This window comes from Pseudomonas sp. QC2, from assembly GCF_002859085.1.
Classification (GTDB): Bacteria; Pseudomonadota; Gammaproteobacteria; order Pseudomonadales; family Pseudomonadaceae; genus Aquipseudomonas; species Aquipseudomonas petroselini.
This window is the reverse complement of the sequence record NZ_PKKS01000025.1, coordinates 1-57671: the sequence shown is the minus strand read 5'-3', so window position 1 is coordinate 57671 and position 57671 is coordinate 1. Positions and strand designations below refer to the sequence as shown.

39 protein-coding genes, 1 tRNA gene and 6 pseudogenes (1 of these 46 running past the window's edge) are annotated in these 57671 nt (G+C 58.5%); 31 read left to right on the top strand and 15 right to left on the bottom strand.

Annotation, left to right across the window (positions count from 1 at the left end; translation table 11 throughout):
- On the top strand, positions 1-1165 hold the 3' end of the coding sequence (locus tag QCBJ_RS26855) for an EAL domain-containing protein (RefSeq protein WP_015885078.1). The gene continues 1298 nt to the left of window position 1, outside the view; 1165 of the gene's 2463 nt are visible here — the last part of the coding sequence; its start codon lies beyond the left edge, outside the window; the stop codon is at positions 1163-1165.
- A gap of 79 nt (positions 1166-1244) precedes the next feature.
- Complete coding sequence (locus QCBJ_RS26850) at positions 1245-2012, top strand: TenA family transcriptional regulator (protein WP_371916690.1); 768 nt, start codon at positions 1245-1247, stop codon at positions 2010-2012.
- Positions 2013-2069: 57 nt separating this feature from the next.
- Here QCBJ_RS26850 and QCBJ_RS26845 read toward each other — a convergent pair whose 3' ends face one another.
- Both QCBJ_RS26845 and lldD read right to left on the bottom strand, forming a co-directional pair.
- A complete protein-coding gene (locus tag QCBJ_RS26845) occupies positions 2070-2996 on the bottom strand; it encodes a GGDEF domain-containing protein (protein ID WP_043205693.1) in 927 nt (308 codons plus the stop codon).
- A gap of 302 nt (positions 2997-3298) precedes the next feature.
- Positions 3299-4441: an FMN-dependent L-lactate dehydrogenase LldD gene (gene lldD / locus QCBJ_RS26840; RefSeq protein ID WP_102061942.1), complete on the bottom strand. Its 1143-nt coding sequence runs from the start codon at positions 4439-4441 to the stop codon at positions 3299-3301.
- Positions 4442-4541: 100 nt separating this feature from the next.
- On the opposite strand from lldD, the gene QCBJ_RS26835 reads away from it, so the two are divergent.
- The 4 genes from QCBJ_RS26835 (at position 4542) to QCBJ_RS26820 (ending at position 7522) form a co-directional block, all read left to right on the top strand.
- Positions 4542-5438, top strand: a complete 897-nt coding sequence (locus QCBJ_RS26835) for a LysR family transcriptional regulator (protein WP_102061941.1) — start codon at positions 4542-4544, stop codon at positions 5436-5438.
- Positions 5439-5498: 60 nt separating this feature from the next.
- Positions 5499-5574: transfer RNA gene (locus QCBJ_RS26830), tRNA-Asn, on the top strand.
- A gap of 331 nt (positions 5575-5905) precedes the next feature.
- The gene (locus QCBJ_RS26825; protein WP_082893892.1) at positions 5906-6526 is read left to right on the top strand and encodes a LysE family translocator; all 621 of its coding nucleotides are present in this window, start codon (positions 5906-5908) and stop codon (positions 6524-6526) included.
- A gap of 9 nt (positions 6527-6535) precedes the next feature.
- Positions 6536-7522, top strand: a complete 987-nt coding sequence (locus QCBJ_RS26820; protein ID WP_224795906.1) for a quinone oxidoreductase — start codon at positions 6536-6538, stop codon at positions 7520-7522.
- 21 nt (positions 7523-7543) lie between these two features.
- Here QCBJ_RS26820 and QCBJ_RS26815 read toward each other — a convergent pair whose 3' ends face one another.
- The gene (locus tag QCBJ_RS26815) at positions 7544-8422 is read right to left on the bottom strand and encodes a LysR family transcriptional regulator (RefSeq protein WP_102062039.1); all 879 of its coding nucleotides are present in this window, start codon (positions 8420-8422) and stop codon (positions 7544-7546) included.
- A 160-nt stretch (positions 8423-8582) separates the two neighbouring features.
- Between QCBJ_RS26815 and QCBJ_RS26810 the strand changes: the two genes are divergently transcribed.
- From QCBJ_RS26810 to QCBJ_RS26760, 11 genes and pseudogenes are all read left to right on the top strand, one after another.
- Entirely contained in the window at positions 8583-9659 is a 1077-nt protein-coding gene (locus QCBJ_RS26810) for a fatty acid desaturase (RefSeq protein ID WP_177410688.1), read from the top strand.
- A 14-nt stretch (positions 9660-9673) separates the two neighbouring features.
- Positions 9674-10129, top strand: coding sequence for a cobalamin B12-binding domain-containing protein (locus tag QCBJ_RS26805; protein WP_102061940.1), 456 nt, complete (start codon positions 9674-9676; stop codon positions 10127-10129).
- Between the two features lie 49 nt (positions 10130-10178).
- Complete coding sequence (locus tag QCBJ_RS26800) at positions 10179-11384, top strand: methylaspartate mutase (protein ID WP_102061939.1); 1206 nt, start codon at positions 10179-10181, stop codon at positions 11382-11384.
- A 473-nt stretch (positions 11385-11857) separates the two neighbouring features.
- Positions 11858-13579: a ShlB/FhaC/HecB family hemolysin secretion/activation protein gene (locus tag QCBJ_RS26795; protein WP_102061938.1), complete on the top strand. Its 1722-nt coding sequence runs from the start codon at positions 11858-11860 to the stop codon at positions 13577-13579.
- 33 nt (positions 13580-13612) lie between these two features.
- Positions 13613-28411 carry a hemagglutinin repeat-containing protein gene (locus tag QCBJ_RS26790; RefSeq protein WP_102061937.1) on the top strand — a complete coding sequence of 4933 codons (14799 nt, stop codon included), beginning with the start codon at positions 13613-13615 and terminating at the stop codon, positions 28409-28411.
- On the top strand, positions 28411-28896 hold the full coding sequence (locus tag QCBJ_RS26785; RefSeq protein ID WP_092243291.1) for a hypothetical protein: 486 nt from the start codon (positions 28411-28413) through the stop codon (positions 28894-28896). The genes QCBJ_RS26790 and QCBJ_RS26785 overlap by 1 nt, the downstream gene beginning before the upstream one ends.
- A gap of 495 nt (positions 28897-29391) precedes the next feature.
- Positions 29392-29847: a ParA family protein gene (locus QCBJ_RS30510; protein WP_145994251.1), complete on the top strand. Its 456-nt coding sequence runs from the start codon at positions 29392-29394 to the stop codon at positions 29845-29847.
- Between the two features lie 239 nt (positions 29848-30086).
- A pseudogene (locus tag QCBJ_RS30880) lies at positions 30087-31247 on the top strand (HAMP domain-containing protein); the annotation flags it as partial.
- A gap of 327 nt (positions 31248-31574) precedes the next feature.
- A pseudogene (locus QCBJ_RS30875) lies at positions 31575-32111 on the top strand (methyl-accepting chemotaxis protein); the annotation flags it as partial.
- Between the two features lie 273 nt (positions 32112-32384).
- Positions 32385-32687 carry a hypothetical protein gene (locus tag QCBJ_RS26765; protein WP_092243295.1) on the top strand — a complete coding sequence of 101 codons (303 nt, stop codon included), beginning with the start codon at positions 32385-32387 and terminating at the stop codon, positions 32685-32687.
- A gap of 601 nt (positions 32688-33288) precedes the next feature.
- Positions 33289-33831, top strand: a complete 543-nt coding sequence (locus tag QCBJ_RS26760) for a hypothetical protein (protein ID WP_145994250.1) — start codon at positions 33289-33291, stop codon at positions 33829-33831.
- Positions 33832-33863: 32 nt separating this feature from the next.
- Here the strand turns inward: QCBJ_RS26760 and QCBJ_RS26755 are convergent.
- Positions 33864-33962, bottom strand: a pseudogene (locus tag QCBJ_RS26755) (LysR family transcriptional regulator); the annotation flags it as partial.
- A 222-nt stretch (positions 33963-34184) separates the two neighbouring features.
- Here QCBJ_RS26755 and QCBJ_RS26750 point away from each other — a divergent pair.
- Positions 34185-34643: an Hsp20 family protein gene (locus QCBJ_RS26750; RefSeq protein ID WP_015885070.1), complete on the top strand. Its 459-nt coding sequence runs from the start codon at positions 34185-34187 to the stop codon at positions 34641-34643.
- Positions 34644-34865: 222 nt separating this feature from the next.
- On the opposite strand, the gene QCBJ_RS26745 is transcribed toward QCBJ_RS26750, so the two are convergent.
- The 3 genes and pseudogenes from QCBJ_RS26745 to QCBJ_RS26735 form a co-directional block, all read right to left on the bottom strand.
- Positions 34866-36161, bottom strand: a complete 1296-nt coding sequence (locus tag QCBJ_RS26745; RefSeq protein ID WP_102061934.1) for a cation:dicarboxylate symporter family transporter — start codon at positions 36159-36161, stop codon at positions 34866-34868.
- Positions 36162-36256: 95 nt separating this feature from the next.
- Positions 36257-37461: pseudogene (locus QCBJ_RS26740) on the bottom strand (pyridoxal phosphate-dependent aminotransferase).
- A complete protein-coding gene (locus QCBJ_RS26735; RefSeq protein ID WP_046036702.1) occupies positions 37458-38123 on the bottom strand; it encodes an RraA family protein in 666 nt (221 codons plus the stop codon). The pseudogene QCBJ_RS26740 and the gene QCBJ_RS26735 overlap by 4 nt, the downstream one beginning before the upstream one ends.
- A gap of 122 nt (positions 38124-38245) precedes the next feature.
- On the opposite strand from QCBJ_RS26735, the gene QCBJ_RS26730 reads away from it, so the two are divergent.
- Positions 38246-39142: a LysR family transcriptional regulator gene (locus QCBJ_RS26730; RefSeq protein ID WP_102061933.1), complete on the top strand. Its 897-nt coding sequence runs from the start codon at positions 38246-38248 to the stop codon at positions 39140-39142.
- Positions 39143-39262: 120 nt separating this feature from the next.
- Positions 39263-40306, top strand: a complete 1044-nt coding sequence (locus QCBJ_RS26725) for a D-isomer specific 2-hydroxyacid dehydrogenase family protein (RefSeq protein ID WP_102061932.1) — start codon at positions 39263-39265, stop codon at positions 40304-40306.
- Here QCBJ_RS26725 and QCBJ_RS26720 read toward each other — a convergent pair.
- Entirely contained in the window at positions 40262-40927 is a 666-nt protein-coding gene (locus tag QCBJ_RS26720; RefSeq protein WP_102061931.1) for a TetR/AcrR family transcriptional regulator, read from the bottom strand. The genes QCBJ_RS26725 and QCBJ_RS26720 overlap by 45 nt on opposite strands.
- 123 nt (positions 40928-41050) lie before the next feature.
- On the opposite strand from QCBJ_RS26720, the gene QCBJ_RS26715 reads away from it, so the two are divergent.
- The 4 genes from QCBJ_RS26715 to QCBJ_RS26700 all read left to right on the top strand — a co-directional run bounded on the left by QCBJ_RS26715 (position 41051) and on the right by QCBJ_RS26700 (position 45243).
- Positions 41051-42262, top strand: coding sequence for an MFS transporter (locus QCBJ_RS26715; RefSeq protein ID WP_102061930.1), 1212 nt, complete (start codon positions 41051-41053; stop codon positions 42260-42262).
- A gap of 61 nt (positions 42263-42323) precedes the next feature.
- Positions 42324-42758: a hypothetical protein gene (locus QCBJ_RS26710; protein ID WP_102061929.1), complete on the top strand. Its 435-nt coding sequence runs from the start codon at positions 42324-42326 to the stop codon at positions 42756-42758.
- The gene (locus QCBJ_RS26705) at positions 42755-44215 is read left to right on the top strand and encodes an ATPase domain-containing protein (protein WP_102061928.1); all 1461 of its coding nucleotides are present in this window, start codon (positions 42755-42757) and stop codon (positions 44213-44215) included. The genes QCBJ_RS26710 and QCBJ_RS26705 overlap by 4 nt, the downstream gene beginning before the upstream one ends.
- 8 nt (positions 44216-44223) lie before the next feature.
- Complete coding sequence (locus tag QCBJ_RS26700) at positions 44224-45243, top strand: HAMP domain-containing sensor histidine kinase (RefSeq protein WP_102061927.1); 1020 nt, start codon at positions 44224-44226, stop codon at positions 45241-45243.
- Here QCBJ_RS26700 and QCBJ_RS26695 read toward each other — a convergent pair.
- On the bottom strand, positions 45240-46301 hold the full coding sequence (locus QCBJ_RS26695; RefSeq protein ID WP_102061926.1) for an SDR family oxidoreductase: 1062 nt from the start codon (positions 46299-46301) through the stop codon (positions 45240-45242). The genes QCBJ_RS26700 and QCBJ_RS26695 overlap by 4 nt on opposite strands.
- A 157-nt stretch (positions 46302-46458) precedes the next feature.
- Between QCBJ_RS26695 and QCBJ_RS26690 the strand changes: the two genes are divergently transcribed.
- On the top strand, positions 46459-47256 hold the full coding sequence (locus tag QCBJ_RS26690; RefSeq protein WP_015885058.1) for a DNA/RNA non-specific endonuclease: 798 nt from the start codon (positions 46459-46461) through the stop codon (positions 47254-47256).
- On the opposite strand, the gene QCBJ_RS26685 is transcribed toward QCBJ_RS26690, so the two are convergent.
- The gene (locus tag QCBJ_RS26685; RefSeq protein WP_015885057.1) at positions 47207-48475 is read right to left on the bottom strand and encodes an MFS transporter; all 1269 of its coding nucleotides are present in this window, start codon (positions 48473-48475) and stop codon (positions 47207-47209) included. The two genes, QCBJ_RS26690 and QCBJ_RS26685, sit on opposite strands and share 50 nt — an antisense overlap.
- 273 nt (positions 48476-48748) lie before the next feature.
- On the opposite strand from QCBJ_RS26685, the gene QCBJ_RS26680 reads away from it, so the two are divergent.
- Positions 48749-49960: a YeeE/YedE family protein gene (locus tag QCBJ_RS26680; RefSeq protein WP_093541098.1), complete on the top strand. Its 1212-nt coding sequence runs from the start codon at positions 48749-48751 to the stop codon at positions 49958-49960.
- 1 nt (position 49961) lies between these two features.
- Here QCBJ_RS26680 and QCBJ_RS26675 read toward each other — a convergent pair whose 3' ends face one another.
- Positions 49962-50123 carry a DUF2986 domain-containing protein gene (locus tag QCBJ_RS26675; RefSeq protein ID WP_102061925.1) on the bottom strand — a complete coding sequence of 54 codons (162 nt, stop codon included), beginning with the start codon at positions 50121-50123 and terminating at the stop codon, positions 49962-49964.
- Between the two features lie 119 nt (positions 50124-50242).
- Positions 50243-51283, bottom strand: a complete 1041-nt coding sequence (locus QCBJ_RS26670; protein ID WP_093541100.1) for an alpha/beta fold hydrolase — start codon at positions 51281-51283, stop codon at positions 50243-50245.
- A gap of 135 nt (positions 51284-51418) precedes the next feature.
- Between QCBJ_RS26670 and msrA the strand changes: the two genes are divergently transcribed.
- The gene (gene msrA / locus QCBJ_RS26665) at positions 51419-51925 is read left to right on the top strand and encodes a peptide-methionine (S)-S-oxide reductase MsrA (RefSeq protein WP_102061924.1); all 507 of its coding nucleotides are present in this window, start codon (positions 51419-51421) and stop codon (positions 51923-51925) included.
- An 86-nt stretch (positions 51926-52011) separates the two neighbouring features.
- Here msrA and QCBJ_RS30870 read toward each other — a convergent pair.
- Together QCBJ_RS30870 and QCBJ_RS30865 are read right to left on the bottom strand one after the other, a co-directional pair.
- Positions 52012-52371 (bottom strand): annotated as a pseudogene (locus tag QCBJ_RS30870) (methyl-accepting chemotaxis protein); the annotation flags it as partial.
- Between the two features lie 507 nt (positions 52372-52878).
- A pseudogene (locus QCBJ_RS30865) lies at positions 52879-54033 on the bottom strand (FIST signal transduction protein); the annotation flags it as partial.
- Positions 54034-54367: 334 nt separating this feature from the next.
- Here QCBJ_RS30865 and QCBJ_RS26655 point away from each other — a divergent pair.
- The 3 genes from QCBJ_RS26655 (at position 54368) to QCBJ_RS30095 (ending at position 56451) form a co-directional block, all read left to right on the top strand.
- The gene (locus QCBJ_RS26655) at positions 54368-55129 is read left to right on the top strand and encodes an EcsC family protein (protein ID WP_256581569.1); all 762 of its coding nucleotides are present in this window, start codon (positions 54368-54370) and stop codon (positions 55127-55129) included.
- Positions 55130-55297: 168 nt separating this feature from the next.
- Entirely contained in the window at positions 55298-55792 is a 495-nt protein-coding gene (locus QCBJ_RS30100; protein ID WP_145994249.1) for a hypothetical protein, read from the top strand.
- A 251-nt stretch (positions 55793-56043) separates the two neighbouring features.
- Positions 56044-56451 (top strand): hypothetical protein, encoded by a 408-nt coding sequence (locus QCBJ_RS30095; RefSeq protein ID WP_145994248.1) that lies wholly within the window; start codon positions 56044-56046, stop codon positions 56449-56451.
- Positions 56452-56688: 237 nt separating this feature from the next.
- Here QCBJ_RS30095 and QCBJ_RS30245 read toward each other — a convergent pair whose 3' ends face one another.
- Positions 56689-56838 carry a hypothetical protein gene (locus tag QCBJ_RS30245; RefSeq protein ID WP_177410687.1) on the bottom strand — a complete coding sequence of 50 codons (150 nt, stop codon included), beginning with the start codon at positions 56836-56838 and terminating at the stop codon, positions 56689-56691.
- 78 nt (positions 56839-56916) lie between these two features.
- On the opposite strand from QCBJ_RS30245, the gene QCBJ_RS26645 reads away from it, so the two are divergent.
- Positions 56917-57294: a hypothetical protein gene (locus QCBJ_RS26645; RefSeq protein ID WP_102061921.1), complete on the top strand. Its 378-nt coding sequence runs from the start codon at positions 56917-56919 to the stop codon at positions 57292-57294.
- Positions 57295-57671 lie beyond the last annotated feature (377 nt).

Sequence of the window (57671 nt, the reverse complement as noted above, 5' to 3'; positions counted from 1 at the left end):
GCGGCATATCTGCGCGCTGCTGCAATCGGACCTGCGCGAAGGCGACACCCTGGCGCGCCTGGGCGGGGATGAATTCGGCATCCTGCTGGAGAATTGCCCGGCGGCGGTGGCGGAGAAAATCGCCGAGAGCCTGCGCCATACCGTGCAAAGCCTGCACTTTGTGTGGAAGGGCCGGCCGTTCATGACCACCGTCAGCATCGGCCTGGTGCACTTGGGGCACACCCCGACCACCCTGGAAACCTCACTGCGCGCCGCCGACATGGCGTGCTACATGGCCAAGGAAAAGGGCCGCAACCGTGTGCAGGTGTACCACGCCGACGACTCGGAACTGTCGCTGCGCTTTGGCGAAATGGCCTGGGTGCAGCGTCTGCACATGGCCCTGGAAGAGAACCGGTTCTGCCTGTATGCCCAGGAAATCTCACCCCTGGGGCAGACCGACGGTGGTGATGGGCATATCGAGATACTGCTGCGCCTGCACGACGAAGCCGGGCGCATCATCTTGCCCGACAGCTTTATCCCGGCCGCCGAGCGCTACGGTCTGATGACATCCCTTGACCGTTGGGTGGTGGAGAATGTGTTCAAGATCATCGCCCGTTGCCTGCACGAGCGTCCAGGTCGCCCTATGGCCATGTGTGCGATCAATCTGTCAGGCATAACTATTGGTGATGATGACTTTCTCGGATTTTTGCGTGAGAAATTTCATACTTACGCAATTCCGCCCGGCATGATCTGTTTTGAAATAACCGAAACCAGCGCTATTGCAAACTTGGGCAGTGCGATCCGCTTTATTAATGAACTCAAAGCCTTAGGCTGTCAGTTTTCGTTGGATGACTTTTGTGCCGGAATGTCCTCATTCGCCTATCTCAAACATTTACCTGTAGACTTCCTGAAGATCGATGGAAGTTTCGTAAAGGATATGCTGGACGACCCGATTAACCGCGCGATGGTCGAAGTGATCAACCACATCGGCCACGTCATGGGTAAGCGCACAATTGCAGAGTTTGTCGAGACACCGCAAATCGAACAGGCGTTACTCGAAATTGGTGTGGATTACGCTCAGGGCTACCTGATTGAACGACCGCAATTGTTTACCTTTGATAGCTTGCAGTGTCGACCTGTGCGGCCGCAGCCTCTGTTATTCAAGGCGCCCGGCACATTCCGCTGAAACATTTGCTGGTCTGTACAATCACACTTAAAAAGGAGCCTTAACAGTGATCGACACATTCAACAGAACCGGCCCGCTTATGGAAGCCTCGAGTTACCCCGCCTGGGCTCAGAAACTGATCCTGGACTGTAGCGAGAGCAAGCGTCGAGTTGTCGAACACGAACTGTACCAGCGCATGCGCGATAACACGCTCAGCGCCAAAACCATGCGCCATTACCTGATCGGTGGCTGGCCAGTGGTGGAACAGTTTGCCTTGTACATGGCACAGAACCTCACCAAGACCAAATTTGCCCGCCATCCTGGGGAAGACATGGCGCGCCGCTGGCTGATGCGCAATATTCGCGTGGAACTCAACCACGCCGACTATTGGGTGCACTGGGCCCGTGCCCATGGTGTGAGCCTGGAGGAGTTGCAGGCCCAGAACGTATCGCCGGAGTTGCATGCACTGAGCCATTGGTGCTGGCACACCAGCTCCGCCGATTCGCTGATCGTGGCCATCGCCGCGACCAACTACGCGATCGAAGGGGCGACCGGGGAATGGTCCGCCGTGGTGTGTTCCACCGGCGTCTATGCGGCGGCTTTTCCCGAGGAAGAGCGCAAACGTGCGATGAAGTGGCTGAAAATGCACGCCCAGTACGATGATGCCCACCCGTGGGAAGCGCTGGAAATCATCTGCACCCTGGCCGGCATGAACCCGACCAAGGAACTGCAGGCAGAACTGCGCCAAGCCGTGTGCAAGAGCTACGACTACATGTTCCTGTTCCTGGAAAGCTGCATGCGCCTGGAGAAAGAGAAAGCCCCCGCAGTGATGCGTGAGCGCCAGGCGCGGGTCGCCAGCGAAGCTTGACCTGTGGTGAGGGAGCTTGCTCCCTCGCCAGCATTGAAGTGTCGCGCGTTGGCGGGGTTACCCCGCCATCGCCAGGCGGTTACGGCCTTCGCGCTTGGCCACGTATAACGCGGTGTCGGCTCGGCGCAGCAGGCTTTCGGCAGACTCGGCGGCCAGCAAGGTCGAGCAACCGAGGCTTACCGTCAATTCGATCCGCGTGTCATCCGCCCAGTAGTCCTGGGCCTGTGCCGCTTGGCGCAGGCGCTCACCGACCATCGCCGCCGCGTCTCGGCCGGTGTTGGACAGCAGGATCAGAAACTCTTCCCCGCCAAACCGGAACACCATGTCCACGTTACGCAACTGGCCCTTGATCGCCGCGGCGACGGCGCGCAATACATTATCGCCCGCAGCGTGGCCATGGGTGTCGTTGATGCGCTTGAAGTGATCGATGTCGATCATCAACAAGGACAGCGGGTTCAGGTGCCGGCGCGCCATGTCGATTTCCCGTTGCAGGGTCTGGTCCATGGCGATGCGGTTGCCGGTCTCGGTTAACGGGTCGCGCAGGGCACTGCGGGTGGCGGCGCGATACAGCAGGGCGTTGCGCATCGGGTAGAGCAGGGGGGCCAGCAGCGATTCGAGCTGGCCGAGTTCCTCTTCCGACAACCGTTGGTTACGCCGAAAGATCAGCTCGCCCAGGTGTTCGCCTTCATGGCTCAGGCTGTAGCTCACCGAATGGTGGCCGCGATGGCCGAATTCCAGGCGCAGGTCGCTGGCTTGATGACGGTATTGCAGGGCGTCCAGGGGTACCAGGCGCTGGATCTCGCGGAAGAACACGCCGAGGATGCGCTCCGGCTCCAGGCTGGTTTGCAATTGCTGGCCGAGCTGTTGGCGAAGTTGAGCAAGGGTCGTGGGGCGGCGTGGAAGGAGGGATGGCTGACCAAACCCCAGGCGTTGCAATTTGGCACTGTCGAAGTCAATTGCGTTGGTCTGGGTAGGTGTTTTCATAAGCGATCGGCCTCTAAGCACTAAGCTGTCTTACAGGCTCGATGAGAGTGGCAAGTGCCAAGCGTCTTACTGTTCCTTCAGTTCCGTAAAACATTAGTAACAGTTTAGACCGCTTTGCAGTGGGTTATAACCCCTGGGCACCGCCGCACGTCTTGTCATCGCTTAACCTGCTTGGGATTGGTTAGAGCGATATTCATGCCAATTTGTTTAACATTATTAAATGTTCTTATAAAACAACGACTACTCCCTAATCAGAAAGCAGTCGTTGGATCAGCGCGCCGGTTATTTGGCTGATGTCAGTCTTACTGCCACTGGCCTACCAGGGTGGTGTGGTCAATCTGATCAATCGACGTTACGCCGGTCAAGGTCATCGCCACGCGCATTTCTTTGGCGAAAATGTCCAGCAGGTTTTCCACGCCGTTTTGGCCATCGGCAGCCAGGGCATAGGCGCTGGCGCGACCCAGCAGGCACGCCTTGGCCCCCAGGGCAAGCATGCGCACCACGTCCAGCCCGGAACGGATGCCGGAGTCCACCAGCACCGTGAGGTCGTCGCCCACCGCATCGGCAATCGGTGGCAGGGCCTTGGCGGTGGACAGCACGCCGTCCAATTGGCGGCCGCCATGGTTGGACACCACGATGCCATCGGCGCCGAAACTCACTGCGTCCTTGGCGTCCTGGGGGTCGAGGATGCCTTTGATGATCATCGGGCCTTTCCAGAATTCGCGGATCCACTCCAGGTCTTTCCAACTGATCGACGGGTCGAAGTTGTTGGCGAGCCAGCCGATGTAGTCTTCCAGATGCGTGGGTTTGCCCAGGTACTTGGAGATATTGCCCAGGTCGTGCGGGCGGCCCATCAAGCCGACGTCGAAAGCCCACTGCGGCTTGGTCATGGCCTGCAGCATACGTCGCTGCGCGGCGAACGGGCCGGACATGCCCGAGTGAGCATCGCGATAGCGCGCGCCGGGCGTGGGCATGTCCACGGTAAAGACCAGTGTGGTGACCCCCGCGGCTTGTGCGCGCTCCAGCGCGTTGCGCATAAAACCCCGGTCCTTGAGCACATAGAGTTGGAACCAGATCGCCCGCGCGCTTTGTGACGCGACTTCTTCAATCGGGCACACCGACACCGTCGACAGGCAGAACGGAACGCCTTTGTTCGCCGCCGCTTTAGCCGCCTGAACTTCACCACGCCGCGCATACATGCCGGTCAGGCCCACCGGGCTGAGGATCACCGGCATGTCCAGTTCCTGGCCGAACACTGTGGTTTTCAGGCTCAGGTTATCCACGTTGCGCAGGATGCGCTGGCGCAGGCTGATCTCGGCCAGGTCCGAACTGTTCGCACGCATCGTGTGTTCGGCGTAGGCGCCGCCGTCGATGTAGTCGAACAGGAAGCGCGGCAGCTTGCGCTGGGCGGCTGCGCGGTAGTCGGAGGCGGACGAGATGATCATGAACGGTGTCTCCACGAGGCAGGGCGGATCAGGATAGGTAAATTTATGTCATGATAAAAACAACTTTTATCACTGGTATCCAGTCGCCAAGGGAATACTGATGAACTTGAGAACATTGCGTGCCTTTGTCGAAGTGGTGCGCCAGGGTGGTTTCTCCCAGGCTGCCGAGGTGGTGTCCCTGACCCAATCCACCGTGAGTAAGGCGGTCAAGACCCTGGAAGAGGAATTGGGTACGCCACTGCTCAATCGTCTTGGCCACCGCAACGAACTCACCGCAGCCGGAGAAATTGCCTACCGCCGTGGCTTGGTGCTGCTCGCCGAGCACAACGACCTGGTGGCCGAGATCAACGACCTGCGTGGCCTCAAGCGTGGCGTGCTGCGTATCGGTTTGCCGCCGGTTGGCTGCGGTGTGCTGTTCGCGACGATGTTCGCCACCTACCGCAGCCGCTACCCGGACATCGACATCGAACTCACCGAATACGGCAGCAAAAAACTGCGCGAGTGCCTGGAAGCAGGAGAGGTCGACCTGGCGGCCCTGCTGCTGCCGGTCGACGAAGACTTTAACTACCAACCGGTGCGCAATGAACCGCTGATGGCCGTGCTGCCCATCAGCCATCCACTGGCTTCGCACACACGCATCGACTTCACCGACTTGGCGGACTCGCCGTTCATCTTGTTCGAAGCGGGCTTCGCCCTGAACGCCAAGATCCTCGCCGCCTGCGAGCACAAAGGCGTCACCCCCAAGGTGACCGCCCGCAGCGGGCAGATCGACTTTATCGTCGACCTGGTCGCCGCCGGCCTGGGCGTGGCCTTCCTGCCGCGGATGCTGGCGCACAAACATCAACACGCCGGCATCGCCCTGGTCCCCTTGGACGAACCCCACACCGACTGGCACATCGCCCTGGCCTGGCGCGCCAGCGCCCACCTGCCACCCGCCGCCTTGGCCTGGCTGGAGTTGGCCAAGGAACACGCCGATTCAACCGGCTATCCGGATTAATGCCACCGAATGCCAGGCAAGGCTTGACTTCTCCTTTTTAATCAGTAACATACGGCGCATTCCGCGATAGCTCAGTTGGTAGAGCAAATGACTGTTAATCATTGGGTCCCTGGTTCGAGTCCAGGTCGTGGAGCCAGATAGCAACATAAAGAGAAGCCTGCAGAGATGCAGGCTTTTTTTTGCCTTGGATTTCTCCCGGGTGATCAAAGCGCACAGCGTGACCAGCATGAAGCCGTCTCTAATCCTACGATTCAGAAGCAAGCCCCCTGAAAGTTGAATCCCCCCGGACTCTCCAGGCATCAAATAACCGGGAAGGGCGCGAGCCCCCTCCCTCCCGGCCACAAAACAAGCGCCGCCCCGTTTGCCCCATTTATGGGATATCACTTTGCGCTCTTCGCTATAACCTTATAAGCAACTGCCAATTAGACTTGAACCGTGCATTCCATGCTGTGATCGAGGATAACAACGTGCAAGAGATATTCAGCATCAACTGGCTGCTTTGGCTGTCAACCATGGCCCCGCTGACGCTTAGTGCAGGGCCCGGAAACTTGATGGTTGCGACATCGGGCGCACAAAGCGGTGTACGTCGTTCGGTGCAGTTCATCATCGGCCTGGACATCACCTATTTCCTGCTGGCGGTGCTGGTCGGGCTGGGGCTTTACCACACGCTGATGAACAGCCCGCGACTGGTGTGGGTCCTGCAAGTGCTCGGCAGTTTCTACATTCTGTGGCTGGGTGTACGCCTGCTGCGTCGTCCGCTGAAGGCGCCTGGCGACAAAGCCATACATCTGCAGTTTCGAGACGGCATCGTCGTGCAGTTGGGCAATGTGCAGGGCATCGTGATGCTGATGGTGATGTTTTCCACCTTCATGCCCTCCGGAGAGACCAGCAGCAGCACGGTCCTGATTTTGAGCGCTGCACTGATTTCGCTGAATTTCTTTTCCCATGTCGTCTGGGTATCGATGGGCTCGTCCGTGCAGAGACTGATCCATGCGCGGCCCAAGCTGCTGGTGTTACAGAACGCGGTGTTTGGGTTGATGTTGATCGCGGTAGCGGTTTGGATTTTCCTGCGTACCGGCCCACTGTAAGGAGGTCGCATGACCCATGCCTATGCTGTTGTCTTCGCCAAGCCTGGAGAGCCTCAGGTCCTCGAACTACGGGACTACCCATTGCGGGCAGCCGGCCCCGGGGAAATCACCATTGCCATTGAGGCGGCTGGCGTCAATTTCATCGATGTACATCGGCGCTCCGGGGCGCTTGAGGATGGATCTTCCTTTCCACGAACCCTGGGCGTGGAGGGTGCAGGAAGGGTGGTCGACTGTGGACCGCAGGTGCGAGGTTTGAGTCCCGGCGACCGGGTCGCATTCGTGGACAGCTCCACAGGCAGCTACGCCAGTCACGCTGTACTGCCAGCCACTCGCGCCATTCGACTGCCCGATGACGTATCGAGTGAAACCGCCGCTGCATTGATGTTCAAGGGGCTGACCGCCGAATACCTGACTCATCGCTGCGTACCGCTCGCGCCTGACGATTGGGTCGTGTGGCATGCGGCGGCTGGCGGTGTGGGGAGCATTGCCACAGGCTGGCTGGCGGCCAGGGGCATACGGGTGATTGGGCTTGCTTCCAGCGAAGCCAAGCGGCGCCAAGTGCTGGATGCCGGCTGCTACGCGGCCCTTGACTCCGATGCTCCCGGAGCCTTGTCGTTCATTCGTGAAGTGACCGACGGCAAGGGCGCTCACACCGTATTCGACTCTGTCGGACGCGCTACCTTTGAGCTGTCATTGGCCAGCTTGCGTCAGCGCGGTCATCTGGTGCTGTTTGGCAATGCATCGGGCGACGTGACGGGGTTCAATCTGTCTCGGCTTGGAAGCATGGGCTCGCTGCATGTAACGCGACCGTCCTTGAAGCACTACGTCGGTCAGGACGCCGAACTTGCCAGCAGTGCCGCACAGGTGCTCGCTTCGCTGTCCAAAGGTTTGATTGCTGTGCCCCTCATAACGCGCCTTCCGCTCGCCATGGCAGCCGAGGCTCATCGCATCATGCAGGACCGGCAAACCCAAGGCTCACTGATCCTGGTGCCATGACCCTTCATCCACCGCACGCTATTACATCTCTGCCGTTTTGCTGTGGAACAGCTCCGTCAGGTAGTCCACCACTTGATCGACGCGACCCACGCCCTGCGTCGCCTGATTGCGCAGCAGCCATATATCGGAACTGTGCAGCGGGCTGTCGGCCAGGACCTGACGCAAGCCCGACTTGTGTGCGACATAGGTCGGCAGCGCGGCGATCCCCAGATGAGCTTCCACCGCCTTGAGCTGGGCATTGAGATTGGATACGCGCATCCACGGTTTCTGCTCGCCGCTCACCTCATTGAGCCATTGCGCGAGCGGCATATAAGACATCTCCTCGGTCCAGCCAATCAGTTGGTGGTCCTTCAGGTCATCCGGCGTCGCGGGCAGTTTGTTAGCGGTCGCATACCCGTCCGAACAGAAAAGCCCCTGCATCAGCGTACCGACCCGGCGCATGGTGAAGTTACCGTTTTCCGGCCTGCGCAGGCGGATAATGATGTCGCTATGGCTTTGCGTGAGTTTTGACGACACCGCCGTATTGATGAAGTCGAAGCTGATCTCGGGGTATCGATCACGGAAGTCCGCCAGCCCGGGAATGATCAGGTGCGTGCCCATCAGCTCCGGGCAATCGATGCGCACCGGACCAGCCATCCGGTCGTTTGGCTGCGATATCTGACGCTCCATGAGCTTGAAGCGCTCCTGCGTCTCCAGTGCCAGCGGAAGCAACGCTCTGCCGGCTTCCGTCAGGAAATAGCCGTTGGTCTTTTTCAGGAACAGCACGGCACTCAGCGACTCCTCAAGTGCGGCGATCTTGCGCGACACCGTCGATGCCGAAATTTTCAGCGAGTTTCCCGCCTCGGTCACGTTATTGGACTTGGCCACGAAGATAAAAACTTTCAGATCATCCCAGTTCACGTTGATGCCGTACTCAAAAATGAAAAATCGATCCCCATCTATTTCTGTTCGAAATAACGAGAGGTCACGGTACAGTTTTTTTCGATGGAACGAACCCGCAGAGGAAACATGGATGATACGTAACTCGATGCGCACCCTTCCAGGGTTCATGCAGCCATTTTTGAGCTGGCTGACCGCCAAGCCTCTACCTGAGGATCTTAACCAGGTTCGTACGCTGAAACCCATTCACCATATTCTTGTATCAGCGGGATTAATTGCATCGGGCGTGGTGTTGGCCGGCGTCGGTTACTTGCACGGCAGCGTCATTTTGTGGGCGCTGGGTTTTGTGCTGGCCACCGGCGGTATCAAGCAGATGCAGGTGATGATTTGCCACAACTGCGCCCACGAGATGGTGTTTGAACAGCGCGAAACGAACGTGACCGTGGGCCGGATCATTTCCGGCGTATTGATGCTCAAACCCTTCGATACCTATAAGCGCGAGCACACGCTGCACCACAGTTCCAAAACGCTGCTGACAGACGATGACGACACTCTGTCGTACCTGCAAGGGGTGGTGGGATTAACACCTTCCGACAGCGTGACCACGATGTGGACCAAACTGGTCTGCACCGCGCTGTCACCGCTGGCTATCCTGCGCTCGTTCTGGAGCCGAGTGAAGGGCACCGCAACCGCGTCGAACCGCCGTGTCGCCGCCCTGACGCTGAGCTTCTGGGCCACGGTCAGTCTACTGGCGGCAGCCCTGGGCCATTTCGATCTTTTCATCATGGCGTGGGTGGTGCCGGTGTTTGCCGGCTATCACATAAGCACCACATTCCGCCTGGCTGCCGAGCACACCTGGCCCAGCGTGGAGGTCCTGGAACGGCGCGGTATCGACTTCATCTGCGAAAGCACGACCGGCGTATTCATTGGTGAAGAGTTGCGCATACCGCAGGCAGCGGGCGCTCTGCGCCGCAGCGTTTGCATCAGCGTCTGGATGATCAAAATGCTGGGCTTCCATTTGTTCATCCGTGTGTTCGTGATGGTCGGCGATACGCCGTGCCACGACTTTCACCACCGGCGCCCCCGATCCAAAGAGTGGCCCAATTACATTACCGCGCGCGAGCGCGACAGGATCGACGGCTCAAAACCGTTTCCGACCAACTACGCCGATTACTGGGGCTATATCAGCGCCGTCACGGTCAACTTTCGCAACTTCCAGAACGCACTTCCGTATTACGCAAGAAAAACAGAAACTTAAAAGGGATTTTAACGATGACGTTCAACAAAACCGCACTGCTCATCACCGTGCCATCAGACTCCCATAGCTGGAATCTGGTGTTCATGGAGTTTCTGCTCAACGACCTGGGCTACAAGGTAGAAAACCTGGGGCCCAACACACCGATGGACGACGTCATTGCGCGGCTTGAGCGCAATGGCTGCGCAATCGTTGTGATCAGCACGGTCAATGGTCACGGCTACCTTGAGGGCGCCGAACTCGCCCGGCGCATTCGCAGCGAGACCCATCACGTCGACGGGCTCTACATCGGCGGAAAAATCTGCACTGAAAACGACGCCCAGACCATCGCCCGGCACAGCGATACGCTTCGGGAGGCGGGGTGTGACGAGGTGTTCGACGACAGCGTGGCGAACAGTTTTGATGCCTTTCAGGCGCTCGTCAGCGCACAGTTGTTTCCCGCCCATTACCTGGAAAAGCGGGTAGCGCGATGAACGCGTACTCGGCGCCAGATAACACAAGGACCGGAAAAGGCCTGCCGACATGAACGACTTCAACACCCACGTGCTTGAACAGTTTGACCTGCACGGCCCAGTGCTCCAGCCGCGCATGGGCTTCAGTGACCCCGGCCTGATGCAGTCCGGGCTTGAGGCCACGGCGGCCAGTCGCGCGAACACCGTATGCACCATCACCCTCGATGCATTTACTCGAGTGAATAACCTTGAGGCGGCGCAACGGGCGATCGACAGCGCGTCCATGCTTAACGGCTACCCGATCGTGAATCACCCGGCGACGAAAACTCGCGCGATGCTCGACCAGATTCATGCGCGCTACCACCTGCCGGTGCAGATTCGCCATGGCTCGCCCGATCCGCTGCACATCTTCGAACGCATGGTCGAAATCGGCTCGGCCACCACCGAGGGCGGGCCCATTTCCTATTGCCTGCCGTACAGCCGTACGCCGCTGCGTGAGGCTTTCGGCCACTGGGCAAAAGCCTGTCGGGTGCTTTCCGCAGGATCGGAGCACAGCCACATCGAGAGCTTTGCCGGCTGTATGATGGGGCAGATGTGCGACCCGGTCATTTTAGTGGCGCTCAACATTCTGGAAGGTCTGTTTTTGCGCGCTCACGGCATCCAGACGTTGTCGTTCTCCTACGCCCAGGGCACCTCGCCCGTGCAGGACCGTGCCGCTGTGACCGCCTTGCAACAACTCGCCAGCGAATACTTCGCACCGGGCAGCTACCACTTCGTCGGCTACGTGTTCATGGGGTTTTTCCCACGAACCCTGGGCGGGTTTTGCCGGATCACCGGCGATGCACTCGGCATGATTCGATCCACCGGTGTACAGCGCGTGATCATAAAAACGCCGGTGGAGTCACGGCGTATTCCTCGGATCGAAGAAAACATCGCCGCCTTGGAATACGCCAGCTATTGCTTGCACACCAAGGGTGTGTTGCCGGATATCCCGTTCGACGCGCAAGAGCACGCCCGCATCCTGGACGCAGCAAGGCGACTGATTGAAGGCACGCTGGCGCGTGATGCCGACTTGTCCGAAGCGATACTCAGCGCATTCGACAGTGGGTTTTTATCGATTCCCTATTGTCTCCACCCGGATAACAAACGCGGTGCTGGTACGGTGTTGACGGCGAACAATTACTACCAGGGGTTTGAGGGGGAGCGGGTGGAGAATGCCTTTTCCTTTCTGGCGGCGTTGCGGCAGAACATTCGGACTTACGACGGGGTGGTGTGAGTGGTGGATCTGACGTTTGCTACGGTCACCGGTGATCGGCGTAGTGACCAATAGGCGCGTCGTCACAGGGTCATATCAAGTGATTTTCTCGGCTTTAGCCGCCGCCATATCGTCAAGGATCTGTGGGGGCATCGAAGCATCGCCACGACTCTGAAGTCTGTTCATGTGGATGTTGAGCAGGTGAGGCACGCACTGGAGGCGATGCGGTAGCGGCCTATCTAACGTCTTGGGTTGAGACACAGGTGAGCGAAAGCGTGAGAGACAAGCTAACCCTATATGGGCTTGGTCCATGACTAGAACGCTCGGCTCTTTAAAGGAGAGCGTCAGAGCGTTCTGTCTTCGCCCCGGGCGGTAATACCGATTCTCTTTATGTCGGCAGTGGAACAAAGTTGTACATTTAATTGACGCCACTATTTCGCCACTCTATGATCGCCGCCAATTGATGGCACTGTGCCATATAGAGGGATCTGTCAATGTGGCGTTCGGTACGTCGGACCAGGCTTTGCCTGCTGTTCGCATTTTTTTGCCTGAGCACGGCCGGGATGGCCCAAGGCGCAACCCCGCAGGACACGCCAGGCGTCACCGACCTGATCCGCGATCGCCAGGATCGCCTGCTCGAAGAGCAACAGCGCCGCCTCGAAGAGCTCAAGGACCTGCCCGGCAAAGCCGCCGCCCCAGCCAAGCCGACAGCGCCCGCCGACACTCGCTGTTTCGCCATCAACACCATTGAACTCAGCGGCGCCGACGCGCTGTCCGAAGGCGAGCGCGCCAGCCTGCTCAAGCCCTACATCGGCCAATGTCTTGGCGTGCCACAGCTCAATGATCTGCTCAAGGTCATCACCGACCATTACTTGGCCAAAGGTCTGGTCACCAGTCGCGCCTACCTGCCGCAACAAAACCTCGGCAGTGGCAACCTCAAGGTACAAGTGGTGGAAGGCCGCTTGGAAGGCATGAAGGGCGCAGAGGGCAGCGGGATCACTGACCGCCAGCTCGCCATGAGTTTCCCAGGCAAATCAGGCGACCTGCTCAACCTGCGCGAAATCGAGCAGATGGTCGACCAACTGAACCGCTTGCCCTCCAACCAGGCGCAGATGGAATTGGCACCGGGCAAAGCAGTCGGCGGCAGCGAAGTGCTGGTCAAGAACACCCCGCAAAAACCCTGGCGCGTCGGCCTTTCCCGTCACAACGGCGGCCAGCGCAGCACCGGCGAACAGCAGTGGGGCGCCAGCCTGGATTGGGACAACCCGCTGGGCCTGGCGGACCAATTGTCGCTACGAGGCGGCCACGATGCGATCAGCGACCACCAGAAAACCTCGCGCAACTCGATGCTCAATTACAACCTGCCGTTCGGCTGGTGGAACCTCAATTACACCTACAGCGAAAGCGACTACCGCTCGCTGGCCCAGGCCAGCGGCTTCAACTTCAAACAATCGGGCGACAGCCAAAACCACCAACTGCGCCTGGAGCGGGTCATCCACCGCGACGCCCTGAGCAAAACCTCCCTCAGTACCGGCGTGGCCTACCTGCGCACCAACAACTTCATCGAAGACAGCAAACTCGCCCTGAGCAGCAACCGCCTCAGCGAAGCCCAGTTTGGCATCAACCACGGCCGACGCATTGGTGGTTCGTTCCTCAACATCGACCTGGGCATGCAGGACGGCATCGGCGCCTTCGACGCCCAGGCCAACCACAACCCACGCCCCGGCCAGGCCGATGCGCGCTACCGAAAATACACCGCCACAGTGAGCTACCTGTACCCGTTCAAAGTGTGGGGCGAGTCGTTCAGCTTCAGCAGCCTGATGACCGGCCAACGCAGCGAAGACGTGCTGTTCAGCCCGCAGCGCATGAGCCTGGGCGGGCAATCTTCGATACGCGGTTACAAGGATCAAAGTCTGTCCGGCGACAGCGGCGGCTACTGGCGCAACGACCTGCGCTGGAGTAGGCCGGTGACCCTCGCGTGGTTGCAGCCAGTGTTCGCCGAGTACGGCACCAGCCTCGGCTACGACCAGGGCGTGATCAGCCATGGCCGCTACAACGCCGAACAGCACGGGCGCATGACCAGCAACTCCGTGGACTTGTTCGCGCGCGGGCAGAACGTCGCCGCCACGGTGACCTTTGCACACTCTTTGGAACGCCCGGGGCCGATCACTGAGCGTGAAGCGCCGGTTTATTTCCGCCTGGATTTCTTTCTTTAAATTTTTTACTGCCTTCGGGCATTGAGACATGACATGGACGTTCGCCAGTTCGCCTTCCTCGCGCGCCAACCTTCTGCGGCCCTGAAAAGTCGTTCCAACTTCCTTGGATTGCCCAAGCGTGGCTTGGCGTTAGTGTTGGCCAACGCGATGTTCTGGCAACCGTTGCTGGCGCAGGCGGACGGGATTGTGGTCAGCGCGCCTGGCACCAGCCTGGGCCAGGCGGCGAATGGTGTGCCGATCGTCAATATTGCTGCACCAAATGGCAGTGGGCTGTCGCATAACCAGTTCAAGGATTACAACGTCGGTCAGCAGGGCGTGATCCTCAACAACGCGACCGGTCGGACCCAGTCGACCCAGTTGGGCGGGATCATCCTCGGTAACCAGAACCTCAACGGTACGGCTGCCAGCGTGATCCTCAACGAGGTCAACGGCGGTAGCCCCAGCCAATTGCGTGGCTACACCGAAGTGGCGGGGCAGTCGGCTCATGTGATTGTCGCCAACCCGTATGGCATCAGTTGTAATGGTTGCGGCTTTATCAACACCCCTCAAGCCACACTCACCACGGGCAAGGCGGTCATCGAAAACGGCCAGATCAGCCGTTATCAAGTGGATCAGGGCAACGTAGCCATCGAAGGCACCGGCCTGAATGCCAGCAACGTCGACCAGTTCGAAATCATCACCCGCGCCACCACCATCAACGCGCAAATCCAGGCAAAAAAACTCACCATTGTGACGGGCCGTAATGATGTGGATGCGCGCACGTTGAAGGCGACGGCGCGTGCGGCAGACGGCAGCAAGGCGCCGGATCTGGCGATTGACTCGTCGGCGTTGGGCGGCATGTACGTGGGTGCGGTCAGGTTGGTGGGGACCGAGGCCGGCGTAGGGGTGAAACTGTCCGGGGACATGGTCGCCGGTGGTGATATCCAGATTGATGCGGCGGGCAATGTGGTCATGGGCCAGACCTCGGCCGGTACGGCAGTGGCGGTCAAAGCAGCCAGCGTAGAGGCCAAGGGCGCCGTGTATGCCGGTACTGACTTGTCGGTGACCACCCAAGGCGCACTGACCAATCAGCAAACCCTGGCGGCCAAGGACAGCATCACACTGGACGCTGCTGGCCGATTGACCAACAACGGGATCATCGAAGCGGGCGTCAATGCGGATAACAGCCGCAATGCCCAAGGCGATGTGCGCTTAAAAGCACAAAGCATCGACAACAGCGGCAAGACGGTGATTGCCAGCCGTGACTTGACCATCAACACGGGCAACCTGGCCAACCAGGGTGGCACGTTGAGCGCTCAGCGCGATGCGCAACTGAATGCGTCGACTCTGGACAACCAGAACCAGGGCCGGATCCTTAGCGCAGGAAGTCTTGAGGTCACCGCCGGCCAACTGCTAAATCAAAAGGGTCAACTGCTGGCGACTGACGCCACGTTGGCCGTCGGCTCTCTGGCTAACGATGATGGTCAGATTCAGGGTGATAACGCGCTGTCGATCAAGGGCAGCGCTATCGGCAACGTTCGCGGAAACATCGCTGCGGGTAAGCGCCTTGATGTTGTCAGCAACACGCTCGACAACACCGCTGGCAAGATAATCAGTGACGACGCGCTGACCACGGTGATCGCGGGTCAACTGCTCAACCAGACCGGTTTGTTCGCCGCCAAAGGTGACGCGCGCGTGAAACTGGCCAGCTTAGATAACCGTCATGGCACGATCGTCGCCAACCATCTCAACCTGCAGTTGACTGGGCCGGTGAACAATCAGCACGGCACTATGCGCGGTAACGTTAGCCTGGATTTTAAAGCCGGTGAGGTCGACAACAGTCAAGGCGGCCGTATCACCAGCGGCCAGACGCTTAATGCTAGCGTCAGCGGCCTGGACCAGCACGACGACGGTCGGATTTTCGCAGGCGGTGATGTCAGCCTCGACCTGAATGGCGGCCACCTGAACAACCAGGGCGGTTTGATCCATGCACCAGGTGCATTGCTACTCAATAACCTGACCAGTGTGGATAACCGAGGCGGCGAAATCTCCAGTGCCCAGGCACTGGGTTTCACGGCTGACAGCCTCGACAACCGCAGCGGCAAATTGCTCAGTGAGCAAGGGTTGCTGGTACGTATTGCTCAAGCGCTGGACAACGCCAAGGGCCTGGTCGCCGCGACCGGGTTGGACCTGCAAGCCAATAGCCTGAACAACACCGAAGGCAAACTCAGTGCGCGCGATGACCTGACTGCACGTGTCACCACAAGCCTGGTCAATCGCCAGGGCGAGATCCTCGGCGCTAACACCTTATTGACCGGTGCATCACTGGATAACGGTAAGGGTTTGATCCAGGGCGACAAGCGCCTGACCCTTGATCACACAGGCCTGATCAGCAACCGCAACGGACGTATGGTCGCCGGGCAGGCATCGGACCTGAGTGCTGCCAGCTTCGACAACACCGGTGGCATGTTCACCAGTGACGGCACCCTGAAGGCGTTGATCTCCGGTCAGTTGGTCAACCAGGCCGGGCTGTTTGCTTCCGCCGGCCTGTTGCAGTTGACGGCCGCCAGTCTCGATAACCAGAACAAAGGCCGCGTCACCGGCAAGAGTGAGCTGGCGCTTTCCCTCGGCCAACTCGATAACCGCAGCGGTTTGATCAACTCCGGCAAAACCATGACTTTGGGGGGCGACAGCCTCGACAACCGTGCCGGTGAAGTGTCCAGTGTCACGGACATTGTGCTCAACGGCAGTCAACTGGATAACAGTGCCGGTGGCAAGGTACTCGCCAACGGCGATGTGCAACTGAACATCGACCGTCTGAACAACCAGCTCAAGGGCAGCGTCTACGCCAAACGCAACCTGAACATAGTACTCAATGGTCCACTGTTGAATCAGCAAGGCACACTGCGCAGCGATGCGAGCCTGACCCTGGACATGAACCACGGCGCACTCAACAACGCCGCAGGCCTGATCAACACCCCCGGTGCGTTGATACTCAAAAACCTTTCCACGGTCGCCAACCAGCAAGGCGAAATCTCCAGCGAACACGCCTTCTCCCTGGCTGCGCAAAGCCTGGACAACAGCGAAGGCAAACTGCTCAGCGATCAAGCCCTGACCCTTAAGATTGACCAGGCCCTAGTCAATATCAAGGGCGTGATCGCCGCAGCCGGGCTCAATGCTCAGGCCGCGCGGTTGGACAACACGGAAGGCGTGCTCAACAGTTCAAAAGACCTGACCCTGGCGGTGGCCGGTGAGTGGTTGAACGTCGACGGTGAAGTCTCGGGTGCCGGCGTTAGCGTGATTGACACGATGACCCTGAATAACCGCAATGGCCAGGTCTTGAGCGACGTTAGCCTCAACCTGACAACCCAGGGCGCGCTGCTCAACCAGGGCGGTACGCTCGGTGCCGGGCAGCGCCTGCATGTAACCGCGTCCAGCCTCGACAATAGCCTGTCCGGCAGCCTAGTTAGCGACGGTAGCCTGTCGGTGCAGGTCGCTGGCCTACTGGATAACCAGGCCAAGGGCCGTATCTTGTCCAAAGGTAACATGACCGTTCAGGCGGGCAGTCTGGACAACCGTGTCGGGGTACTGAACAGCAAACAGGCGCAGACCCTCGCCGGGCAATCCTTGATTAACCAGGGCGGCCTGATCAGCGCCGTCGGGCCACTGCGCCTGACGTGGGACACGGCGGATAACTCCAAGGGCCGTATTGCCAGCCAGGCCGATCTCGACGCCACAGTTGGCGTGTTGAACCAGCAGGGCGGTGAACTCGTCGCCCAGGGCAACCTGAGCCTTAGCGGCAACGACCTGGATAACCGCAATGGCGGCCTGGTAGGCGCGACAAAAGCGCTGAAACTCAATGTCGACCGCGTGGATAACCGCGTCGGGGAAATCTCCGGCCAGCTCAAGACCGAAATCAGCGGCCAGCGCCTGGACAACAGCGGCGGCAAGGTATTGGCCGGCACCGCGCTGGAACTGGCGATGGTCGAGGTGATCAACCGGGCCAAGGGCCTGGTGTTCGCCCAGGATGTACACCTCAATGCTGCGAGCCTGGACAACACCGAAGGCACGCTGGCCGGTCAACGCTCGCTGGCGGTGCGACTGTCGGCGGGGCTGGACAACATGCGCGGCAAGATCAGCAGCGAAGGCGGCCTGCAACTGCACGCACAGCGGGTGGATAACAGCGGCGGCAGCCTGTCCAGTGCCGGTGACCTGACCCTTACCAGTGACGGTGAGCTGCTCAACGTGGGCGGTGTGGTGGAGTCTGCGCAGGTGCTCAGTCTCACCAGCGCTGGCCTGAATAACAGCGCGCAAGGCCTGCTGAAAAGCCAGGGCGCTGCCACCCTGACTACCGGGCAATTCAACAACGGCCTTGGCGGCCGTGCGATCAGCGCCAACAGCCTCGACATCAAGGCCACTGACCTCAACAACGGCGGACGCATCGCCAGTACCGGCGCGCTGAATGCAAACCTTGCAAGTCTGACCCAGGCAAGCGGCAGCGAACTCTTCAGCAGCAGCCAGGTGAACCTGGACATGAATCACGGCGAGTTGGCCAACGCCGGGGTGATCAACGCACCGATCCTGGTGTTGAAAAACCTCGGCAACGTGAATAACCGCGACGGTGAAATCTCCAGCCAGACCGCCTTCACCCTCGCGGCACGCAGCCTGGATAACGGCAACGGCACGTTGATCAGCAACCAGGCCCTGGACCTGCGCATTGAACAAGCCCTGGCCAATGCCAAGGGCAGCATCAGCGCGGTCGGCCTCAATGTGCACAGCGCCAGCCTGGACAACACCGACGGTCTGGTCAGCAGCCGTGGTGGCCTGGAGATCGGCGCTGACGGCCTGATCGACAACCAGCGTGGCAGCCTGATTGGCGACGATGCCGTCCTGCTGACCGCCGCAAAACTGGACAACCGCGCGGGCGAAATAGCGGGTAAGGCCAAGGTCACCGTCAACGCCAATCGCATCGACAACCAGAAAGGCCAGTTGGTCAGCACCGACACCCTGGCACTTACGGGGGCCAATCTCGACAACCGCAATGGCCTGGTAGGCGCGACAAAAGCGCTGAAGCTGGACGTGGGCGACGTCGATAACCGTACCGGTGAGCTGACCAGCAACGCCGACCTGAGCATCACTGGCCAACGTCTGGACAACAGCGACGGCGGACAGGTGTTCGCAGCCGCGGGCTTGAGCGTGGCGGTGGATAACGTACTCAACCGTGCGCGCGGCCAATTGAATGGCCAGCGCCTGACACTGACGGGTACAGCGCTGGACAACAGCGGCGGCAAGCTGCTCAGTCAGCAACTTTTGGTGGTGGATCTGGCAGGTGACCTCACCAACAATCAGGGCCTGCTGAGCAGCGAAGGCTCGCTGGACGTCAAGGCGCGCAGCCTCGATAACACCAAGGGCAGTCTCTCCAGCGCGCAAGGCCTGAATGTGGTTGTCAGCGATAACCTAAACAACCAGGGCGGTGAACTGGTCACCGACGCCAGCTTGATGCTGCGCAGCGCCAACCTGGGCAACCAGCAAGGCACCCTCAGTGGCAAAGGTCCCGTCGCTGTTACCACGGGCACCCTGAACAACCAGGCCGGCCGCCTTAACAGCGGCGACACCTTGACCCTGGTCGCTGGCCAGGTGAACAACGGTGGCAGCATCGGCAGTGCCAAGGCATTGGACGCCACCGTGACCGGTCTTGAGCAGCAGGCCGGCAAGCTCTTCAGCCAGGCCGGGTTGAGCCTGGACCTGAGCAACGGCCAATTGGATAACCGTGGTGGTTTGATCAACGCCAGCGGCCCGCTGCTGCTGAAGAACCTCGCCACCGTCGATAACCAGGGCGGTGAAATCTCCAGCGACCAAGCCTTCACCCTCGCCGCGCAAAGCTTGGATAACAGCAACGGCAAGCTGCTGAGCAACCAGGCCCTGACACTGCGAATCAACCAGGCCTTGGCCAACATCAAGGGCCTGGTCGGCGCCGCCAACCTCAACCTGCACGCAGGCTCGGTGGGCAACCAAGGCGGTACGTTGACTGGCCGAAGCGAGCTGCAACTGACCAGCGACGGCCTGCTGAACAACCAGGGTGGCAATCTGTTGGGCGGCAGCCACGCGACGCTCAGCGCAATGGCCTTGGATAACACCGCAAATGGTTTGATCAACAGCCAAGGTAACCTCGACATCGCGGCAGGCAACCTCACCACCGGCAGTGGCGGTGAAGTGTCAGCCAAGGGCGCGATGGACTTGCAGCTGGGTGGCTTGACGCTGGCCGGCGGTCAAATCGTGGGCGGGCAGGGTGTGACCCTGGATTTGAACAACGCCGACTTGGATAACCGCAACGGACTGATTGCCGCCAAGGGCGTGTTAGCCCTGAACCGCGTGCGGGCGATCAATAACCAGAACGGTGAGTTGTCCACTCAGCAAAACCTGACGCTGGACCTGAGTAGCCTGGACAACACTGGTGGCAAGTTGATCAGCAGCCAAGTGCTGTCGATCAACGCAGCTCAGTTGCTCAACCAGAACGGCCTGCTGTCCGGCTGGCAAGGTTTGAACGTCAGTGGCGATAGCCTCGACAATCGCAACAACGGTACGTTGTCCAGCCGCAACGGCGCAGTGGATGTGCGCCTCGCTGGCGCTTTGCTCAATACCGGCGCAGGCGCGGTGGTCAGCCAGGGTCGCCTGGACCTCAGCGCCGCCAGTCTCGACAACAGCGGCGGCATCCTCTCCAGTGGCGCGGGACAACGCCTGACCGTCACCAACCAGGTGAACAACGCCAACGGTGGCCTGATCGACAGCGGCGCCGAACTCGACCTGCAGGCGCTCACCCTGGGCAACCAGGCCGGCACCATCAACGCGCAAAAAGCGCTGGACATCACCGCCACAGACCTCAACAACACCGGCGGCACCGTCGCAGGCAACGACCGCTTGACCCTCAACCTGCTCGGTTCCCTGACCAACACCAACGGCAAACTGGCCAGCGCAGGCCCGCTGTTGCTACAGCGCGCGCTACAGATCAACAACCAGGGCGGCCAGATCGCCAGCCAAGGCCTGCTGACCCTGCTGACCGGCGGCCTCGACAACCGCCAGCGCGGCACCATCGCGGGCAAAAGTCGCGTGGCGATCACCAGCACCGGCCTCCTGCAAAACGACGCCGACGGCCTGATCTACAGCCAGGACGCCGACCTGCAAATCAACGCCTCAAGCCTCACCAATACAGGTGGTGCAGTGCAAAGCCAAAGCGGCCTGAGCCTCGACATCAGCGGCGATATTGATAACCAGGGCGGCAAGCTCCTGGCGCAAACCGGTGACACCCTCATCAAGGCCAACACGCTGCACAACCAAGGCGGCAGCGTGAGCAGCCTGACCGGGCTGGTAGATGCCACCTTGAACGACAGCCTGCTCAATGGCGTTGGGCAAAGCAAAGGCGGGGTAGTGCAAGGCCAGCGTGTGAATCTGACAGCGCTTACCGTCGATAACCAGCAAGGCCGCATTGCCGCCCAGGACGGCGATGCCGTTATCACTGCCAATCAATTGCTTAACGCCTATGGCGGGGTGTATGCCAAGGGCGCGTTGCAAACCCGCGGCATCTCGTTGGATAACAGCTTCGGGCAAATCTCCGCCAAGCGCATCGACCTCGGCCTCAGTGGGCAACTGAGCAACCATTCGGGGATTATCGAAAGCGATGAGACGCTGACTCTGCAGGCTAATGACCTGGTCAACCAGGGCGGCAAGCTGCGTGCCTTGGCGAGCGCGGGCAAGACCCAGTTCCAGATCGGCAACCTGTTCGACAACCGCAATGGCGTGGTCGAAACCGCTAACACCAACCTGGGCCTGGCAGCCACGACCTTCCAGAACACCGGCGGCCAACTCCTGCACACCGGCGAGGGCGATTTTGATATCTCCCTGCCCAATGTCACCGGCGCCGGTGGCAGCATCGTTACCCGTGGCGGCCTGACCCTGAATGCCGACACCTGGACCAACAGCAGCGTCATCCAGGCAGGACGCCTCAAAGTGAATGTCGGCACCTTCACCCAGACTGAAACCGGGCAGTTGCTGGCGTCTTCACGCCTGGAAGGCAAGGGCGGTCAGTGGATCAACAATGGCCTGATCGCCAGTGATGGCAGCCTGGAGCTGCAACTGACGGGGCGTTATGAGGGCAGCGGTCGAGTCAGCAGTGTGGGCGCGCTGGACCTCACGGCTGCGCAACTGACCGTGGGGCCACTCGCGAGCATCGCCGGCGGCGGCAATAGCCGCATCACCGTGGGCGGCACGCTGGCGAATGAAGGCCGGATCACATCGGCGACGGACCTGAATGTTTCCGCAGGTGCGATCAATAACAGCGGCACGCTGGGCAGCACCGGCAACCTTCGCCTGACCACGCCAAACCTGTTGAACCAGAACGGACTGATTTTCAGCGGCGGCGACATGGCGCTGCGCACCGATACGTTCACCAACCGGTTTGCCGATGTTTACGGCCTGGGGAATGTGAGCATTGCCAAGGATGACAACAACGGACAGAGCACGTCGATTAGCAATATTTCGGCGACGATCGAGAGTGGCGCAGACCTGAACCTGGCGGCGGCGAATATCGAGAACCGTAAGGATGTGTTCAAGACCACAGGTGGTCAGGTATCCAGTTACATTGGTGTTCAGTGCAGCAGTTGTACGTCGATAGTTCCGAATCGTTCAGCTGATAGTTATCTGGTTTGGGTGCAAAACTTCAAATCGCAAATTATTGAAGATTCGGCATCGGCCACGATGACGGCCGGGCGCAATTTCTTCGTCACAGGCGGAGATCTGAGTAATAAGAACTCAACTCTGAGTGCGGGTGGCAACATCAATTTTGCCCTGCAAAACTTTACCAATGAAGGTGCGTCGGTGGGTGACTACAGCCTGCGTCGCTCATACTCCTACGGTGGTTTGCATCCCTACGATCTTTCGCGCTTCATGGTGACGGTCATGAACTACAACCGTGGTCATGACCCTTACTACAATGCGCCCGCCCCAAATATTCATGTTTGGACAGCCGATGGTACTGAGTCCATTGTTCGTGTGGGCCACCAGCGCAATGGTCGGGAAGATCGAGGTTCAACGGTTTATGGACCGCTGATTCTCAAAAACTCCGACAAAGGTGTAGATCCAGGCGTGGGGGCGGTAGATGGCCCTTGGGAAATGCTCACCACTCAGCCGTTTAATAACACCACCATTGGTTCCTCGAGCGCGGCAAATGCCGTTGTTCAAGCGGGTGGGGCGGTCAGCATCAATGCAACGCAACACCTGACCAACAGTGTTGTGCGCCAGAACGTCGCTGTAGCTGGCAACGGATCGCGTGTAGGCGCTACCCAGGTCACCGGCAACACGGCGGTGATGGTCACGATCAACCGCGAACTGCCACCCGGTCTCGCCCTGCAGCAAGTCAACCCGGTGGCCCTGCCAGGTTTCACCTTGCCTACCGGCAAAAACGGCTTGTTTCGCTTGAATGAACAAGCTGCGAACACTGGGCAGGTGAGCAGTGGCGACACTGGCTCGCAGAACTGGACGCTGGGCAATGCCAACGTAGGCCTGGTGCAGCGCCAGCAACCCTCGCCCGGCGTCTCCGGTCGTACCCTCCAGGTAAATAATGCCGCGCAAGCAGCAGGTGTCCATCAAGTCGCGCTGACTGCCCGCGAAGCCGGGGCCGTCAGTGGCAGTGCCAGTACGATTAGCGTCGCCGGCAATAGCGATAGCGGTGCATTGCCGCCCGGCCGTACCACTGGTATTGAAATCAGCCACGGTGATGCGATACACACGCAGGTTTCGCGTCCGGACCTCGAATTGCCTGTATTGACACCGGCAGCACGTGATACGAACGGAGCGCATGATAACTCCATCGGGTCCAATGCCGGCGCCACTATCAACATTCCAATACTCACCCCGCTGGCACCAGGCAGCACTCAACCTGGTGCAGCGAAACCTATTAATCGCGTTCAAGGTTTGCCCAACAGCAGCGCCGCCTCCCAACCACATAAATACCTGATCGAAACCAACCCCGCACTGACCGACCTGAAGCAATTCATGAGTTCGGACTACCTGCTCGCTGGCCTCGGCTACAACCCTGACGAGAGCGCCAAGCGCCTCGGAGACGGTCTGTATGAACAGCGCCTGATTCAGCAAGCCGTGGTCGCCCGTACCGGTCAGCGCTTCCTCGACGGCCAGACCTCGGACGATGCACTGTTCCGACACCTGATGGATAACGCCATCCGCAGCAAACAAAGCCTGGATCTATCAGTGGGTGTGTCGTTGACCGGCGAACAGGTCGCGGCGTTGACCCACGACATCGTATGGCTGGAAGAGCATGAAGTCGCTGGAGAGAAGGTGTTGGTGCCGGTGCTTTACTTGGCCAATGCTGATCAGCGTCTGAAATCGAACGGAGCATTGATTGCTGGCCAGGACGTCAGCTTGATCGCCGGTAAGGACCTCATCAACGCAGGCACCTTGCGTGCCAGTAACAATCTTTCGGCGACCGCGGGCAATGACATGGTCAACAGTGGCCGGATTGAGGCAGGCAACCGCTTGGACCTGTTGGCAGGCAACAATATCGTCAACCAGTCCGGCGGTGTGATCGCTGGGCGCGACGTAACACTGACTGCGACGAAAGGTGATGTCGTCAATGAACGTAGCCTCACCGGCTTTGGCACGGGCAATCGTAATTACTACGGTGATTCGGCACGTATTGAAGCCGCAAACTCACTCACCATTAAGGCCGGGCGCGATGTTACCAACAGCGGTAGCTTGCTTAAGAGCGGTGGCGATACAACGATCAACGCTGGGCGTGATATCAACATTGTTTCGACCGAGACGCGTGATTCTGGGAATAGCGGGATGGGGGCGCGCTCCTCATCTGTTACTCAGAGCGGCTCTACTGTTGATATTGGCAAAGACCTACGCCTGACGTCCGGGCGTGATGTAAGCGTCGTTGCCAGCAGAATCGAAGTTAAACGCGACCTTGCCATTGCTGCAACTGGAGACCTGAGTATTTCGTCTGCAGCGGATGAGGAGCATTCCTCGAGTAAAACCAAAAAAGTAACTCGCTCGGAGGACCACATCAGCCAGGTTTCCAGTGTGCTTAAAGCCGGTGGTGACGTGTCATTGAGCGCTGGCAAAGACCTTGAGCTGACCGCCAGTCGAGTCGCTGGCGGCGGCAACGTGGCGCTCGAGGCGCAGCGTGATCTCAGTATCCTGTCAGCGCTGGATGAAGACGCTTCGTTCTATTCGAAGAAAAGCAAAGGCTCGTTCGGTCGCAGTAAAAGCGAGCAACGCGAAAGTTACGACAGCACCAACGTGGCGTCCGTCGTAGAGGCGGGTGAAGACCTGACCGTCAACGCCAGCAAGAAAGCCGACGGTGGCATGAACATCGAAGGTGGTCGTGACGTCACCGTGATCGGCAGCCAGTTGAAAGCCGGTGGCGACATGCTCCTGGGCGCTACGGGCGACATCGCAGTGCTGTCAGGTGTTGAAGAGCATGGCTCTTACAGCAAGAAGACTAAGTCCGGGTTCCTAGGGCTTTCTAAGAGTGGTAAGAGTCAGCTGAAAACGACTGCCAGTCAGGTGGGCAGTGAGCTTGAGGCCGGTAATGACGTGGTCGTGGCTGCGGGTAATGACATTCGCTTGCGGGCGAGTGAGATCAATGCCGAGAACGATGCTGAGTTGAGAGCCGGTCTGGTAAAGGATACAGGTGATATCAACTTGGTGTCGGCCAATGACACGGCTTATAGCCGTAGTGAGAAGTACGAGAAGAAAACCGGTTCGATCTCCGGCGGGTTTATCGCGATCTCCTCGGCCAAGAAAGCCGGGCAAGAAGCTCAGAGCAGCACCAGCGTGGGCAGCCAAGTCGTGGCAGACCGCGATGCGACGTTGCAGGCTGAGCGAGATATCAACTTGGTGGGCAGTGGCATCAGCGCGGGACGTGATGTCAGCCTCAATGCAGGGCGTGATGTCAATGTTGTAGCTGCGCAAAACTCTAAGAGCGAACGCGATTGGGCCAAGTCGAAACAGACGGGTATCGGGGTGTCCAGTGATGCCAACGGTGTTACGTTCTTTGCCGGTACCGATCGCAGCGCCGAGAAAAATCGCGTTGAGCAGCAGATTGCGTCTGCAAGCCAAATCAGTGCGGGTGAGAATATTGCGATCACCGCGAAGCGCGATATCAATCAGCGCGGCTCTGATCTTGCGGCTGACAACGACATCGACCTGAAGGCCGGGCGCAATATCAATATTGATGCAGCTCGTGAGTGGTTGTTGGTAGAGCAGCAAATTGAGAAAGAGCGCAATGGGATTAGTGCATCGCTAAATCATAACTATGGCAGTACTAAGGATGCTGTAAGTGGTGCAGGCAAGGGTGAAGACAATGTCAGCAAAGGGTCGAGTGCCCTTCAAGGCATTGATGCTCTGGGTCATTTTTTGGCAGGCCCGACCGGCGACCTCAAAATTGGCAATAGCAGCCAAAGCACCAGCACGCAAACTATCGAAGAGACCAATCGCTCGTCGACGCTCAAGGCTGGCAAAGACCTCAAATTAACAGCCAATAACGACGTTACTGTTGCGGGTAGTCAATTGAATGCCGGACGGGATATCAACGTCACCGGTCGTGATATCAACCTTGATGTAGCCAGGGGTGCCATCAAACAAGATGACACCCAAAGCCAGAGTTGGGCAGGTATCCATGGTGGTACCAGTGGCGGCCTCAAGCTCGGCGTTGGCGGCAGTCATGGAGTTGCCAATGAAGAGGCGAACCACGTGACGTCGACAAGGACCGTGGTAGACGCCGGTCGAGATGTCAATCTGAACGCCAACAATGACCTAAACCTTATTGGTACTCAAGTTCAATCAGGCCGAAATATCGACCTAAAGGCCGGTAATGACCTCAACGTTCGTGCTGCTCAAAATGATAGTGACACTGAAAGCAGCAGAAGCAGCGGTGGTGGTGAGGCCGGCCTAACGTTTGGTAGTCAAGGGGCTGGTATCTATGTCAGCGTCAGCATGGGTAAAGGGGACCTTGAAAGAGAGAAACAAGGCCAACAAAACGCCTATCTATATGCAGGAGACCGTCTCGATTTCAAAAGTGGGCGAGACACTAATATTACAGGTGCCGAACTAAGGGGGGAGGAGGTCATTGGTCGAGTGGGCCGTGACCTTAATGTTTCTTCTGTTCCTGACACTGGTAAGGTTAAAGGCAAAGAATTTGATATCAGTGCAACTGTAACAATCGGTCCTGGTGCAGGTATCAGTGGTTCAGTTGGTTACGGCCAGACCACAGGAAAAACTAATTGGGTAGAAGATCAGACTCGAGTGACCGCGCGCGACAAGGTCGATATTCGCACTGAAAACCACACTCAATTGGATGGCGCTCTGATCGCTTCAGATACCGGCAATCTTAAACTGGATACAGGAACTCTTGGGTTTAAAGACATCGCAGGCAAAGACAACGAGCATGGCTATTACTTGAATGTTGGTGGTACATACAAAACCGGTGGCAGCACTACTCAAGATCCAAGCCAAGAGGGTAAAGGAAAGGCCGGTGAAAAGGGCTGGAGTGTTTCGGGCTGGAAGTACGACAAAGAGCGTGAACAATCAGTCCGTGCAACAATAGGTTCGGGAGAGATCATTGTTCGTGATGCTGCTGATTCGCCCTCGGCGGTAGCAGGTCTCAACCGTGATGTGAGTAAGGCCTTTGAAATAACAAAGGATAAAGAAAAACGCACCAACCTTTACATCACTGACTCATCATTAACAGCGATTACCAATCCGACCGCAACCATCAATCAATGGAAAAAAGACGCCAAGAAATATGGAGACCAAACAGAGGAAACTATAAATCAACTGATTGATCTTTTCAGTGCGGGTACAACGCTTGCGCAGGGAGGGAATCCCGATGATGTATCTCGCGCTATGATGACGAAGGCGTTCGTCAGGCAAGTGGGAAGCCGGAATGCAGAGGATCGTGCGGCGGCGATCGGAAGAGTGATTGGGGGTATTACTAGCAGAGAGCAGGCGCCGGATAACCAAGCACTCGTTGATCGCCTTACGAAGATTGCTGGTGATGACCCAAGTAAAGCCTTGGTGATTCTTGGCCTCCTAACAGCTCTGAAAAAGCCCGAATCTGGGGCAAGTAATTGGGTGATGTTGCCAGCAATGGCGGGAGCAGCAGTGGCTGCTGTAAGTGCCGCGCTGTTAGCGACAGGAGCGGCTACGCAGGAAAAAATGCGCATCGCCGCCAATACGCTTGTTGAAGCGGGTGCTAAGGCAGGTAACAGTGCTGTAGAAAATTTCAGGATCAATGCGGCACTTTGGGATTTTTTGTTCGATACACGTTTCCCTATTCACTCGCTCGATCCTAAGCTATTGATATATATCACTCCCATTCTAACAGTTGATGGGGAGCATCCGAGCAGCGGTGGTCTCGCTGGTGGCAGCGTTGTTAACCCCGCTACCAATACCGGTGGAACCCAGCTTGATGCGCAGCGGGATGATGGGAAATACGTAACGCCAGAGCATCAGCTTGATCCGGGAAATATGTATAGTGAGGAGAGTTCTAGCTCAAAGGGAATAATCAAGGCAAGCGAGACCATTGGGCAGCCGATCGAAGCTGTTATAGGTGGGCGTAAGCGCCTGTTGCGGGTTGATATTGAACCCAATGGTAAGCTTCAAATACAGTCTGGAGGCGGCAAAGACTCGATAGTAGATTTTAGACCCGATCTATCGAAACCATTGGCGCCGCAGATCAACCAGGCATTCAAGCGATTACCTCAATCAGCAAGAGATCAACTGATCAGGAACGCTGAGAAAGGATTGAAACGCCTCCAAGACACAGGAAATATGTAATGAGCGATAAATATGTCGTGGTTTTGGATGCAGGTTCGGACTTGCCCGAAAGAGACTACTTGATCAGCAATGCTTGGGGCGACGCCCCCGTCTCTTATGTTCAGGATGAGGTTGCTTTCAATGATTGCAACTTTCTAGATTTGAAAGTGAACAAATGGGAGGTCAATAATGAATGGAGCAAACAGCAGGTTAGTGAGCCTTGGATAAGGATTGAAAAAATGGAGGGTGAAGTGCTTAACGACTTCTTCCTAAGCGAAGGCTCATCTTGGCCTAAAGAAAATGTACCAAAAAAAATAATAACTATTGAACTAGATGAAGGTGGTCGTGAGGTTGATGAGATACTGCTGCAGCGACTGATAGCAGTTTTCTTTGGTCGATTCAAGGTCTATAGGTGCTCTGATAGAATTGAAGAAGTTAGCCAAGGTACTATCGACACCATACCCACGTTAGACGCCATCCATGAACGAATACGCAGGTGTGAGTAGCGTTTTTGTAGAGTATGATAACTATAGGTGGTGATTATTAGTGTCGCCTCGCGATATTTATTGAAAGTTTTCGAGTTGTAGTGGGGTTGTTGGTCCGAGTATTGTCATATGTATGTGGGGCGGGGAGTGCTCGGGGAACGGTTTTTTAATAGCCCCTCCGTACGTTGATATACGGAGTATTTGCTCTGTCGCTGCGCGTATTGGGGGGGGTAATGCTCGGAATAGTAGCAATAATTTCCCAGAGGTTTGACGGTTCAATAATTCGATTTATTCGAAGTTGAGAGTAGAAGTGTGCCGAGGTTTTCTTGTGCTTGATTGATCTCTAGGGCTTCTTTGTGTGAGTTCCGTTTGGTTTCTGATAGGGAAATGGATGAAGTTGGTGCATGGCTTTTGGCTGGCAGGCTTTCAGGAGAAAAAGGGGACGGATTTAAATTCTCTGAATAAATAAATCTGACCCCATCTCTCGCTAAATCAATCGATTCAGAGTTAAGCCCCATGACAGTCGCTGCAGTCGTTTCAACCAAAGGCGGGCCGGGTAAGACCACGGTTGGCGCCAATTTAGGTGCGTTCTGCGCCGATGCAGGGATCCGCATCCTGCCCATCGATCTGGATAATCAGCCGTCGCTGTCGTCGTTTTATGCGCTATCGCATGAGGCGCTTGAAAGGATCGACTACCACTTCAATGAGGACGAGAGCATTACTGGCATTCCCAGTGGTTTGGAGGCGATGCGCCAGATCACAGGCGGCTTTCAAGATGCTGATTTGATCGTCATTGCGGCGCGTCCTTCTATGGGGAAAACCAGTCTGACATTTAGTGTCGTGGATGCAGCGCCTCAACAGAAGCCAACCAACACGGTCCAGATCTATAGACATGTCGATGGGAGACAAACGGCCTCCAGCACAGATCAATCCGGTAGCGACCGCAGCGCTTACCCTACAAGACTCCCTTGAAGCAGTGATGGCTCGGAGACATCATTGCTATCAAAGCGTTCATAAGTTGTACAAAAATAAATATCTGTACAACTTTTCATAAAGTTCTCAATCTCAATGCCGACAGGATGTCTGAAACGTTTAATTACATAAAACGTGATTAGCCGAATGAGCCAGACAGAGCCAGGCATTCGAGAAAATGGAATGTTCTCAACTACACATCAACTACAAACCGTCCCATTCCGGGCTGTGAGAACTCCATGAACATCCTTGCTCCTGCCGTACACCTGGCTGACCGATTACGCTTCTCCACGAAATTCGGTGTGCTTGCAATCATCGTCCTAATCCCTTTGGTTCTGCTCGGTACGCGCGTGATCCATCAGATCAACGGAAGCCTTGAGGTCATTCGCTCGGAACAAGTAGGCCAGCGCTATCTATTGGACGTAACGCCTGTACTGCGTTTTTCGATGTTGCAACGTGCGCTCACCAACCGCTTGCTCAGCGGGGATAGAACCGCTCAAGCCGATCTGTCGGCTAACCAGTTGAAGTTGGAGGACGCGTTTTCGAAACTGGCTGCAACCGACCGACAACTCAACACACAGCTGGAAACCGGTGATCGAGTGCAGCGTCTGCACTCTGGGGCGCAGCGTTTGATTGAGCTGGCGAAAGCAGATGCCAATCAGAGTGCCATCTTCGACGACTGGAACGATCAGCTCACCGAGACGTTGAACTTCGTGTACTACGTATCGGCCACGTCGGGCATGGTGCTGGATGAAGATTACGCATCGTTGTTCATGATCGATCAGAGTACCTTGAGGCTGCCACGACAAATCAATATGGTCGGGCAATTGCGCGGGCTGGCCAGCGGGCTACATGACGGGCAAACGTTGAGTGCGGGTGCGCGCAGCGTTATCAAATCGATGCTCAAAAATGAGTTACTCATCCATAAAGAACTTCAGCAAAGCCTGGCACTTTTGCGCCGCAGAGAACCCGCCCTCACCGATAGTATTCAGGCGCCGATCACCAGTGCTTTTGCGAGCCTCGACAGCTTCCGCGCCGACCTCGAAGTATTGATTGGCGCGCCAAGCGACATCATCAGCGGCGTGCAGAACTTGCCGGCTAAGGGCAATGCGGTGGTGGCTGAGTTGTACAAAGCGCAAGACACGCTGCAAGACGCACTGTTGAATGCGCTTGAACGTCGAGTTCAGGAAAAAACGTCGGAACGACTATTCATTCTAGGTATGTTTGTCGTTCTTGGCCTGTTGCTGGTGTATGTGTTCAGCGGCATCTACAGCGCCATGCGTCGCACGATCAACGATGTTTTGATTGCCACCCAACTCATTGCTCAGGGCGACCTGAGCGTGCGAGTTCAAGTGCGCGGCAAAGATGAAATGGCCGACGTGGGCAACGGCCTTAACCATATGGTGCAAGCCTTTGGCTCCTCGCTTGCCCAGGTCGAGCGCAGTTCACAATCGGTCTCCGATGCGGCGGAGCGCATTGGGGTGTCGATTGACCGGGCTAAACGCGCGATGAGCGCCCAGCAAAGCGAAACCGAACAAGTCGCTACGGCTATCAACGAGATGACCACCAGCGTTGCTGACGTGGCGCAAAACACCGAGGGTGCCGCCCACGCCGCTGGGCACGCCAGCCAGTCCTCCAACACCGGCCTGGCGAAGATGCAGGAAACCCGCGTGACTATTGAAGCCTTGGCCGATGAGGTAGAGCGCAGTGCGCAAAAGGTTTCGGCACTCGCGCAACACAGCCAGCAGATCGGCGGCGTGATTGAGGTGATCCGCAACATTGCTGATCAAACCAACCTACTGGCGTTGAACGCGGCCATTGAGGCGGCCCGCGCCGGTGAGCAGGGTCGAGGATTCGCGGTGGTCGCCGACGAGGTCAGAACTCTGGCCTCGCGCACACAAAACTCAACCGAAGAGATCCGCCGGATTATCCAAGAGCTGCAACTGGCGACAGGCGACGCCGTCGAGCAAATGAAAGCGGGCAAACTGCGCGCGCAGGAATGCATCGAATCCGCTGATCAGGCCTCGACTAGCCTGGATGCAATCAATGACGGCGTTGAGCAAATCGTAGGAATGAACACCCAGATAGCCAGCGCGGCGGTTCAGCAGCACGCCGTCTCGGAGGATATCAATCGCAATGTGACCGAGATTCGTAACGGTAGCGTTGCGCTGATGGAGGGCATAGAGGACAACGCTGTGACTGCGGAGGAGCTCACGCTGCTGGCAGGGGAACTGCGTACTGTCGTTTCGCGTTTCAAGCTGTAACGCGGCAAAGGGGGGCCGAATTTGTTGGCAATAAAAGATTTGTGGCACAGTCCGTTTCGGGTAAATGGCGGGTAAATGGGGTCTGACCCCAATTAGTTTCCAATTAGTTTTCTAACAAAGTGGGTGTGACTAAGCCTATATCTGATGTCAAAGTTGATCCGGCTGATTGGGGTAAGGGTAAATGGGGTCTGACCCCAATTAGTTCCCTGACCCCAATTAGTTCCGAAATGCGTTCTTTGAATGTTAGGCCAATAAACTTCCGGAGGTTGTATAGTGGTTACTCAAGACCTACAGTTAGTAAAGCAAATTTTTGAATTGCTAGATGCTGGAATCGTAGATGGCTACGATTCTTTTTGTTATGAGGTAGCAGTAAGCGTTGGGTATATAGAAACGGTTCTTACTGTTGAGAAGGAAGGGGTTCGGGTGACGGACGCAGAAACGGATTACAATGGAGCAATTCTCTATCGTTTGGTGAAGGAGTTGAAAGAGTGCGCCACCAGACGTGGTGAAAATTGGAATTCGTTTGCGATGACTTATGCGCGTGGAGAAGAAGTTAAAACAAAATTTGACGTTTGATTAATAAGAAATCTTATATCAAAAAAGATCGGTGAAAGTGGACGAGAAAGGGCGAGGCTATCTGTATGCGGCGAGATCATGGGGCCGAGCTGGGTCAGGATCCAGGCTCATCGCTCCGGATAAGCGAGGTTGTTTCTGCTAAAGCATTTGCAGTGAAGGAGGCACTAATGCCGACTTACCTTTCCCTTTTATTTATTTGCTGAACAGATCACTATATATTGGAAGTGCGCGTTATCAGACACCTTTCCAGACAAGGCATTCCAGTTTGAAATTGCTGACGATCTTCTCGATGAATATGGGGTTTGTCTGATATTTTGGCAACTGTAGTTTAAAGATAGCGCAGAAATGGTCCAAACTAGGTGGTGCCTAATCCAGGTAACGGTAAATGCGGTCTGACCCCAATTATTTCCTCAATGTCATAGCGTTGAGTCCGTAAAGCGGGCGTTTGTCCGACTCCTGAAAAATAAAGTCATGGATCCATTTTGGATGCGGTGGAACTGGCCTTATCTGCCAACCCACCACTGGCTTGTCTGCTGGCAAACGTCATCCCAGCAGTTATTCATCCGTCACCACCCATTTATTGTTCAGGAATCCAACAACCGTGATAGCCAGCACCGCATTGCCTTATTCCGCACCTCTATCCTTTTTGCAGCGAGAGCAACCCACCACTTCGCCAATGGCGTCGCACCCACCTACCGTCCCATCACTGAATGAATCACAAACACCTGTGTACAAGCCCTTCGTCTTAACGGGCGATGCTTCCAACTACTACCTCAAAGACTCTGCCAACCCCCGTCAATCGCACTCGCTCTATCTTTTGGATACCAAGAAGGGGGTCTATAAGCAGAGCGCCACGCTCGTCGTATCCGATGGGAATGGAGGCTGGCAGAGGGATGTCGGTTTGAAGGGCGGCAAGGAAGATCCGAGAGTGACACAACAAGCCACTCTTAGACGAGCGTTGCAGCAAAACCTGGTTCAGGCCAGGTCTACGGCGGCCCAGACGGCTTCAGCGGTGAACGCAGAAGGTGCTGCTAACGGCGGCTATGTTTCGAACGCAACGCTTACCGCCAACGCTGAGGCTCAGAACGCAGTGCGGCTGCTTGAAGCAGCCCTGCGTAACTTAGGGTTAGGAGGAGGGAGGTAAGTGTCCGAGCACTACGTCTTGCGTGATTATCACCCCCCGGCGCGCACCAGCACGCCGCGCTCCAGTTCATCCACCACCGCACTCTGCGGCAACCAGGCAATGCCATAGCCCTCGATAGCCATGCGCATCAACCTGAAATGTTTGAGATAGGGGCTCACAGTGTCGCTTTGGTCGATCCCACAACGATCCTTGCGCGTCGGTGCGTCAGCCTTTCTTCAGGGGATCATGACCCCGGATAAAAAATTTTACGGACCCCGCTTGAAATTTTTCCGCCTGAACCTACTTAGGCTTTACGCGATGCCGAATCCGGGTCGCGTACTTAATCACTTGGAGAAAACTCAGGAGATTTTGCAATGGCTACTACTCTTTCGTTGGCCCCACTGTTCCGCCACTCCGTCGGCTTTGACCGGTTCAATGACCTTTTCGAATCGGCGCTTCGCAGCGAGGCCGGTACCACCTATCCTCCTCACAACGTCGAAAAGCACGGCGATGACCACTACCGAATCGTCATCGCGGCCGCAGGCCTGGTGGAGGATGACCTGGATATCCAGGTGGAAAAAGGTGTGCTGACCGTCGCCGGCGGCAAGCGCGAACACAATGAAGGCATCACCTACCTGCATCAGGGCATCGCCCAGCGCGCGTTCCGCCTGTCGTTCCGCCTGGTCGACCACATTGAAGTGCAGGGCGCGCAGCTTTCCAATGGTTTGCTGAGCATTGACCTGCTCAGGGTCGTACCGGAGGAAGCCAAGCCTAAGCGTATTGCGATTGGTGGTGCTGCGAAGGCGGATGTGAAGTCCATCAGCGAGCAGTGACTGAAATGAATAAAGGCGCTCTTTGGAGCGCCTTTATTCGTGGTCTTCATACACGATGTCGCGGTGCCCAAACGGTGCAAAGTAACCTGTGGCGAGGGAGCTTGCTCCCGTTGGGGCGCGAAGCGGCCCCCGTTGTTGCATGACAGACCTGGGACTGCTGCGCAGTCCAACGGGAGCAAGCTCCCTCGCCACTGGCACAGTGTTCTCCCTTAGCTGAAGGGATCACGGCTTGTTCTGCACACCACAATCCGGGAGTGTTTGGGCTGTTTGCTGCTGCGCAGCCCGTGCCTCCCGGCTCTCCCACTTGGCAATCACCAACGGCGCCAGCGCATTGCCCAACACGTTCAGGGCCGTCGTCGGCATTTCCATCAAGCGATACACCCCCGCGATGAACGCGATCCCTTCCAATGGCAACCCGGCACTGGCCAGGGTCGCCGACAGAATCACGAACATAAACCCTGGTACCCCGGCAGCACCTTTCGAGGTGAGCACCATCGTCACCACCAGCAGCGCCTGGTCCCCAAAGCTCAGGTCGATACCGTACAACTGCGCCACGAACAAGGTGCCGATGCCGAGGAACAGCGAGGCACCGTCGAGGTTGAACGAATACCCCACCGGTACCACAAAGCTCACCAGTGAAGGCGGGACGCCGTAGGTTTCGAGCTTCTTCATCAGTTGCGGCATCACCGCCGCCGAGCTGGCGGTGGAGAAGGCCAATACCAGTTCATCCTTGATATGCCGCATCAGCGCGAACAAGTTGATGCCGCACAGGCGTGCCACCAGGTTCAGCACCACCAGTACAAAAAAGGCGATGGCCACGTAGCTGACCATGATCAACTTGGCCAGCGGCATCAGTGAGCCGAAACCGAAGTTGGCCACGGTCACCGCGATCATGCCGAACACGCCGATGGGCGAGTAGGCCATGATCATCGAAGTGACCTTGAACATCGCATCCGAGACGCCCCGTAGCAGGGCAATCACCGGGTCTTTGCGCTCGGCGGGCAAGCGCGCCACACCCAACCCGAACATCACCGCAAAAAACAGCACCGACAACAGGCTGCCCTGGGCCATTGCGTTGATCACGTTGTCCGAGATGATGCCGACGATGATTTGCCCCAGGCTGTGGCCGCCACCATTGCTGGTGGGCAGGGTGATAGTCGCCGCGTGCAGGCTGGACAATTCCGTGCCGGCGCCCGGCTTGAGCAGGTTGCCCAGCACCAGCCCGACGATGATCGCCAAGGTGGTGATGCAGAAAAAATACCCCAGTGAGCGCGCCCCGATCCGGCCCAGGGATTTGCCGTCACCGTGGCCCGCAATGCCCACCACCATGCAGGAGAATACGATAGGCACCACGATCATCTTCATCAACTTGATAAAGATGTCGCCCGCCGGTTGCAAGAGATTGTCCACCAGCCACGGCCGGGATTCGGGAAAGCGGTGCAACAGGGCACCCAGGGCGATGCCGGCGAGCAAGCCGATCATGATTTGCCAGACCAGCGCGATACGGGGCGTGTGCATAGGAATGCCTCATTTGAGATCAATGATTTTAAGTTGTTGTTCTAGGCAGTCAAAACAGCGGCCGTCCGTGGGTCGCCGGGTGCAGCGGGAAACCGTCAGCGCAGGTCGCGGCAAGCGTCCTTGAGACGACGGCACCCTTCTTCGATCACTTCTAACGAGCTTGCGAAGGACAGGCGCACATAGGGCGACATGCCATACGCTGCGCCGCTCACGGTGGCCAGGCCGTAGTCACGCAGCAGGTAGTCCACCAGTTGGGTGTCGCTGTCGAGGCGATCGCCTTGTGGGGTGAGCTTGCCCATCAGTGCGCTGACGTTGGCGAACACGTAGAACGCGCCGTCCGGCGGGGTGCAGCTCACGCCGGGGATGCCCGCCAGCAGGGCCAGCATGTGTGCGCGGCGTTGCTGGTATTCCTCGCGCATCGCGGCGATGGGCGCCTGGTCTCCGGCAAACGCAGCCACCGCAGCCGCCTGGCTCAACGAGCTGGGGCACGTGGTGGTCTGCGACAGCAGCTTGGCGATGGCCGCGATCAGCCAGGCGGGGCCGGCACCAAAACCCAGGCGCCAGCCGGTCATGGCGTAGCCTTTGGAGGCACCGTTGACGATCAGCGTGCGCGACTTGAGGTCGGGCGCCAGGCGCGTCAATGGCACGTGCCGGGCTTCGCCATACACGAAGTGCTCGTAGATTTCGTCGGCCATGATCAGCACGTGAGGATGACGCCGCAGCACCTGTGCCAGCGCCTGCAGGTCGGCCTCACTGTAGACCGCGCCGCTGGGGTTGTTCGGGCTGTTGAGGATCACCCATTTGGTCCGCGGGGTGATCGCCTGTTCCAAGGCGTCGGGCGACAGCTTGAACCCCAGGCTTTCGTCGCCGGGAATAATCACCGGCGTTGCATCGTTGAGCCGTGCGATATCGGGGTACGACACCCAGTAAGGCGTGTGCACGATGACTTCATCACCCGATTCAGCGTGGCGGCCAGCGCGTGATAGATGATGTGCTTGCCGCCGCAACCGGCCACCACTTCATCCAGCCCGTAGGCCAGGTCGTTGTCCCGTTGCAGCTTGAGGCAGATGGCCTGGCGCAGGGCGAGGGTGCCGGTGGTTGGTGTGTAATGGGTGTCGCCGCTGTGCATCGCCTGGCCGGCGGCGGCAAGGATATGCGCCGGGGTGTCGAAGTCCGGCTCGCCCACGGTGAAGTTGACGATATCGCGGCCCTGGGCGCGCAACTCGGTCACCAGCGCATTGGCGGCAATGCTGGGGGAGGGCGCGATGCCCAGGACGCGGTCAGACAAAAAGTGCTTCATGGCGCCAACCCTGCATTGTCCAGGACCTTGTCGATCCAGCTCTGGCGCACGGCACCGCTGGCGATCTCGGCTTTGACGGCGTCTTCATGTTCGGCATGCTGCGCGGCGCGGCGCAGCACTTCGGCGGCGTCTGCCTGGGAGAACGCGACCAGGCCGTCTTCATCGCCTACCAGCAGGTCGCCGGGGTTGATGATCATACCGCCGATCGACACCGGCACGTTCACTTCGCCGGGGCCGGTTTTGTACGGGCCGGTGTGTACAACGGCGCGGGCATAGCACGGGGTGTCCTCGAAGCTGGCGACATCGCGGATCGCCCCATCAATCACAAACCCCACGCAGCCGCGTTGCTGGGCGTAGAGCTTGACCAGCTCGCCGATCACCGCGTTGTTGGTATCGCCCTGGCCATCCACCACCAGCACATGGCCGGGTTGCAGCAGGCTCAAGGCTTTGTAGATCAGCAGGTTGTCGCCGGGGCGGGTTTTTACCGTGATTGCCGTACCGACCAATTTGCCGGTGCGGTTGTAGCGCGTGAGGCCACGGGCGCCGATGTGCCGGCCGAGGTTGTCGCTGATGTGCGGGGTGACCACCTGGGCGAAGGCCTCGACCAATTCGGCCGAGGCCATGGGGGCGTTGGGAAGGATGCGTGAACCGGGCAAGGACATGGCAAATCTCCAGAATCGTTGGATAGCAACGGGCTATGGCCAGATCTTAGGAGTGATAATCGGAGAGTTTTAGCGATATTTTATGATGTGTTAGCATCGCTTTTTTTCATGAGTGGTCCACCATGATCACCTTCAAGCAAATGGACGCGCTGTACTGGATCGCTGAACTGGGCAGCTTCGAAGCGGCGGCCAACAAGCTGAACATGTCGCAGTCGGCCATCTCCAAGCGTATCCAGGAGCTGGAAGACACTTTCGACGTCGAAATTTTCGACCGCAGCAAGCGCAATGCCCGGCTGACGGAAAAGGGCGGCGAGCTGCTCGACTACGCCCGTGACCTGCTCAACAGCCGCGACCAATTGCTGGAACGGGTCAGCGCCCGTGAGGTGCTGGTGCGCAGGTTTCGCCTGGGCGTCACTGAACTTACCGCGCTCACCTGGTTGCCGGCGTTGGTGGAAGCGCTGCGCCAGGCCTACCCCAAGGTGCAAATCGAGCCGTCGGTGGAGCTCAGCAGCGAGCTGTTCCGCAAACTGGAAAGCGACCAACTGGACCTGGTGATCGTGCCCGACGTGTACAGCGATCCGCGTTTCCACAGCACCGCGCTGCAATGCGTGGAAAACGCCTGGATCTGTTCGCCGGGTCTTATCCCTGACGCAGACCCTGTCAGCCTTGAAACCCTGGCCAACTACACGGTGTTGACCCAGGGTTCACAGTCGGGCACCGGCTTGATCTACGAGCGCTGGCTGGCCGCGCACAACGTACAGATGCCACGCACACTCACCAGCCATAACCTGCTGGTGCAGGTAGGGTTGGCGTTGTCGGGGATCGGTGTGAGCTATTTGCCCAAGGCGTGTCTGTCCCACCTGATCGAGCAAGGGGCGTTGCGCGCGTTGGTCACGCAGCCGGAATTGCCGACTATTCAGTATGTGGCGCTGCACCGGGTGGATCGGCAATTTGGCTTGAACCAGGACGTGGCGCGGATGGCGCAGGCGTGCTGCAATTTTTCGCGCCTGTTGTTTTAGCGCACGTGGAACGTGGCCAGGCCGGTGGGTATGCCTGTGTCTCGGTATTGTGATGGCGTAAGTTCAACGTTCTTGACGATGCATCGACCCGCTCCTCTCTCTAGCAAGAGGTCCAAGCGCATGGCATTTACCACCCTGATACTGGATGCACCCGGCCCTCCATTGTTATTTGAGGAAGTTGACCGCTTCCTTGAGTTGGGCCTGGTGGTCACCCTCAATCTCTATTATTTCGCGGATAAACACAGCATTCGCCAACACTATGGCGAGCGCCTGCGGTACACCGAGATCAACGGCCACGACAGGCAAGCGTTCATCGATGCCGTGACGCAGGCCGGGGGGTACAGCGTGTTCAAGACGCGCCTGAATATTCCCATGGACGGTGAACTGATCCGCGCCGCCGTATCACCGGCCTTGCCCACGCCGCTGCGCGCTATCGCCCAAGCCGGTGCAGGCCTCAACCATATCGACCAGCTAGAGGCGCAGCGGTGTGGTGTGACCTTGCTGAACACGCCGGGCGCCAACGCGGCGGCGGTCGCCGATTATGTGGTGGCCCAGGCGTTGTTTTTATCCAGAGACCTGGACCACTACAACGCTGAAACGCACAGCGGTCGCTGGTCCAAGGGCACCTTGGCGCCAAGCCTCGAATTCAGCGAACTCACGCTAGGGTTGGTCGGCACGGGCAGCATTGCTCAAGAGGTCGCACGCAAAGCGGGATCGCTCGGTATCAAGGTCATCGCCACCGGTTCCGAACGTTTTACCGAGCAGGCCGCGCGCAGCCTTGGGCTTGAGCGACGACCAACCCTCGAGCACGTGCTGGGGGAGGCCGACGTGGTCTCTATCCACGTCCCGCTGACACCGCTCACCCGAGGCCTGTTCGGGCTTGCCCAGTTCAGGCAAATGCGCCAAGGGTCGGTGCTGATCAACACCGCTCGCGGCGGCATCGTCGATGAAGCCCAGTTGGCAAGCTTCATGACCGCGTTTCCCAGGCACATCAAAGCGGTCGCCATCGATACCTTCGCGCTGGAAAAAGACCGCTTCAACTCGCCCCTGGCAGGCGTCGGAACTGCCCAACTCACACCGCATATCGCAGGCAACACGACGACGGCGATCCGTAGGGCTTCACGGCAGATTGTCGACAAGATCCATGCGTTCAGCCTCACGTGAGCCTGTGGCGAGGGAGGCTGCAATGTCCCAGGTCAGAAGGAGTTGGCTGATCGCTGCGTCGAGGGTGGCGTGCGGGACGTTATCGCGCGCCAGAATCGAAACGCCCTGCAGGAAACTATCAAACACCGACGCCATCACTGCCGGGTTAACCGTGGGCGGCAACTGCCCCAGACGAATCGCCCGTTCCACACACGCCACAATCCCCGCCCGCGTACGCAGCCGCGACTGCGTCAACCCATCCGCCACCCGCGCATTCTCCGGGCTCGGCGCGCTCATCACGCCCAGCGCCACCATGCAGCCCTTGGGGTGTCCGTCTTCACACTGCATGCGCGCGGATTGGCGCAGTGCGGTTTCAACGGCCCGGCGCGGTAGCAGGCTTTCGTCCCACAGGCATTCGGTAACCTGGGCGTAGGTCGCCAGGTAGCGCTGCACGCATTCGTCGAACAACGCTTCTTTGGAACCGAAGGCCGCGTAGAAACTCGGCGCGGAGATCCCGCCGCCCAGGCCAGCCTTGAGCTGGGCCAGTGACGTGGCGTCGTAGCCGTGCTGCCAGAACAGGTGCATGGCCTGTTCCACGGCGTGTTCACGGTCGAAGGTACGGGGGCGGCCCATTTGTGCCATGTCTGATCTCCGGGTGGGGAAGCGAGATAAATACTAGTCGATACATAAGTCGTTGACAACGCATGGCGTACGCCCGCAACATATGTATCGATCAGTATTTAAGTTCCGCTCAAGGAGTTGCCCGTGACCCCCTCATTGACCTTACCGGCGTCATCCGACCGTCTGCCCATCGGCGCCTTGCTCGCCCTGGCGATGACCGGCTTTATCTGCATCGTCACCGAAACCCTGCCCGCCGGCCTCTTGCCGTTGATCAGCGACGGCCTGGCGATTTCCCCGTCCATGGCCGGGCAGATGGTCACTGCGTATGCCTTGGGCTCGGTGCTGGCAGTGATCCCCATGACCATTGCCACACGTGGCTGGCGCCGGCGTAATGTGCTGCTGCTGACCATCGTCGGCTTTTTGCTGTTCAACTCCATCACGGCGCTGTCGTCCCACTATGGCGTGACCCTGGTGGCACGCTTCTTTGCCGGTGTCGCGGCGGGGTTGGCCTGGAGCCTGCTGGCCGGTTACGCCCGGCGTATGGTCGCGCCTCATCAACAGGGCAGGGCGCTGGCGTTGGCGATGGTCGGCACGCCGATTGCGCTGTCGTTGGGCGTGCCGCTGGGTACCTGGCTGGGCGGGTGGGTGGGGTGGCGCACCACCTTCGGCCTGATGTCGGCCGTGAGCCTGGTGCTGATTGCGTGGGTGCTGGTGAAAGTCCCGGACTACGCGCCCCAGCCTGCGCATCAACGCGTGTCGTTGGGCAAGGTGCTGACGACGCCGGGCGTACGGCCGGTGCTGGCGGTGGTGATGACGTGGATGCTGGCGCACAACATTCTGTACACCTACATTGCACCGTTCGTGGCGCCTGCTGGCTTGGCGGAGCGGGTTGACCTGGTGCTGTTGGTGTTCGGGGTGGCCGCGTTGGCGGGGATCTGGATCGCGGCCAGGTTGGTGGAGCCGCTCTTGCGCAACACGGTCCTGGCCAGCCTGGCGGTGTTTGGGGGCGTCTCGCTGGTGTTGGGCTTTTTCGGTGGCGTGCCTGAAGTGGTCTACCTCGGTGTGGCGGTCTGGGGCCTGAGTTTTGGCGGCGCGGCAACCTTGCTGCAAACCGCGCTGGCCGATGCTGCGGGGGATGGCGCGGATGTGGCGCTGTCGCTGAACGTGGTGGCCTGGAACAGCGCCATTGCCGGCAGCGGCGTGGTCGGCGGGGTATTGCTGGGTACCTGGGGCGTGGCGTCGTTTCCGTGGGCGATGCTGGTGTTGGTGGGCGTGTCCCTGGCGATTGCCTGGGGTGCCAGCGCCCATGGTTTCAAGCCCGGCCGACGGGCCGGTGAGGCAATAGTGGCCCATTAAACCTTCGGTCGAGCGCCATAGGGTGTACGCTGGGTCTCAATTCATCGGATATTAGCCCTTCATGTCCACACAAAGCGAAGAGAGCCGCCAGATCGTAGCTTCTCTGGCGCACCGTGTTGGTCCCACCGCTGATATTGCAGGCATCGCCCAGGCGATCATGTCGATATTGCAGGACATGGACGCAGCACTCACCCCCATTATCGGGCAGCAAGGCTGTGTCGCGCTGTTGCGTCGCAGCCTGCACCTTTGCGCCTCGAAGCATGCGCGACTGGCCGGTGTGCATGATCGCGTGCAGGCCGCGCCAGATCGGGCCGAACTCAAAGCCCTATTGCTCGAGCAGAGCGAAGCCGATGCGTTGTTTTTCGGTGAAGAACTGTTGACCACCTTTTACGCCTTGCTCACCACGCTGATCGGGCCCTCGCTGACCGCGCGTTTACTGCGCGACGTATGGGCACCTTCTTTGAGCGACACCCCTTCGCAGGAAAATTCGCCATGAGCACCAAAGTAACTATCAACCGCCTGGCTACCGGTGTGCCAGGTCTGGACGAGGTGCTGGGCGGAGGTTTGCCGGAGTTTTCGTTCAACCTGATCGCCGGCCCGCCCGGCTGCGGCAAGACCACCTTGGCGCATCAGATGATGTTCGCCCTGGCGACACCTGAACGCCCTGCGCTGTTTTTCACCGTGCTGGGCGAGCCGCCGCTGAAGATGCTGCGTTACCAGCAGCAGTTCGACTTTTTCGACAACGAAGCGATCAACCAGTCGATCCGCTACATCAACCTGGCCGATGACACCCTGGCCGGTGATTTGGATGAAGTGCTGCGGCGCATCGTCAGCGAAGTCGAGGCGCATTCACCATCACTGGTGTTTGTCGACTCCTTCCGTTCGGTGGTGCTGGCCAGCCAGACCCAGCACAACCCCAACAACAACCTGCCGCAGTTCGTTCAGCAACTGGGCATGTTGATGACCACCTGGCAGGCGACCACCTTCCTGATCGGCGAGTATTTCACCGAAACCGACACCAACCCGATTTTCACCGTGGCCGATGGGCTGATCTGGTTGCGCCAGAGCGTCGAGCGCAATTCGATGGTGCGCAAGATGGAAATCATGAAGATGCGCGGCCAGCCGACCTTGCCGGGGCTGCACACGTTCCGGATCGCCAGTTCGGGCATTAAGGTGTTCGCACCGGCCCCGCTCAACCCGGTCGAGACGCCGATGACGCTGCCGGTGCAACGCCTGAAAATGGGCGTGCCACGCCTCGACGAGATGCTCGGCGGCGGCCTACCCCGTGGTTACTCGCTGCTGGTGGCGGGGCCTTCGGGGTCGGGCAAAAGCATTCTCGCGGCAACCTTCCTGGCCGAGGGCGCACGCAATGGCGAAACCGGGGTTATCGCGGTGTTCGAGCAACGCCCCAATCACTCGCAAAACGGCACGCTCGCTGACTTGATCCTCAGCGGCAAGGTTGGCCTGGTGGACAGCCGGGCGCCGGACCTGTCGATTGATGAGATCGTCCAACTGCTGCTCAGCGAAATCAGCCGCCTGAGCGCCACGCGGGTAGTCATCGATTCACTGTCGGGCTTTGAGTTGGCCTTGGCGCCGACCTTTCGCGCCGACTTCCGCGAGTCGTTGTCGCGCATGGTCACCGCGTTGACCCGCGCCGGGGTCAGTGTGTTGATGACGTCGGAGCTGGAAGACCGCTACACCGACCTGCGCTTCAGCCCCTACGGCACGGCGTTCCTCACCGACGCGATCATCGTGCAGCGCTACATCGAAGTGCGCAGCCGCCTGTTGCGCATCATGGCCGTGGTCAAAGTGCGCGCCAGCGCCCACTGCGACGAGCTGCGCCAATACCACATCAATGACGATGGCCTGCAGATCGGCGAGATGCTCGTTGACCAGGAGGGGCTGCTCGGTGGACGCCCGACCACCCGGCGCACAGGAGACCCTGATGTTTGAGCTGACCCATGAGTAATACGCCCGGAGAGGAGGAGCGTAAGGTGGCCAATGCTGCCCACGAACTCTTCCTGCTCGGCCAGAAAACCGTTGAAGCCCGCGCGGTATTGGCCGCGCTGCAGCAACAGCTGGACGACGCCAACAGCCGTTTGGAGGATTCCCAGCACGTCGAGCAACTGATCGAGGCCAACCAGCAGTTAGTGTTGGCGATACTCCTGGCGCAATCCGACGCGGTTGCGGCCCCCCAGGTCGAGGATCAGCCGCTGTTTCAGGCGCTGCGCGAAGCGAACGCGCAGTTGGTGATCGCCGCACTCAGCGCCCAGGACCTGCAGGCCACGGCGGAGCAGGCTTTGGGCCAGCAAAAAAGCATCCTGGCGATGGTCGCCCACGAGCTGCGCAACCCGCTGACGCCGATCAGCCTGATTGCCGAGCGCATGGTGCGGCTGCCCAGCGACCAACTGCCGCGCATGCGCGAGTTGATCGAAGGCCAGGTGCAGCATATTTCCCAATTGGTCGACGACCTGTTGGATGTCTCACGCGCCAGCACCGGCAAACTGCGTATTCACCGCCGCGAGGTGGACATGCTGCGTATCCTGAATGCTGCCGTCGATGCCTGCAGCCCGGTGATGATCAGCCGCAAACAGCAATTCGACGTGGCGCTGCCCGACGCCGTCCTGACCGTGGACGGCGACCCTGTACGGCTCGCGCAGATCCTGCACAACCTGCTGGGCAACGCGGCCAAGTACACCCAGGTGGGCGGCACCATTGCGATGGTGGTGACCGCAGAGGCCGGACAGCTCAGGATCAGCATTGCCGACAACGGCATCGGCGTGACCGCCAAGGCCTTGCCGTTCATTTTTGATCCTTATGTGCAAGACGCCCACGCCATCGGTTTCAACAGTGCCGGCCTGGGCATTGGTTTGACCGTGGTGCGCGAACTGGTCGAAGCCCATGGCGGCACGGTGACGGGCAAGAGTGAGGGGCATGGCAAGGGCAGCGAGTTTGTGGTGAGGCTGCCCCTGTCGAGCTAAGGGATCAACCGCGCGGTGCGCAACTGATCGAACACCGCGAAAAACGCCTGGTCGCTGGCCTGGTAAGCGGTGAAACCCAGCTGGCGGCTTTTGGACATGTCCGTGACCACCTCGATCGGCCGCCCCAGGTCGGCATCGGTGTGCCACGGCGAGACGAGCCGGCTGATGTCGGCTTCTTTCAACCCATGCTGCGCAACCATCTGGCTCCAGGCGGACTGGTCATCGGCCATCTGCTGCTCAAGCGGGCAGGGCTGGGCGGGGAAGTCTGCCGGGGTGAGGCCGAAGTAATCGGCGATTTGCCCCCACATCCATTGCCAGCGAAACACATCGCCATTGGTGATGTTGAACGCCTGGTTCGCCGCCGCCGGTGTGGTCGCTGCCCATAGCTGTTGTTGGGCCAGTTGCCGGGCATCGGTCATGTCGGTGAGGCTGTCCCACTGCACACGCGAACCTGGGAACACAAACGGGCGCCCGGTGTGTTTGCACACGCTGGCGTAGACGGCGAGGGTGGTCGCCATGTTCATCGCATTGCCCACGGCCACGCCCGTGACGGTGTGCGGGCGGTGCACGCTCCAGGTGAAGCCGTCTTTCTCGGCCGCAGCGAACACTTCGTCCTCTTGGGCGTAGTAGAAATTCTCCACGTCCAGGCGGCCTTGTTCTTCGCGGAACGGGGTCTGCGGCAGGCTGCCCTTGCCATAGTTTTCGAACGGGCCGAGGTAGTGCTTCAAACCGGTCACCAGGGCCACATGCTGCACCGTGCCGGCGGGGCGCACGGCGTCCAGCACGTTGCGCACCATGGCGGCGTTGACGCGGATGTTCTCGGCTTCCGTGGCCTGGCGCGACCAGGTGGTGATGAACACATGGGTGGGTTTCAACTCGGCCAGTGCCTGCTGTACTGAGGCCGGGTCTTGCAAGTCGGCGGCTACCGGGATCACGCCGGGTATCTGGGACGGGCTACGGGACAGCGCGGCAACCTGCCACTGGTTATCGAGCAGTAACTGGGTGGTGGCGCTGCCAACGATGCCGCTGGCGCCCACGACGAGTGCGGTCTGGGTCATACAATTCTCCCTAGGATGTAGGGTTCTGAGCCCTGGCGTGTAGGAGAGGTTCAACCTTATCCGTGAGCCTTGCGGCACCAAACCGGCATATCAGGGTCCATACGCCCCGCACGAACATTCGCGCTCGTCCGTTTACCCTCACCATAAGATCTAACGCATGTACCTACGCAAGATTGCAGTCGGGCTGTCGGCCCTCGTTTTACTCTCCACCGCTGTAGACGCACGCAGCCTGGCCAATCCCTACACCCCCACGCAGCAACGCAGTTCGTTTGACGGTTGCGCCCAACTCTTTCCCGCCACCACCCCGATCAACATGGCCACCGTCCCGGCGTCGATGAAGCCCTTGGCCCTGTGCTCCGACACCTTCGCGGTGCTGTACTCGCAAACCAGCAAGACCCCGCTGGTGGTGGTTGAACGCCTGAATGCCACGCAGTTGAAAGACGCAAAAGGCGAGGAGCGCACCAACCAGTTCTACCCCGACCCACGCATCCCCAAGGCCGGGCGCGCCGAGCTGAGCGACTACCGCAGCCAGCACCCGGCCGTGGACCGTGGCCACCAGGCCCCGGCCGCCGATGCACCCAACGCCCATGCCATGGCTCAATCCTTCGCGCTGTCGAACATGGTGCCGCAAGACCCCACCAACAACCGCAAGATCTGGAGCAAGGTCGAGGCCGACGTGCGCAAGTTTGCCCAGCGCTCCGGCGGCGATGTGTACGTGTTTACCGGCCCGCTGTTCGACGCCGGCTACAGCACCATCGGTAAAAACAAGGTCTGGGTGCCGACGCGCTTGTTCAAGCTGGTGTACGACGCCTCGTCCCGGCGCGCCTGGGCGTATGTGCTGCCCAATGCTGAGACGCGCATCCAGAAGCCGATGGACTACGACACCTTCGTGAAGAGCACCGGGCTCAAGTTGTTGGGGAATCTTCCGGTTTCCGGGTCGGTGGGGCGGACGTGATCGACGCGGGCCGATCCATCTGGCGCTTGAGGGTATAGAGCGCCACACCCACCGCCAGGATGCCCGACACGGCGCCGACCCCCAGCGCCCAGCGCGGCCCGAGGTGGTCGGCCACCCAGCCGACGATAGGCGCGCCGATCGGCGTGCCGCCCAGGGCCACGCCGACACGCAGGGCGATCACCCGGCCGCGCATGGCCGGCTCGGTGGTGAGTTGCATCAGGCTGTTGGTGGTGTTGCTGAAGGTCATGGCGCCCACGCCGATGATCACCAGCGCCACGGCAAACAGCCAGTAGTTCGGCGCCAGGGCCGCCAACGTGCAGCCGATCCCGAAGATCGCCGCGCCGTTGAGCAGTGACCTGAACTGCGGTCGTTCACGGCCAGCCGCGATCAGGGCGCCGGCGATGGTGCCGATGGCCAACGTCGAAGACAACAGGCCATAGCCGCGCGCATCGGTATCGAACACGCGGACCGCCATGGTCGAGATGAAAATCGGAAAGTTCATGCCGAAGGTGCCGATCAGAAACAGCATCAGCAGGATCGCCTTCAAGTCCGGCCGCGCCCACACATAGCGCAAGCCCTCGGTGAGGCTGCCCTTGGTGCGCAGGGCGCGAACCTTGGCGTGCTGCCCCGACACCCGCAGGAAAAACAACGACGCCAGCACCGCAAAAAAACTGCTGCCGTTGAGCAGGAATGCCCAGCCGGTGCCCACCGACGCGATGGTCAGGCCGGCCACCGCCGGGCCGATCATGCGCGCCATATTGAACGAGGTGGAATTGAGCGCGATGGCGTTGGACAAGTCCTTCTCGGCCACCAGCTCCGCGACGAAAATCTGCCGCACCGGCGCATCGAACGCCGACGCGCAGCCGGACAGGAACGCGAACACATACACGTGCCACAGCTCGACAAACCCGGTGATGGTGAACACCCCCAGCGTCAGCGCCAGCAAGCCCATGACCGCCTGGGTGACGATCAGCAGCTTGCGCTGGTCATAGTGGTCGGCGGCAAACCCGGTCCACGGCAACAGCAGCAACTGCGGCCCGAACTGCAACGACATGACGATGCCGACAGCGGCGGCGTTGTGCGGGGTGAGCTGAGTGAGTACCAGCCAGTCCTGGGCGGTGCGTTGCATCCAAGTGCCGATATTGGACACCAACGCACCCGCGGCCCAGATGCGGTAATTGGGGCTGCGCAGCGAGCGGAAGGTGCCGAGGAAACTCATGGCGGTATTTTTTACTCCTCAAGGCGGGATGATCTAAACAGTGCCCGGGCGCATTGCGTGGCAGGCGCAGTTCACAACCACAGTGAAGATCAATGTGGGAGTTGTCGAGCCCCAGCGAGGCTACGAAGGTGGCGGTATTGCTGGCATTTTCTTTGCCTGACCCACCGCCATCGCAGCCTCGCTGACGCTCGACAGCTCCCACACTGAATATCACCCCACGGCGTTATACTCGCCGCCTCGCAATCAACCCATTCAATCAACCCGGGATACCCCATGAGCACCTCTCTCCCTCTCACCCCTGCGCGCAAGCCTGTCGCGCCTTTGGTGGCCTTTATCATCCTGGTGCTGGGCGCCCTGTTCCTGCAAAACAGTGTCGGCTCACGCCAGGTGCTGTTACTGGTGGTCGGCGCTGCACTGGGCTTGACCCTTTACCATGCGGCCTTCGGTTTTACCTCGGCCTGGCGTGTGTTTATCAATGATCGCCGTGGCGCCGGCTTGCGTGCGCAGATGGTGATGCTGGCGGTGGCGGTGCTGCTGTTCTTCCCCGCGTTGGGGGCGGGCAGCTTGTTCGGCCAGCCGGTGGTCGGGCTGGTGGCGCCGGCCGGGGTGTCGGTAGTGTTCGGGGCGTTTATCTTCGGGATCGGCATGCAGCTGGGCGGCGGTTGTGCGTCGGGCACGTTGTTCACCGTGGGCGGCGGTAATGCGCGCATGCTGGTGACGTTGTTGTTCTTCATCTGTGGTTCGTTGATTGCCACACACCACGTTGACTGGTGGTTTGCGCTGCCTGCGTTCCCGGCGGTGTCCATCGTCAAGAGCTTCGGTGTGCTGCCGGCGCTGGGCTTGAGCCTGACTGTGTTTGCGCTCATTGCGGTTATCACCGTGCGCCTGGAGAAGGGCCGTCATGGTCAGCTGGAAGAGGGCGTAAAAAGCGAGCACCAAGGCGTGCGCCGCTTCCTGCGTGGGCCATGGCCACTGGTGTGGGGCGCCATCGGCCTGGCCCTGCTCAACTACGCCACCCTGGCATTGGCGGGGCGGCCATGGGGTATTACTTCTGCGTTCGCCTTGTGGGGCGCCAAGGTGGCAAGCGGTCTGGGTGTGGACGTGGCCAGCTGGGCGTTCTGGCAAATGCCGGGCAATGCCAAGGCCCTCGCCGCGCCGGTATGGGAAGACATCACCAGCGTCATGGACATCGGCATTGTCCTCGGCGCGTTGTTGGCCGCAGGCCTGGCCGGGCGTTTCGCCCCCAGCCTGAACATCCCGGCGCGCTCGCTGGTGGCGGCGGTGATCGGCGGCCTGTTGCTCGGCTATGGCTCGCGTCTGGCCTACGGCTGCAATATCGGCGCGTACTTCAGCGGCATCGCCTCGGGCAGCCTGCATGGTTGGGTGTGGCTGGTGGCGGCGTTTATCGGCAATGGTGTGGGCGTGCGGTTACGGCCGTTTTTCTTTGCCGGCGAGCGGCCGCAGGTCGCGTTGAGCGGTTGCTGAGTCAGCTCCGCGGGGAAATGTCTGGCGCCTGAGCGGCTTCAGCCGCCAGCTTTTCCCGGTCCGCCTTGCTGACGTACGTATCTTTTTTCTTCGGCGCCAATTTGGCGCTGGCTTTTTTGGCTTTGGCCTTGAAGAGCTGCTGGAGTTTTTTCTGGCGATTCATGTCTTTTACCAACCTTTGAAAGGCCTCGATGATACCAGTTTAAAAAAGCGGGCTGTTCCCCTGCGCGCTTTTCAGCATAAGGCGCTTGATAAAGCCTTTTCCGACTGTTGGCGTTGCTCTTAGGGGTGAGCCGTGCGCTGCAAAAATTCGCTGATCAGCGCGATCACCTGCTGCTGGATCACCGCTCGCGGCCGAGCGCCCTCACCATCCCGGCAGATCATGCCATCGCCTGGCGAACTCTCTTCAACCAAGGCCATGCCACCTGGCTTGCAGATCGGCATGAAACTGAAGTGAGTGGCATCGTCGATCTTCACGTACTGCGTCGACGCCTCTGGCAGCCGCTTGGCCAAGTCGGCGGACTCCAGATTGAAGTCCATATCCTCGGTTGGCACGCCCCCCGCAATCACCAATGTCGGCACTTGCAGTGCGGCCAGGCTGGCGTCGGTCATACCGCGCGACAGGCCCAGGTCCAATGACACGATGGCGGTAACGCGCTTGTCGCGCAAATCCGCCGCCAGTTGGGCCTTCCCGTCTGGTGTGCCGGCGGGGTTCATCTCCCGGTAGCCAATGCAACCGCCCAGTTTGGGGTGGACGTCGCAGTCGCGACTAAACAGGTCGGGGTCGAAGCGCGCCCCGGCGATTTCCAGCACGGTCCAGCCGCCGAGGGAGTGGCCCACGGCGGCAATCTGGTTTTTCGCCACCGCGCCAAATTGCTTCGGCTGGGCCAGGACCGCGTCGATAGCACGGCTCAGGTCGGCCGGGCGTTGCCATAACTGCGCGGCGTTTTGCGGGCTGCGGTCCTGGGTAGTGGTGCCGGGGTGGTTGACCGCCGCCACGATGTAACCCTTGTGCGCCAAAGCACTGGCCAGCCACACCTGTTTGCCCCAATTGCCGCCGTAACCGTGGGAGAGCACGACCAGCGGATGGTCGCCGCTGGCCGGTGGTGCGTCAGGCACGGCAAGGGCGCCGATGAAGACCGCGTTGTCGGCGATCAGCTGGGGTTGAACAGTGGTGGCGGCGGGGTACCAGACCACCATTTCAAGCGCGCGGTTGGTTTGCGCGGCGGGCAGCGTGGTGGTTGTGAAACCGACGGAGCGTTCGTCGGCGAAGGCAGGCGTGGCCAGGCAGAGCAGGAACAGGGCGCGAAAAGCAGTTTTCATTTTTGTTATCGTCCTTGATTCGGGGCGTGCATCATTACCTGAAACCGTTCGTCCGGGTATCCCCCCAACCCGCCCTTGGTATTGGCCAACACAGCCCCATAACTACCCTGTATCCACTCAGGGGAAATGCCGACCATGACCAACCAAACCGAAACCGCCATTCTTGCCGGCGGTTGCTTCTGGGGCATGCAAGACCTTTTGCGCCGCTACCCCGGCGTGCTGTACACGCGGGTTGGCTACACCGGCGGCGATGTGCCGAACGCCACCTACCGCAACCATGGCAACCATGCCGAAGCGATTGAGATCGTGTTTGACCCGGCGGTGATCAGTTACCGGCAGCTTCTTGAATTCTTTTTCCAGATCCATGACCCGAGCACGGCTAACCGACAGGGCAATGACCTTGGGCCCAGTTATCGCTCGGCGATTTATTACCTGAGTGAGCAGCAGCGGGATATCGCTGAAGATACGGCTGCGGATGTCGATGCATCCAAGTTGTGGCCGGGTCGGGTGGTGACAGAGATCGAGCCGGCCGGACCGTTTTGGGAAGCGGAGCCGGAGCATCAGGATTATCTGGAGCGGATTCCTAATGGGTATACGTGCCACTTTGTGCGGCCAAATTGGAAGCTGCCGAAGCGGGGTTGAAGAGGGCGGTGAGGAGGAAGGTCAAGGGTGGCGGCGCGCCAGCGAAAGGTGTGCGCGCCGCCTCTTGATGTGAACCGTTGCCTTGCCTACGCGTGGGTCAGCCCGGTCAACGTATCCGCAATGGTTTTGGTGCGTTGCGCCGTGCCTTCCGTGGCGCGGCTGGAGGCCTCCAGTGCATCGAGCATCTCGCGCAGTGCGCCGACCCCGGTGGACTGATCTTCAATCTGCTGCGCAACGCGCTGGATCTCACTCGACAGCAGGTCGATATCCACACCGATTTCCGCCGCATTCTTACGCGTGATCTCCGCCAGTTTTCGCACCTCATCGGCCACCACCGCAAAGCCCCGGCCCAGGTCACCCGCGCGCGCCGCTTCGATGGCGGCGTTGAGCGCCAGCAGGTTGGTCTGCCCGGCGATCTGCTGGATCACCTGCACAATCGACTGGATACGCAAACTCGAACCGGCCAGCGTCCGCGCGCCTTCAACGGCAACATCCGCCTGGCTGGACAGCCCCTCCACCGTCGCCCCTGCCTGGGCCGACACGCTGTTTTGCCGATCAATAGTGCCCACCAGGTCGTCCATCGACGCATGCAGCTCACCGGAGTAATGCTTGAGCTGCGCAGCGATGTCCTCCTGCTGACGCTCAGCATGTGCCAGCACCAGGCCCAAGTCCGCCAGACCTTCGAACACCGGCAGGATATTGCGGTCCAGCCCACGGGTATTCAGGGTGTTGGTGAAGTCGTTGTTCTTGAATGCGGCAATCTGCTTGACCACCACATGGTTCAACCCCGCCAGCTTCTTCACCTGGCGACGTAGGAAAAACGCCTTGAACTCGCCATAGTGCGCGATGAAATTATCCACGTACTCATCACTGAAACTGGCACCCTTGGCGACCCGGAAAAAGAAAATCGCCGTCAGCGTCTGGTTCAGGTTCAACCCCAGAATCTCACCAAAGGTCGAGAACCCCGCCAGCGGCACGTCCCCAAACGCCCCGGCCATGCTGCCCAGCTCGGCGGCGTTGTTGAGTCGACGCAAAATGCAGTCATTCAAAATACCCGCCACCGGCACACCGCCCTTGCCACGCAAAAATTGCTCGTAGTCCAACCGCGTCGCCTCACGCAAGGGGGTGCGCCGCACCATCACCAACTCCTCGCCCGGCGCCACGTCGCAAAACAACTGCACGATCTGCTGCTCAAAGTCGATGCGCGCAATGGACCGCACGAACAACTCACTGCCCACCCGGATCGCAAACGAATAATCCGCCAGCTTCGACTCCAGCGCCTGGGGCGCACAACTGAAGGCATCACACAGCGCCTGCACCATGCTCTTGATATTGCCGGCGCTGTCGATCACCTGATCAATCGTGCGGTCCTCCACCGAAGCCGTCAGCACACTGAAGGTCAAATCCGCCGGCTTGAAGTTCTGGCTCTTGAACACCCCAAACCGCACCTGCGCCGCCGTCTTCAGGAACACAATCTGCGCATGGTGCTGATAACTGCGCTGGCCGTCATGAATCAGCGTCTTCTTGAAATCCGATTTACCCCCGGCCGACCCCCCCACAAACAGGCAAGGAAAGCGGCCCGACTCATACAGCGCCTCCATAAAAAACGACTCCGACGCCGACAACCCATCGAACACCACATACGCCAACGTATCGCGATGATCAATCGAGGTACGCACCTGCACCCGCTTGATATTGCTCACCAACTTGGCAATGCGCTCCTGCATGCCCATGCGCTTGCCTCCACTGCGGATGTCCTCGCATTCCAGCGGCACCATCACGACTTCGGCGGAGGCGATCACACTGTCGTCGAACAGCTGCAAGACGATCCGGTCCCAACGCTCGCCCGTGGCGCAATACAGCGAATTGGGTGCGTTGCAGAGCTCACCGGAGGTGGTGCAGAGGCTGATGGTGGACTGGGGGAAGCGGCGTTTGAGCTTGGCGGCGATGGCGTCGATGTCGAGGTGGGGGGAAATGAAACCGGTGATCAGGGTGGGGGTGATGCGCAGGGTGGTGAGGGAAGCGTCCAGGTCGTTGGCGGTGCAGGTGAGCGTGGTGGTGCCTTGACGAGCGGCCCGGGGGCTTTTGAAGAGGGAGAGTGGGTTCATTAGGTGGGGGCTCGAAAGGGGGGGCACACGGGAGATGTGTGTGGATAGTTAGGTTATCGGCGGGTGGGGTGGGGGCTGGAGGGCGGGGAGGTGGGATGCGACGGATGGACGCGGTTGGAGGGGGGGATCCCTACTATCTCCAGACTACTATCGGCCAAGAGCGGTCAGTTGAATGATTAGGAGGTTAAGACGACTAAAAGCAGATTAGCCTGGCAACTAGCCATAGCAGCCGTAAAGCTGGAGTAATTAGGGTCAGAACGTCATGAATCTCCACACTTTGGCGAACCAGTATTCGCAAGTGTTCAGTCGTGATTTGTAGGCAGTTATTAAGTGAGTGAAGTGTTGCCTTAACCGCAGCAGCGTAAGGAACGGGAGAGAAATTGTTCCAACGAAGGTAATGCGCACAACCAAACGGGTGTGGCATCATAAGGCCATTATTCATGTGCTGAGACTGAAGATGGAACTGATAAGTCAAGAAAAGATAATGCAAGTCCTTGATTGGGCCTACGAAAAATCTGTGAATGGATTCACCGGCCTTGATTCCGCCGAGGAGCTCGCGGCCAGCTACGCCAAGGAAGAAAGGCTCGCCTTCGATCAAGCTAATTCCCTGATTCGCTGGCAGAACACCAAGTCGGCTACCTCAGGCTTCATTACCGGTCTGGGTGGATTAATCACACTGCCCATCGCGTTGCCTGCCAACATCACAAGTGTGCTTTTCGTACAAATTCGCATGATAGCCGCTATCGCCCATCTAGGCGGCTACGACGTCAAGGATGACAAGGTGAAGACCCTCGTCTTCGCCTGCCTCACTGCCAACTCCGCCAAGGAGGTGCTGAAAGACATCGGCATTGTCGTCGGCAACAAGCTGGCGATGAACGCAGTGAAGTCAATTTCTGGTAAGACTCTGATAGAGATAAACAAAAAGGTAGGCTTCAAGTTGTTCACCAAGTTTGGCGAAAAAGGCGTGATCAATCTCGGCAAAGCCGTGCCACTGCTGGGAGGTTTGATTGGCGGGAGTTTTGATGCCTACACGACCAACACCATTGGTAACGTAGCGCGTGATACGTTTACACCAAAAGAAATAGCGACTGCATAACGGGCCGCCTTAGCAAAATTTGCATTTCCCTGTAGTCAGGGAAATGCAGTCAAATGGGAGCGGATCTGTTTTCTTACTGTATTAGATAGAATCCGCCAGTTGCTAAAGCTTTATAGTGACTTTTGTCACTGTGAAGAGTCTCGCTTGCTTGGAATGACTAGGAAGTATATGAGTGTCTCTGAATGGGTTTCGATTTTTGCTTTGGGTATTTCTTTGGTTGCGTTGTATTTTACTTTTAAGAAAGATGCTCACCACATCAGGTTGACTTTGAATAAAGGGCCGTCAGGACTATCGGATTTCATTTCTATAAATAATGATAGCTCATTTTCGGTGTTCATATCCTCTATAGGCTATCTCCCGCTTGGCGGGAAAATTGAATGGATAGATAGGATATGCGATGGAAAAGTCAATGAAAGTTTTGAGTTTCCTGTAAGCGTTCATGCCAAGTCAACGTATCGAGGGGTAATTCTTGGTGACTACGCTTTAAAATCAAAGCAGTATGCTTACTGTGTTCAGTTGGATTGCGGAAGAACGTTTGTAGTGTCAAATACGTTTCCATGCAAGGACTATGTCAAGCTAAGACTGTTATCCTTGCTGTCTTGGTGGAGTTCTGGTCGGATTGGATTTAAGAAAAATGATGTTCATATTTCTAAATATAGATAGATTTGGTGAGTGAAGGGCAAGTTTTTAATGGTAGTTAATAAGTTTGTGCCCATTCGGGTGCGAGCTGTCACTCGAGAAGGGCTGCTGGGTGTCGACGGCAGTCAATCTTGACAGGCAGTAATCGGCCACAAACAGTTTGTCGTGTCTACAAAATGTTGTGCGATTCATAGCTAAGAGGGTTGTGATATTAGGCGCGAGTCAGATAAAGCCAGATGAGGGTGAAATTAACAGCGATGGAGCAAGGACGCAACGTGGAAATTACATGTCCAAAATGCAGCAAGATTACTGATTTTAATGTTACTGATGCGATTAGCTGCGAACACTGCAAAAATAGTTTTAGTAGACTCCGTCTGGTGGTTAAGGCCACTTTGGTCCCGACGGTGGGGGCGCTAGCCATAGGTGGAGTAATTGGCCATCAATTGGACAATTTTTTTGAGGCGAACCGTTATCCGGTTGAAATTGAGTACGCACTTGTCGAAAGTTGCGTGCAGGGTGCGAAGCGCTCTGAATACTGGCGGCTGGCTGAACAGAAATTTGTACTGTGCAGCTGCGCGCTCACGCACGCTCAAAAAAGTATAAATTTCAAAAAATTTAAAGAAGCACCAGCCCAATTCAGGCAAGCCATGACAGTGTCAACTCAGCGCTGTAGTGCTGGTTAGTTATTAGTCCGAGCGCCGATGTTACAGCGCTCGGGTTATCAACAATCAGCCTTTGCTGGGAGCGTTTCCGCGTCCTCCGCCAGATGGATTGCCGGTTGTACTTGGCCAATTACCGGCTTGAGAGCCAGTACCAGGGGCTGTTCCCGAACTGCCCTTGCCGCCAGCGCTCTGGCTACTACCACCTTTGCTGCCACCGATACTGCCGTTAACCTTAGCCATACTCTTCTCTCCCTGGTTTTACTTGGTTGTTTTCGGCTTTACTTCTGCCACGGTTTTCTGAACTCGGCTCGTGAACGAGTCAGTACTGACTTTGCCGTTATCTTTGATGGCTTCAGCGCTGTGAATCCGGGCAGCGGCCTCGGGTGTCATTGGTGTTTTCTTGCTCATTGACGTTCTCCTTGAGTTAGCACCACGCTTGGTGCAAGGTCGACTTTAAGCAGTCACACGGGACAAACAGGGACAGTTATGGATGATGTCAGGAAGTTGCAAACCACGATTAGGCAGAAACTCGAAGAGCTTGGGATCAGCCAGGCCGCACTGGCCGAAAGGATCTTTATCGAGGACCATGATGAGGATGATGAGACTGCCTTGGCCCGTTTCACCGAAACCTTAAAAAAGCAACTGCAAAGAGCATCCACGCCGACTGAAAAGCTTCATCGTTATCTGGAGATTCTCTTGGCTGATCGACGGGGATTGGAGGCTCGCCACCTGAGCCTCGCGTCCTCTTATCTGTCCAAACAGGTGCTCAACGACATGCATCAGCTCTCAGCTTCCATCGATGAACAGCTTCGTAAAAAGTGTCTAACTGAGGTTGTGCCCTCTGAGGGAGTGAATCGCTCCTGATTTCCTATACGTTTTTGGCCGGCTGATTTTCACCAATTTTGTTGAAAAAGTCGGCTTCGGTTCCGATGGCAGAAAAGTTCGCGCCTGAAATAGAAATCTGTGCTTTGGGCAGAACGTTCACGACTCGTGATTTCATGCAAAAGCACGCAAAAAGCGGTGTTTTTGCCCATCAGTATTCAAGCGTTTTGGGCGAACCGACTTTTCCAGCAGAATCGACCGAACACCTCCCCTCAGGACAGCTGATTATCCGTCGGTTTGAACTGGTCAAGTAATCTTGGACACCGATTACGGTTCACGCCGCCAACCTTTCCTTCACGACCGGCGACCTGTAGTCGTTATAGCTGTGAGGCCTGCTGATGTTGTAGCGCGAGACATAG

Excerpts from the sequence above, each read along its gene's own strand:
- QCBJ_RS26850 (WP_371916690.1), top strand. The coding sequence starts at position 1,245 with ATGGAAGCCTCGAGTTACCCCGCCTGGGCTCAGAAACTGATCCTGGAC.
- QCBJ_RS26845 (WP_043205693.1), bottom strand. The coding sequence starts at position 2,996 with ATGAAAACACCTACCCAGACCAACGCAATTGACTTCGACAGTGCCAAA.
- lldD (WP_102061942.1), bottom strand. The coding sequence starts at position 4,441 with ATGATCATCTCGTCCGCCTCCGACTACCGCGCAGCCGCCCAGCGCAAG.
- QCBJ_RS26835 (WP_102061941.1), top strand. The coding sequence starts at position 4,542 with ATGAACTTGAGAACATTGCGTGCCTTTGTCGAAGTGGTGCGCCAGGGT.
- QCBJ_RS26820 (WP_224795906.1), top strand. The coding sequence starts at position 6,536 with ATGACCCATGCCTATGCTGTTGTCTTCGCCAAGCCTGGAGAGCCTCAG.
- QCBJ_RS26805 (WP_102061940.1), top strand. The coding sequence starts at position 9,674 with ATGACGTTCAACAAAACCGCACTGCTCATCACCGTGCCATCAGACTCC.
- QCBJ_RS26800 (WP_102061939.1), top strand. The coding sequence starts at position 10,179 with ATGAACGACTTCAACACCCACGTGCTTGAACAGTTTGACCTGCACGGC.
- QCBJ_RS26795 (WP_102061938.1), top strand. The coding sequence starts at position 11,858 with ATGTGGCGTTCGGTACGTCGGACCAGGCTTTGCCTGCTGTTCGCATTT.
- QCBJ_RS26790 (WP_102061937.1), top strand. The coding sequence starts at position 13,613 with ATGGACGTTCGCCAGTTCGCCTTCCTCGCGCGCCAACCTTCTGCGGCC.
- QCBJ_RS26785 (WP_092243291.1), top strand. The coding sequence starts at position 28,411 with ATGAGCGATAAATATGTCGTGGTTTTGGATGCAGGTTCGGACTTGCCC.
- QCBJ_RS30510 (WP_145994251.1), top strand. The coding sequence starts at position 29,392 with ATGACAGTCGCTGCAGTCGTTTCAACCAAAGGCGGGCCGGGTAAGACC.
- QCBJ_RS26750 (WP_015885070.1), top strand. The coding sequence starts at position 34,185 with ATGGCTACTACTCTTTCGTTGGCCCCACTGTTCCGCCACTCCGTCGGC.
- QCBJ_RS26745 (WP_102061934.1), bottom strand. The coding sequence starts at position 36,161 with ATGCACACGCCCCGTATCGCGCTGGTCTGGCAAATCATGATCGGCTTG.
- QCBJ_RS26735 (WP_046036702.1), bottom strand. The coding sequence starts at position 38,123 with ATGTCCTTGCCCGGTTCACGCATCCTTCCCAACGCCCCCATGGCCTCG.
- QCBJ_RS26730 (WP_102061933.1), top strand. The coding sequence starts at position 38,246 with ATGATCACCTTCAAGCAAATGGACGCGCTGTACTGGATCGCTGAACTG.
- QCBJ_RS26725 (WP_102061932.1), top strand. The coding sequence starts at position 39,263 with ATGGCATTTACCACCCTGATACTGGATGCACCCGGCCCTCCATTGTTA.
- QCBJ_RS26720 (WP_102061931.1), bottom strand. The coding sequence starts at position 40,927 with ATGGCACAAATGGGCCGCCCCCGTACCTTCGACCGTGAACACGCCGTG.
- QCBJ_RS26710 (WP_102061929.1), top strand. The coding sequence starts at position 42,324 with ATGTCCACACAAAGCGAAGAGAGCCGCCAGATCGTAGCTTCTCTGGCG.
- QCBJ_RS26705 (WP_102061928.1), top strand. The coding sequence starts at position 42,755 with ATGAGCACCAAAGTAACTATCAACCGCCTGGCTACCGGTGTGCCAGGT.
- QCBJ_RS26700 (WP_102061927.1), top strand. The coding sequence starts at position 44,224 with ATGAGTAATACGCCCGGAGAGGAGGAGCGTAAGGTGGCCAATGCTGCC.
- QCBJ_RS26695 (WP_102061926.1), bottom strand. The coding sequence starts at position 46,301 with ATGACCCAGACCGCACTCGTCGTGGGCGCCAGCGGCATCGTTGGCAGC.
- QCBJ_RS26690 (WP_015885058.1), top strand. The coding sequence starts at position 46,459 with ATGTACCTACGCAAGATTGCAGTCGGGCTGTCGGCCCTCGTTTTACTC.
- QCBJ_RS26685 (WP_015885057.1), bottom strand. The coding sequence starts at position 48,475 with ATGAGTTTCCTCGGCACCTTCCGCTCGCTGCGCAGCCCCAATTACCGC.
- QCBJ_RS26680 (WP_093541098.1), top strand. The coding sequence starts at position 48,749 with ATGAGCACCTCTCTCCCTCTCACCCCTGCGCGCAAGCCTGTCGCGCCT.
- QCBJ_RS26675 (WP_102061925.1), bottom strand. The coding sequence starts at position 50,123 with ATGAATCGCCAGAAAAAACTCCAGCAGCTCTTCAAGGCCAAAGCCAAA.
- QCBJ_RS26670 (WP_093541100.1), bottom strand. The coding sequence starts at position 51,283 with ATGAAAACTGCTTTTCGCGCCCTGTTCCTGCTCTGCCTGGCCACGCCT.
- msrA (WP_102061924.1), top strand. The coding sequence starts at position 51,419 with ATGACCAACCAAACCGAAACCGCCATTCTTGCCGGCGGTTGCTTCTGG.
- QCBJ_RS30100 (WP_145994249.1), top strand. The coding sequence starts at position 55,298 with ATGAGTGTCTCTGAATGGGTTTCGATTTTTGCTTTGGGTATTTCTTTG.
- QCBJ_RS30245 (WP_177410687.1), bottom strand. The coding sequence starts at position 56,838 with ATGAGCAAGAAAACACCAATGACACCCGAGGCCGCTGCCCGGATTCAC.
- QCBJ_RS26645 (WP_102061921.1), top strand. The coding sequence starts at position 56,917 with ATGGATGATGTCAGGAAGTTGCAAACCACGATTAGGCAGAAACTCGAA.